Annotated in this window: 46 protein-coding genes and 2 pseudogenes (1 of these 48 running past the window's edge); 19 read left to right on the top strand and 29 right to left on the bottom strand. The window is 73.6% G+C overall.

Translation table 11 applies throughout. From position 1 onward, the window contains the following. A partial coding sequence (locus ACGF0D_RS06925) for a hypothetical protein (protein ID WP_392914203.1) occupies window positions 1–182 on the bottom strand: 182 nt, incomplete at its 3' end. Between the two features lie 353 nt (window positions 183–535). Beyond that, window positions 536–1357, bottom strand: coding sequence for an SDR family NAD(P)-dependent oxidoreductase (locus ACGF0D_RS06920; protein WP_392914202.1), 822 nt, complete (start codon window positions 1355–1357; stop codon window positions 536–538). A gap of 532 nt (window positions 1358–1889) precedes the next feature. On the opposite strand from ACGF0D_RS06920, the gene ACGF0D_RS06915 reads away from it, so the two are divergent. After that, window positions 1890–2663 carry a GNAT family N-acetyltransferase gene (locus tag ACGF0D_RS06915; protein ID WP_392914201.1) on the top strand — a complete coding sequence of 258 codons (774 nt, stop codon included), beginning with the start codon at window positions 1890–1892 and terminating at the stop codon, window positions 2661–2663. Between the two features lie 281 nt (window positions 2664–2944). Beyond that, a pseudogene (locus tag ACGF0D_RS06910) lies at window positions 2945–3568 on the top strand (potassium-transporting ATPase subunit B); the annotation flags it as partial. Window positions 3569–3730: 162 nt separating this feature from the next. Here ACGF0D_RS06910 and ACGF0D_RS06905 read toward each other — a convergent pair. The 3 genes from ACGF0D_RS06905 to ACGF0D_RS06895 all read right to left on the bottom strand — a co-directional run bounded on the left by ACGF0D_RS06905 (window position 3731) and on the right by ACGF0D_RS06895 (window position 8638). Continuing rightward, on the bottom strand, window positions 3731–4162 hold the full coding sequence (locus ACGF0D_RS06905; RefSeq protein ID WP_392914211.1) for a hypothetical protein: 432 nt from the start codon (window positions 4160–4162) through the stop codon (window positions 3731–3733). Between the two features lie 154 nt (window positions 4163–4316). Continuing rightward, the gene (locus ACGF0D_RS06900) at window positions 4317–6746 is read right to left on the bottom strand and encodes a DUF4118 domain-containing protein (protein ID WP_392914200.1); all 2430 of its coding nucleotides are present in this window, start codon (window positions 6744–6746) and stop codon (window positions 4317–4319) included. Window positions 6747–6754: 8 nt separating this feature from the next. Next, window positions 6755–8638, bottom strand: coding sequence for an amino acid transporter (locus ACGF0D_RS06895; RefSeq protein WP_392914199.1), 1884 nt, complete (start codon window positions 8636–8638; stop codon window positions 6755–6757). Between the two features lie 371 nt (window positions 8639–9009). On the opposite strand from ACGF0D_RS06895, the gene ACGF0D_RS06890 reads away from it, so the two are divergent. After that, window positions 9010–9804, top strand: a complete 795-nt coding sequence (locus ACGF0D_RS06890; protein ID WP_392914198.1) for a DUF6585 family protein — start codon at window positions 9010–9012, stop codon at window positions 9802–9804. Window positions 9805–10051: 247 nt separating this feature from the next. After that, window positions 10052–10351 (top strand): hypothetical protein, encoded by a 300-nt coding sequence (locus ACGF0D_RS06885; RefSeq protein ID WP_392914197.1) that lies wholly within the window; start codon window positions 10052–10054, stop codon window positions 10349–10351. 202 nt (window positions 10352–10553) lie between these two features. On the opposite strand, the gene ACGF0D_RS06880 is transcribed toward ACGF0D_RS06885, so the two are convergent. Both ACGF0D_RS06880 and rpe read right to left on the bottom strand, forming a co-directional pair. Then, window positions 10554–11513: a pirin family protein gene (locus ACGF0D_RS06880; protein WP_392914210.1), complete on the bottom strand. Its 960-nt coding sequence runs from the start codon at window positions 11511–11513 to the stop codon at window positions 10554–10556. A 150-nt stretch (window positions 11514–11663) separates the two neighbouring features. Further along, window positions 11664–12347, bottom strand: a complete 684-nt coding sequence (gene rpe, locus ACGF0D_RS06875; RefSeq protein WP_392874914.1) for a ribulose-phosphate 3-epimerase — start codon at window positions 12345–12347, stop codon at window positions 11664–11666. Between the two features lie 264 nt (window positions 12348–12611). Between rpe and ACGF0D_RS06870 the strand changes: the two genes are divergently transcribed. Beyond that, window positions 12612–13463: a hypothetical protein gene (locus ACGF0D_RS06870; protein ID WP_392914196.1), complete on the top strand. Its 852-nt coding sequence runs from the start codon at window positions 12612–12614 to the stop codon at window positions 13461–13463. A gap of 16 nt (window positions 13464–13479) precedes the next feature. On the opposite strand, the gene ACGF0D_RS06865 is transcribed toward ACGF0D_RS06870, so the two are convergent. From ACGF0D_RS06865 to ACGF0D_RS06845, 5 genes are all read right to left on the bottom strand, one after another. Continuing rightward, window positions 13480–14193, bottom strand: coding sequence for a C39 family peptidase (locus tag ACGF0D_RS06865; protein WP_392914195.1), 714 nt, complete (start codon window positions 14191–14193; stop codon window positions 13480–13482). A gap of 86 nt (window positions 14194–14279) precedes the next feature. After that, complete coding sequence (locus ACGF0D_RS06860) at window positions 14280–14888, bottom strand: monooxygenase family protein (RefSeq protein WP_392914209.1); 609 nt, start codon at window positions 14886–14888, stop codon at window positions 14280–14282. A gap of 205 nt (window positions 14889–15093) precedes the next feature. Further along, entirely contained in the window at window positions 15094–16080 is a 987-nt protein-coding gene (locus ACGF0D_RS06855; RefSeq protein ID WP_392874902.1) for an aldo/keto reductase, read from the bottom strand. 78 nt (window positions 16081–16158) lie between these two features. Then, window positions 16159–16995: an ABC transporter permease gene (locus ACGF0D_RS06850; RefSeq protein ID WP_392874899.1), complete on the bottom strand. Its 837-nt coding sequence runs from the start codon at window positions 16993–16995 to the stop codon at window positions 16159–16161. Beyond that, on the bottom strand, window positions 16995–17999 hold the full coding sequence (locus ACGF0D_RS06845) for an ATP-binding cassette domain-containing protein (protein WP_392914194.1): 1005 nt from the start codon (window positions 17997–17999) through the stop codon (window positions 16995–16997). The genes ACGF0D_RS06850 and ACGF0D_RS06845 overlap by 1 nt, the downstream gene beginning before the upstream one ends. A gap of 104 nt (window positions 18000–18103) precedes the next feature. Here ACGF0D_RS06845 and ACGF0D_RS06840 point away from each other — a divergent pair, with 104 nt between their 5' ends. Next, window positions 18104–18871 (top strand): TetR/AcrR family transcriptional regulator, encoded by a 768-nt coding sequence (locus tag ACGF0D_RS06840; protein ID WP_392914193.1) that lies wholly within the window; start codon window positions 18104–18106, stop codon window positions 18869–18871. A 100-nt stretch (window positions 18872–18971) separates the two neighbouring features. On the opposite strand, the gene ACGF0D_RS06835 is transcribed toward ACGF0D_RS06840, so the two are convergent. After that, window positions 18972–20351 (bottom strand): pyridoxal-phosphate dependent enzyme, encoded by a 1380-nt coding sequence (locus ACGF0D_RS06835; RefSeq protein WP_392914192.1) that lies wholly within the window; start codon window positions 20349–20351, stop codon window positions 18972–18974. Window positions 20352–20548: 197 nt separating this feature from the next. Here ACGF0D_RS06835 and ACGF0D_RS06830 point away from each other — a divergent pair, with 197 nt between their 5' ends. After that, window positions 20549–20875 carry a hypothetical protein gene (locus ACGF0D_RS06830; protein WP_392874887.1) on the top strand — a complete coding sequence of 109 codons (327 nt, stop codon included), beginning with the start codon at window positions 20549–20551 and terminating at the stop codon, window positions 20873–20875. A gap of 85 nt (window positions 20876–20960) precedes the next feature. Here the strand turns inward: ACGF0D_RS06830 and ACGF0D_RS06825 are convergent, their stop codons facing one another. Both ACGF0D_RS06825 and ACGF0D_RS06820 read right to left on the bottom strand, forming a co-directional pair. Continuing rightward, on the bottom strand, window positions 20961–21785 hold the full coding sequence (locus ACGF0D_RS06825) for a VWA domain-containing protein (RefSeq protein ID WP_392874884.1): 825 nt from the start codon (window positions 21783–21785) through the stop codon (window positions 20961–20963). A gap of 183 nt (window positions 21786–21968) precedes the next feature. Then, a complete protein-coding gene (locus ACGF0D_RS06820; RefSeq protein ID WP_392914191.1) occupies window positions 21969–22550 on the bottom strand; it encodes a hypothetical protein in 582 nt (193 codons plus the stop codon). Window positions 22551–22669: 119 nt separating this feature from the next. Here ACGF0D_RS06820 and ACGF0D_RS06815 point away from each other — a divergent pair, with 119 nt between their 5' ends. Both ACGF0D_RS06815 and ACGF0D_RS06810 read left to right on the top strand, forming a co-directional pair. Next, window positions 22670–23812 (top strand): serine hydrolase domain-containing protein, encoded by a 1143-nt coding sequence (locus ACGF0D_RS06815; protein WP_392914190.1) that lies wholly within the window; start codon window positions 22670–22672, stop codon window positions 23810–23812. Next, window positions 23800–24366 carry a hypothetical protein gene (locus tag ACGF0D_RS06810; RefSeq protein WP_392914189.1) on the top strand — a complete coding sequence of 189 codons (567 nt, stop codon included), beginning with the start codon at window positions 23800–23802 and terminating at the stop codon, window positions 24364–24366. Before ACGF0D_RS06815 ends, ACGF0D_RS06810 begins: the two co-directional genes overlap by 13 nt. A 95-nt stretch (window positions 24367–24461) precedes the next feature. Here the strand turns inward: ACGF0D_RS06810 and ACGF0D_RS06805 are convergent, their stop codons facing one another. The 5 genes from ACGF0D_RS06805 to ACGF0D_RS06785 all read right to left on the bottom strand — a co-directional run bounded on the left by ACGF0D_RS06805 (window position 24462) and on the right by ACGF0D_RS06785 (window position 30791). Then, window positions 24462–25856, bottom strand: a complete 1395-nt coding sequence (locus ACGF0D_RS06805) for an alpha/beta fold hydrolase (protein ID WP_392914188.1) — start codon at window positions 25854–25856, stop codon at window positions 24462–24464. Between the two features lie 157 nt (window positions 25857–26013). After that, window positions 26014–26823 (bottom strand): alpha/beta fold hydrolase, encoded by an 810-nt coding sequence (locus ACGF0D_RS06800; protein WP_392914187.1) that lies wholly within the window; start codon window positions 26821–26823, stop codon window positions 26014–26016. Window positions 26824–27030: 207 nt separating this feature from the next. Continuing rightward, window positions 27031–28542 (bottom strand): PQQ-binding-like beta-propeller repeat protein, encoded by a 1512-nt coding sequence (locus tag ACGF0D_RS06795; RefSeq protein ID WP_392914186.1) that lies wholly within the window; start codon window positions 28540–28542, stop codon window positions 27031–27033. A 228-nt stretch (window positions 28543–28770) separates the two neighbouring features. After that, window positions 28771–30159, bottom strand: coding sequence for a carotenoid oxygenase family protein (locus tag ACGF0D_RS06790; RefSeq protein ID WP_392914185.1), 1389 nt, complete (start codon window positions 30157–30159; stop codon window positions 28771–28773). Then, complete coding sequence (locus ACGF0D_RS06785) at window positions 30156–30791, bottom strand: TetR/AcrR family transcriptional regulator (RefSeq protein ID WP_392874855.1); 636 nt, start codon at window positions 30789–30791, stop codon at window positions 30156–30158. Before ACGF0D_RS06785 ends, ACGF0D_RS06790 begins: the two co-directional genes overlap by 4 nt. A gap of 380 nt (window positions 30792–31171) precedes the next feature. Between ACGF0D_RS06785 and ACGF0D_RS06780 the strand changes: the two genes are divergently transcribed. The 9 genes from ACGF0D_RS06780 (at window position 31172) to ACGF0D_RS06740 (ending at window position 37382) form a co-directional block, all read left to right on the top strand. After that, complete coding sequence (locus ACGF0D_RS06780; RefSeq protein ID WP_392874852.1) at window positions 31172–31501, top strand: hypothetical protein; 330 nt, start codon at window positions 31172–31174, stop codon at window positions 31499–31501. A gap of 32 nt (window positions 31502–31533) precedes the next feature. After that, entirely contained in the window at window positions 31534–32223 is a 690-nt protein-coding gene (locus ACGF0D_RS06775) for an alpha/beta hydrolase (RefSeq protein WP_392914184.1), read from the top strand. 375 nt (window positions 32224–32598) lie between these two features. Then, a complete protein-coding gene (locus tag ACGF0D_RS06770) occupies window positions 32599–33528 on the top strand; it encodes an aminoglycoside phosphotransferase family protein (protein WP_392914183.1) in 930 nt (309 codons plus the stop codon). A gap of 168 nt (window positions 33529–33696) precedes the next feature. Next, window positions 33697–34053, top strand: coding sequence for a DUF6204 family protein (locus tag ACGF0D_RS06765; protein WP_392874844.1), 357 nt, complete (start codon window positions 33697–33699; stop codon window positions 34051–34053). Window positions 34054–34132: 79 nt separating this feature from the next. After that, the gene (locus ACGF0D_RS06760) at window positions 34133–34642 is read left to right on the top strand and encodes a MarR family winged helix-turn-helix transcriptional regulator (protein WP_392914182.1); all 510 of its coding nucleotides are present in this window, start codon (window positions 34133–34135) and stop codon (window positions 34640–34642) included. 186 nt (window positions 34643–34828) lie between these two features. Next, window positions 34829–35530: a class I SAM-dependent methyltransferase gene (locus ACGF0D_RS06755; RefSeq protein WP_392914181.1), complete on the top strand. Its 702-nt coding sequence runs from the start codon at window positions 34829–34831 to the stop codon at window positions 35528–35530. Further along, window positions 35527–35835 (top strand): sulfurtransferase TusA family protein, encoded by a 309-nt coding sequence (locus ACGF0D_RS06750; protein WP_392914180.1) that lies wholly within the window; start codon window positions 35527–35529, stop codon window positions 35833–35835. The genes ACGF0D_RS06755 and ACGF0D_RS06750 overlap by 4 nt, the downstream gene beginning before the upstream one ends. Window positions 35836–35931: 96 nt before the next feature. Continuing rightward, the gene (locus ACGF0D_RS06745) at window positions 35932–36891 is read left to right on the top strand and encodes a polysaccharide deacetylase family protein (RefSeq protein WP_392914179.1); all 960 of its coding nucleotides are present in this window, start codon (window positions 35932–35934) and stop codon (window positions 36889–36891) included. 41 nt (window positions 36892–36932) lie between these two features. Next, window positions 36933–37382: a hypothetical protein gene (locus tag ACGF0D_RS06740; RefSeq protein WP_392874829.1), complete on the top strand. Its 450-nt coding sequence runs from the start codon at window positions 36933–36935 to the stop codon at window positions 37380–37382. A gap of 60 nt (window positions 37383–37442) precedes the next feature. Here ACGF0D_RS06740 and ACGF0D_RS06735 read toward each other — a convergent pair whose 3' ends face one another. From ACGF0D_RS06735 to def, 4 genes are all read right to left on the bottom strand, one after another. After that, window positions 37443–38447, bottom strand: coding sequence for a MerR family transcriptional regulator (locus ACGF0D_RS06735; protein WP_392914178.1), 1005 nt, complete (start codon window positions 38445–38447; stop codon window positions 37443–37445). A 102-nt stretch (window positions 38448–38549) separates the two neighbouring features. Continuing rightward, window positions 38550–39983, bottom strand: coding sequence for an RsmB/NOP family class I SAM-dependent RNA methyltransferase (locus ACGF0D_RS06730; protein ID WP_392874823.1), 1434 nt, complete (start codon window positions 39981–39983; stop codon window positions 38550–38552). Between the two features lie 131 nt (window positions 39984–40114). Continuing rightward, on the bottom strand, window positions 40115–41053 hold the full coding sequence (fmt, locus tag ACGF0D_RS06725) for a methionyl-tRNA formyltransferase (protein WP_392874820.1): 939 nt from the start codon (window positions 41051–41053) through the stop codon (window positions 40115–40117). Between the two features lie 64 nt (window positions 41054–41117). After that, complete coding sequence (gene def, locus ACGF0D_RS06720; protein ID WP_392914177.1) at window positions 41118–41663, bottom strand: peptide deformylase; 546 nt, start codon at window positions 41661–41663, stop codon at window positions 41118–41120. 252 nt (window positions 41664–41915) lie between these two features. Between def and ACGF0D_RS06715 the strand changes: the two are divergent. Next, a pseudogene (locus tag ACGF0D_RS06715) lies at window positions 41916–42267 on the top strand (hypothetical protein); the annotation flags it as partial. A gap of 488 nt (window positions 42268–42755) precedes the next feature. Here the strand turns inward: ACGF0D_RS06715 and ACGF0D_RS06710 are convergent. The 5 genes from ACGF0D_RS06710 to gmk all read right to left on the bottom strand — a co-directional run. Further along, a complete protein-coding gene (locus ACGF0D_RS06710) occupies window positions 42756–44825 on the bottom strand; it encodes a primosomal protein N' (RefSeq protein ID WP_392914176.1) in 2070 nt (689 codons plus the stop codon). A 91-nt stretch (window positions 44826–44916) separates the two neighbouring features. After that, complete coding sequence (gene metK / locus ACGF0D_RS06705; protein ID WP_392874811.1) at window positions 44917–46140, bottom strand: methionine adenosyltransferase; 1224 nt, start codon at window positions 46138–46140, stop codon at window positions 44917–44919. Between the two features lie 152 nt (window positions 46141–46292). Next, complete coding sequence (coaBC, locus tag ACGF0D_RS06700; RefSeq protein ID WP_392914175.1) at window positions 46293–47510, bottom strand: bifunctional phosphopantothenoylcysteine decarboxylase/phosphopantothenate--cysteine ligase CoaBC; 1218 nt, start codon at window positions 47508–47510, stop codon at window positions 46293–46295. Between the two features lie 145 nt (window positions 47511–47655). Next, entirely contained in the window at window positions 47656–47922 is a 267-nt protein-coding gene (rpoZ, locus tag ACGF0D_RS06695; protein ID WP_030240625.1) for a DNA-directed RNA polymerase subunit omega, read from the bottom strand. Between the two features lie 37 nt (window positions 47923–47959). Next, window positions 47960–48093, bottom strand: partial view of a guanylate kinase gene (gmk, locus tag ACGF0D_RS06690; RefSeq protein ID WP_392874805.1) — the 3' portion only. Its footprint extends 424 nt past the window's final position; only the last 134 of its 558 coding nucleotides appear in the window; its start codon lies beyond the right edge, outside the window; it ends in the stop codon at window positions 47960–47962.

Here is a 48093-nt window from a genome sequence, read left to right as displayed (position 1 = left end):
TACGCCCCGGCGGCGGCCAGCACCAGCACGATCGACTCCGGCCCGTACGCGACCGAGGCCATGGCGTCCAGCGAGAGCGCGGCCAGTCCGCCGAGTGCGCTGAGCCGGTGCCGCTCGTCGCCCGCGCCGGTATCAGGCGGCGCGGGATCAGCCGCGACAGTCGGAATCGTGCTCTCTGGCATTCGTGGCTCCTCGATCGTGGTGGTCACGATCGTGAAGCGCCCCGGAACACCGCCCGCCGCTTCCTACACACCCTTGATGGCGGCGACGTCGACCTTGATGCGATCTTGACGAGCCGGGCAACGACTCGGCCCCTGAGAAACCGCCCGTCCGCACAGCTGGACGGCGGGTCTCAGGGGCCGAAGGCGTACACCCGGTGCCGGTGGCACGCGGCACCGGGTGAGTCTGTCGGGCTACTGCCCGGGCTTGCGGCCGTGGTTCGACTTCTTCTTCCGCCGGGCCTTCTTCTTACGAGCGCGCTTGGACATCGTGTTCTTTCTCGTGATCGTCGGGTTGCCGCATCGGGTGGTACGGTTCAGGCCGCCTGGCCGACCAGCTGGTCGGCGAGCTTGGCCAGGCGCTTGAGCGAGCGCTCCTCCTGGGCGGCCTGCGCGGTCTGTGCGATGACGCCGTCGTCGAAGTAGGCGCCGTTGGCGACGACCGTCTCCGGCAGGCAGAGCCGGACCACCTCCGCCGCGCCGGCGGCCGCCGGCGCGCCGACCCGCCCGTACAGCGGCAGCAGCGCGGTGTCGCACAGGCCGGGGTTGAGGCTGACGGCGGTGATGCCGGAGCCGGCCGGGGCCATGTCGGCGGTCGCCATGGTGAGCGCGAGCTGCGACTGCGCGTACGCGGCGACCCGCGAGTACTTCTTCACCCGGTGCGGGTCCGACCAGTTCATCGAGGCGGTGCGGTGCAGCGAGGAGGACACGTTGACGATCCGGGCGTCGCCGGCCGCCGACAGCGGCGCGCGCAGCAGCTTCGCCAGCAGGTGCGCGGCCAGGAAGTTGACCTGCAGCGAGACCTCATTGCCGTCGTCGGTCAGCGTGCAGCGCTCGGGCGCCATCACGGCGGCGTTGTTCACCAGCAAGTCCAGCGCCGGGTAGTGCTTGACGACCGTGCCGGCCAGCACCGCGACCTCCGCGAGGTGGGTGAAGTCGGCTGCCAGCTCGACGAGTTGGTCCCTCCGGACGCCCGCATCGACCAGCCGGGCGACGGCCGCCTCGGCCTCGCCGGTGGTGCGGGCATGCACCAGCACGGTCGCGCCGTGCCCGGCGAGCAGCCGGGCGGTCTCCCAGCCGATCCCGGAGGAGGCGCCGGTGACGAGGGCGGTGCGGACGGACAGAACAGCGTCGGACATGACCCATCCAAGGGTGGAAGGGCACCGGCGGGGTGCGAAGGCGACGCGGCACGAAGCCCTGCGCCTCCGGGGCCGCCGGTGCGAGAAGGTGTGATGTGAGAGAACGCTCGTCCGTCCCCTGCCCTCGGAGCCAGCCAGGGCAAGGAACGGACGGCGGTGATCGGCACGGGCACGACGTAGTGGTACCGGGCCCGTGCGCGCGGCCGGTGATGAGCGGGAAGGAGCTCGGTCCTACCGGACGGCGGTGGCGACCGCGACAGCGACGATCCGCGGCCGGCTATGCGGCGGGCGGTCGTGGTGGCGTGTCGAGCGGTGCATGTCCCCCATCAAAGCCTGCCCCGATGCCGGAGGCAAGCTCGTTCACCCTCCCTGACGAAGCCCTGACGCGCGGTCGACGCATCGTTGATGCCCATGCCCCAACTGCCGACGGGTTTCCGGAGATCGCCAAGGTTCCGTCAGCAAGAGCCCTGTCGCTGCCAGGCTTTCGTCAACGAGCCGACACCCGTCGGCTGCGGTCTGCCGTACTGGACGCATGTCCGTCACCGTTCCGCCCACCACCGACTGGTTCACCCCCGAGCAGCCCGGCGCGAGTGTCCTGCCCGCCCATGTCGGACGGAGTGCCTACGGCGGCTGGTGGGCCGACGACACCGACACCGTCCGGGCACTATTGGTTCACTGCGGGCCGGAACGGCTGCTGCACGGAGACCCCGACCGCCTGGACCCGGACGTCCTCGCCCGCTTCGGGCGCGGGCAGTTCCACGCCCCGGACCGCTTCCTTCCCCTGTTGGGACGCACCTTCAGCCACATCACACCGTGGATCCGCGTGCTGCACGTCCACACGGAACGGCCTCGACCGGTCTCCCGCAACACCGCAGCCTGGGTACGCTCGCTGCACGCCGCCGACGAGACCCACCTCGACCGCTTCGCCCGCCGCGCCTCCTCCGCAAACCGCCCGGGGCTCCCGCACTGGGTCGCCGAGACCTGGGGCGGTCATCGCGCGCTCGTCGTGAGCGGCTTCGCCTGGGGCGCGTTCCTCGGGCCGTACCTGGCCTCGCTGGCCTGTGGCTACCTCGCCGGACGGAACCACCTGGACATCGCCGTGGCGACCGACCCGGCGTTCCAACGGCTCGACCTCGCACTCGCCTGCGTCCGTGCCGCCACGACCGCCGCCCGCGCCCAGGGCCTCATCCCGACCTGGTCGGCGCCGCAGAGCAACCACGCCAGCCGGGCGCTCGCCGAAGCGGCGGGCTTCCGGCCGGTGCGACAGGAGGTGGTGTACTGGGCCGGCCCGGTCGTCACTCATTGACGAACGCGTGTCCGACAGGGCGTCAGGGAGCTGTCGAGGAAGTGGCTCCGAACGCCCAGTCGCCGTCAAGGCGCGCATGGCGTGTGAAGAACCGGTGCTTCGCTGTCCGGCGTTCCCCCGTCGTTCCCCGAACCGCCGCCCCTCTCCCGGGCGGCCCGGAAGATCCCCCGAGACGATGCGCCGTTCGGCCCTCACTCCACCGGACACCACCTCCGACCAGCAGAACTGGTTCGCCCGCCCAAGGCGTGTTCCCGGGCAACCTCCGCAGCACCCAAGCCACCGGCCGGCCAGCGCCAGGAGCGGTCGCCGTCGACTCATCACCCGCTGGCAGCTGGCCGATCACCGGGGAGTCCGCGCCCGTCATCCGCGAGTCCGGCGGCGACCGCACGGGCGTCACCGGCGGCACGAAGGTGCTCTCCGACCACCTGGTCGTCCGGATCACCTCCCGCCCCGGGCAGAGCTTCGTCGACCGGATGATCGCCCTCGTCGAGGGCGCCGACCGGCAGAAGACACCGAACGAGATCGCGCTCAACATCCTGCTGGCCTCGCTGACCATCGCCTTCCTGCTCTCCGTGGTCTCGCTCCAGCCGATGGCCATCTAGGCGAACGCTCCCCCAAACCACCATCGTGCTGGTCGCGTTGATGGTCGCCCTCATCCCGACCACCATCGGCGCGCTGCTCTCCGCAATCGGCATCGCCGGGATGGACTGCCTCGTGCAGCGCAACGTTGTCGCACTCTCCGGCCGAGCCGTCGAGGCCGCCGGGACGTCGACGTCCTCCTGCTCGACAAGACCGGCACCATCACCCACGGCAACCGCCGCGCCGTCGCCCTGCACCCGCTGCCCGGCGCGACCACCGAACAGCTCGCCGAGGGCGTCGGCTACCAGCCCGCCTCCGTGACCGACCTGCTCCGCCGCAACCTTCGCGTCTACGGGCTGGGCGGGCTGGTGCTGCCGTTCCTCGGCATCAAGGCCATCGACCTGCTGATCCAGTTCGTCCCAGGCCTGGGGTGGCACACTGGCCGCCGCCTCCGGAACGACGTCGGAGGCGGCGATCAGGTGACGACATCAGCCGAGGCAGTGCCCGGACCCTCCGCCGACCGGAAGGCGATCGACGCGGATCGCCCGGCGCGGCAGGGCGGCAGGCAGCGACAGCACCAGCGCGGCGGCGGTGAAGAGCGCGTAGTGCCCGCCCTCAAGCCCCGGCCCGGACCAGCCGAGCTCCGCGTGGCGGTGCTCCGCGAAGGCGTTGCAGCACAACCAGGCGGCTATTCCCACCACCGGCGCGGCCAGCGGCCTGGAGAAAGCGCCGGCCAGCCCGGCCAGCCCGGTGTACGCGATGTACGGGAACCAGCCGGCATGGAGTTCACCCAGCCAGCCGAGGCCGAACGCGAGCGCGCCACCGGCGACCAACGCCGCGGTGCCGGACACCGCGACCGGCAAGCGGTCGAGGACCGGGTGGTAGCGACGGCCCCCAGGGCGGGCGGAGTACATGCGCACAGCCAGGCCTGCCCCTTCACCGCGAAATCGTTCGACGCCAGCCAACCTTCCGCCGGTGTTCCCTCCGCGCAGCCTTGACAGCATCCTGACGCTGCAGCCTGGAATCTCGACGCGATCTTGACGCGCCGCTCGCCCCCGGCTCGGCAGCACAGCATCAGGCCACCGCGCGCGCCAGGCCGATGACATAGGAGGTGCCACCGCCGGGCGTCTCCTCGACGGCCAGTTCGCCGTTCATCGCCTCCACGAAGCCCTGCACCACCGTGGGCCCCGCACCCACGCTGGAGGCGGCCTGTCCACCGTGGATGGTCACCCGAACGTCCACCCGCCCGGCCACCACACCCGCGTCAACCACCACCGGCTCCCTCCCCTCTGCCCCCAGCACCAGGAGGCCCGCAAACGCCCGCTCCAGGAGACCGGGATCGGCGAGCACGGGCGGCAAACCCGACTCCAGGTCGACACGGACGCCTGACACGCCGTCGGCGGCGGCTCGCACCACCTCGGCCACCACCGTCGGCCGCAGCACCACCGGCATCACCCCGGCCCGCAACCGGCTCAGGTCCAGCAGATTGGCGACCAGCCGCTCCATCCGCTCCACCTCGGCGCCGATCCGCTGTCCGGCCGGACCCGGGACGTGCCCGGCTTCCCGGCGCACCGCAGCCAGGGGCGCCCGCAGGTCCTGCCCGACCGCCTCAAGCAGCGCAGTGTGCAGTGCATCGGTGTGCGCGAGCACCTCCGCCGCCGACGCCTGCGCGGCCAGCCGCTCCCGTTCACGGGCCAGCTTCAACTGGGCGACGTACGGCCCGAGCAGCCGGGTGTCTTCTTCTGTGAGCGGTGCGCCGCGCAGGACCAGGACCGCGCCGTCGCCCAGGTCGACGGAGAACGACGCCTCGTCGGGCCCCGACGGTACCTCCACACCGGCCGAGGCCGCCGGTTCCCAGATCGCTTCACCCGTGCGGGCCAGCACAGCGGCGCCGTCCAGGCCGAACACTTGCCGCAGCTCCGCGACCAGATCGGGCAGCACCCGCGGCCCGGATTCCACCGTCCCCCCGGCCAGCCGGGTGAGGACCGCGGCCTCCGCGCGTGCCCGGTCCGCCTGTTGCGAGCGGCGCGTCAGACCGTCGATCAGATGGGAGATCACCCCGGCCACGGCGAGGTACGCCAGCAGCGCCGCGACGTCCGCGCCCCGTTCCACCGTCAGGCTGTGCCACGGCGTGGTGAAGAAGTAGTCCGCTGCCAGTGCCCCGGCCGCCGTACTACCGGCCGCCGGCAGCAGCCCGCCCAGCCGGGCCGTCCCCGCCACCACCAGCAGCTGGCAGAGCAGCACGCCGGACAGGCCGAGCGACTCGTGCAACGGCGACAGCGCCCAGGTCAGCGCGACCGCCCCGGCCGGTCCGACCAGCCACGCCAGCCGACGCCGGCGGACCGGAACCAGCGCCGGGCGGCGCCTGCGGGGCGCGGGCGGCACCGTCAGCAGCCCGGGCTCGGGCGGTGGCAGCACCCGTACATCGATCGGGCCGGCCAGCCGGATCACCCGGTTGATCACCGAGCCGGAGACAAGCTCGCGCAGCCTGCTGCGGCTGGTGGGCCCCAGCAGGAGCTGGGTGGCGCTCTCCGACCGGGCGAAGTCCACCAGCGTCCGGGCCACGTCGCCGCCGCTCACCTCCACGTAAGTGCCGCGCAGCTCCCGAAGCAGCTCCCGCTGCGGCGCCAGATCCGGCGGCTCACGCTCGACCGTGCCGTCGTCCAGGCGCACGTGCACGCCGATCAGGTCCCCGTGCACCCGGGTAGCCGTGCGGGCCCCCCGACGGATCAGGTGCTCGCCCTGCGGCGCCCCGTTCAACGCGACCATGATCCGTTCCTTGGTCTCCCAGGGCGCCCGGATGCCGTGCCGGGCCCGGTAGTCGGCCAGTTCCTCCTCCACCCGGTCGGCGAGCCACAGCAGCGCCAGCTCGCGCAGCGCACCGAGGTTGCCGGCCCGGAAGTAGTGGCCCAGGGCCACGTCGATCCGGTCCGGCGCGTAGACCTCCCCCTGCGCCATCCGCGCGCGCAGCGCCTCCGGACTCAGGTCGACCAGCTCGATCCGGTCGGCGGCCCGGACCACGTCGTCCGGGATCGTCTCCCGCTGGGCGACGCCGGTGATCTGTTCGACGACGTCGTTGAGGCTCTCCAGGTGCTGGATGTTGAGCGTCGTCGCCACGTCGATCCCGGCGTCCAGCAGCTCCCGCACGTCCTGCCAGCGCTTCTCGTTCCGCCCGCCGGGCACGTTGGTGTGCGCGAGTTCGTCCACCAGCGCGAGGGCCGGGCGGCGCGCCAGCAGCGCGTCCAGATCGAGCTCCGTCAGCTCCACGCCCCGGTACGGCACCGGCCTCCGGGGCAGCACCGGCAGGTCCCTCAGCTGCCCCGCCGTCCCGTGCCGCCCGTACGTCTCGACCAGGCCGACCACCACGTCCAGCCCCTTGCCGCGCAGCCGCCGCCCCTCCCGGAGCATGGCGTACGTCTTCCCCACCCCCGGCGCCGCTCCCAGGAACACCCGCAGCTTCCCGGCCATCGCCGTCCCGCCGCCTCTCTTCGCCTCCGGTTCCATGCTCCGCCCTACCCGACGTGGACGCGCGGGCGCCGGGATCGGTCCGGCTCGGCCTCGCGCAGCACCTCGCGGGTGACCGGGGCGACCTCGCCCTGTCCGAACAGGAAGAAGCGCAGGAAGTGGCCGACCGGGCCGCCCTCGGTCCACTCGAAGTAGATGTGCGGAAGCTGCCCGGTGCGGTCCCGGATGGTCAACAACAGGGCCGCCAGCGCGTTGGGGACACTGGAGCTCTCCAGCGTCAGCACCCGGTAGCGGCCGTGCAGGACCTCGCCGTGCACGTCGAGCACCGACTCGAACTCGGACGGGTCCCGGACGGTCACCTCGACGAAGACCAGGTCGATGTCGGCCGGGATGTCGTGGTGTGTCCGGACTTCCCTTTTCTTCTCCTGGTATTCCGCCAGGCCACGGTTGTTCGGCTCATTGGCGATCAGCCGCATCGTGCGGTGGGTGTAGTCGCGGATGAACCGCTCGGCGGCCTCGTCCAGCACCATGTCGGTGACGCGCAGTTCGAACGCCCGCCGCAGCCGGGACAGGAAGGAGACCAGGATGATCCCGCCGATGAAGCAAGCGCCGATCTTGACGCCGTCCGGGCGTTCGGCGATGTTCACGCCCGTGGTGTAGAGGAACACCGCCGCGATGACCGCGAATCCGGCGCGCCAACGACGCTGCCCGGCCTTGTGGGCGGCGATGGTGACGGCGATCGCGGCGGAGGAGATCAGCACCAGGACGCCGGTCGCGTACGCGCCGCCCTGGGCGTCCACGCTCGCGTCGAAGAGCCAGGTGACCAGGAAGGCGATCAGCGTCAGCACGATCACCATCGGCCGCACCGCCCGCGCCCAGTGCGGGGCCATGCCGTACCGCGGGAGGTAGCGCGGCAGCAGGTTGAGCATCCCCGCCATCGCCGAGGCGCCGGCGAACCAGAGGATCGCGATGGTCGAGATGTCGTAGACGGTGCCGAACGTGTTCCCGAGGTTCTCGTGCGCGAGGTAGGCGAGCGCCCGTCCGTTGGCCGGCCCGCCGGGCTCGAACGCCGCCTTGGGGATGAGCAGCGTGGTGATGAAGCTCGTCGTGATCAGGAAGCAGCTCATGATCAGCGCGGCGGTGGTGAGCAGCTTGCGGGCGCCGCGGATCCGGCCGGTCGGCTTTTCCTCGGTGTCCTCCGGTGCGCCCTCGATGTGCGGCATGACGGCGACGCCGGTCTCGAAGCCGGACAGGCCGAGCGCCAGTTTGGGGAAGACCACCAGCGCGACGCCGATCATCGCGATCGCGTTGCCGTGCTCGGCGGTCAGCGCGTCCGTCCAGTCGGCGACCAGGTGCGGGGCCTTCAGCACGTGCCAGAGCCCGTTCACCACGACGACCACGTTGAGTGCGAGGTACACCGCGACCAGGAACACCGCCAGGCCGATCGCCTCGCTGAACCCTTTCAGGAAGACTCCGCCGAGCAGGGCGACCAGGAGCAGGGTGATCAGTACCTGTCTGCCGGACAGGGCGCTGGTCAGGTGCGGGTTCTCCACCAGGTGCGCGGTGGCGTCCGCCGCCGACAGGGTGATGGTGATCATGAAGTCGGTCGCCGCGAACCCGAGCAGGGCCAGGACGAACAACTTCCCCTGCCAGAACGACAGCAGGCGCTCCAGCATCGCGATCGATCCCTCGCCATACGGGCTCTCCTGCGCCACCCGTCGGTAGACCGGCAGCGCCCCGCACAGCGTGACGATCACCAGCACGATAGTCGCCACCGGGGACAGCAGCCCGGCCGCGAGTGCCGCGATACCGGGCTGGTAGCCGAGCGTGGAGAAGTAGTCCAGACCGGTCAAGCACATCACCCGCCACCACCGCTGGCCTTTGTGCTCGACCGGCGCCTGCGCGTGCGGCCCGGGGTACTGCTTGGCCATGTCGGACAGGCCCTCCAGCAACCACACCCGGAACCTGGTCCGCCACGTCGACGCAGCCGCACCCGACGAACTCACCCTGCGCCCCTGTCCTCTTCCCCGAACCCGGCGCCACCGAGGCGGCGGCAGGGCGAAAGGCTATGCGACCAGCCGCGCCGCTCCCGGGAACCGCCCGCGCCGGTTCGCCCCGTTGGCGCAGTGATCGACAGACGGCCGCCCAGCGCGCGCCGCGTCCGGAATCAACGCCTCGTCAAGATGCCGGAAGAGATACATCAAGGTCGCGGCCGTCAGGCCTTCGACGCGTCGCGTCGCCCGCACCGCCCCGCTAGCGTGGGCCGCTTCCCGGCCGAGATCCGATCGAGGAGCACAGCGCCGTGTCCGACAGCTTTGCTCACCGGCACGTTCCCACCGAGTACTCGGAGCAGGTCGCCGAGGCGGTCGCGCGGCAACGGCTGGGCAGCCATCGGGCGACCTACCGTCCGGCCCGGCCCTCGCCGGCTGTTCAGCGGTCGGACGTCGTCACCATGTCCGTCCTCCTCGCCGTGCTGGTGTCCGCCGGCATCGCCCTGACTCGTACGTCCCCCGGCCTCCTCCTCGTCTTCCTGCCACCCGTCGCGGTCCTCCTGCTCTTCAGGATCCTGCGCGAGAGGCACAACAGGAGTACCAGGAAGAACGCCGGTCTTCACCTCTACGAGCACGGCCTGGTCGTCGTCGTAGGGGGCAAGCTCAGGGCGATGCGCTGGGACACGATGACGGTGTACCAGAACATCGGCCGTTACCACACCTTCGGCCGGAGCAACCGCATCAAACACGCCTACACGCTGCGCGACCGCGAAGGCCAGGAAGTCACCATCCGCGAAGGGTTCCCGAACCCCGAAGACTGGGGTCCACGAATCCAGCAGGCCGTGACCGAGGCGCAGCTGGCGGACGCGCTCATCGCACTCCGGGCGGGCAAGACCATGCCGTTCGGCAGCTTCCTGGTGAGCCGGAGCGGCGTGGCGGCGGGGCGGAAACAGGTCTCCTGGTCGCAGGTGCAGGGTGTCCACACGATGCAGGGACTCGTCCGCGTCGAGGCCGCCGGGAAGCCGACCGACCTGACCGGCAACCCGGTATGGATGTTCCCGAACCTGCAGCTCTTCACCGCACTGGTCGAGCAGCTACGCCGGTAGCCGGTTCCCGTCCCGTCCGACGGCAGGCAGCGGCCATCCGCCGGGTCGTCGCGGTCACAGGATCCACGGGCCGCTCGGACGGCGGCGGGCAACTCCTCCTGACCGTGTTCGAGCCGGACGGTGATGAACACGGCCCAGGCGAGCATCGCCGGGAAGACGAACCACAGGGATCACGATTCTTCGCGGTCATCGACATCCTGGAGCCTGTCGGTCGCCGGCAAGCAAGAGGAACATGCGGATCCGATCCTTGACCGCCTCGCGGCCGGCGAGGCGGTCGCGCGACACGGGCACCTGCAACGTGAGCTACTGCGTCTCCACAGCCGGCCTCAACGCTCTCACCCAGATCCTCGCCGCCGAACTCGTCGACATCGGCTTCCTCGTCAACGCCGCCGCCCCAAGCCGAACCAACACCGGCATGGCCTACGGCGAGACCGTCCGAACCCCAGAGGAGGCGGCCGACACCCCGTTCTGGCTCGCCACCCTCCCCGATGCCGGCCCCACCGGCGGCCTACCTACAACAGCAGAAGCAACCGCAGCAATCAGCTGACGCACCGTCAGGAAAGTCAGCAAGAGGTCAGCATCGATCCGATTGAACCCTGTCGCACACGCCCGAACGTGAGACTCGGCAACCCCTCCCCGAGCTCGACAAACCCGCCGGGCGACGGGCACCAGACAGGCAGCGGCGCGGCCGTCCCGGCGCAGCGGCCGCCAGCAGGAGAGCAGCCTGTCCAGCCGCACGTTTCACCAGGTCAGCGCACCCGTCCGCGTGATTTCAGCGGGATGTCGGGCAGCTCCGGGGCACGCAGTCGGGCACCGCCGTAGCCGTGCACTTCGCCAAAGCGAATTCCCTTCTCCCAGTCGTTTCGCGCCTGTACGATCTCCTCACCGGATCGGCCGATGAAGTTCCACCACATGACGATCTTCTCGTCGAAGGGCTCGCCGCCGAGGAGGAGGACGGCCGCGTCGGCCTCGGCCCGCAGGGGGAGGTCGGGGCGGCCGCAGCCGAGGTAGAGCATGGAGCCGGGCTCGACCGGGACGCCGTCGGCGTCGACCCGGCCGGACATGGCGAGGACGGCGTACTCGAAGTCGGGGACGAGCGGGAGGCGGAGGTCCGTGCCCCCGGCGAGGGCGAGGTCGGCGCCGACCAGCGGGGTGTGGGTGGTGCCCGGTGAGGTGGCGGTGTCGAGGGTACCGAGGATGACGGTGGCGCGCAGGCCCGGGGCGGTGACCACGGGCAGGTCGGGGTGGTGCTCGAAGGCGGGGGCGACGTGCCGGCCGGTCTCCGGGAGGGCGACCCAGAGCTGGGCGCCGTGCAGGTGGCGGGCGTGCGGGCGGGGGGACTCCTCGGAGTGCGAGATCGCCCGGCCGGAGGTCATCAGGCCCAGTTCGTACGGCCGGACGGTCTGGAGGCTGCCGAGGCTGTCGCGGTGCAGCACCTCGCCCTGGTGGAGCCAGCTGACCGTCTGGAGGCCCATGTGGGGGTGCGGCGGGACCTGCATGCCGGGCTCGTCGGCGATGTCGTCGGGGCCGTAATGGTCGACGAAGCACCAGGCCCCGACCATCCGGCGGCCGAGGTTGGGCAGCAGGCGGCGGACCACCGTGCTTCCGCCGAGCGGGAACTGACGGGCCGTCAGCAGATCCTTCACCGGTCCGGTACCGGCCTCGCGGCCGCAGGCGGTCGGGGTGGGCTGGAGGTCGAGGTTGCTCATCGCGGTTCCACCACCGTACGAGGAGGGCCGGGCGGAGAGGAGTGCGTCGTCACCGATCATGCGTCACGGTGCGACGGTCCTCCACCCGTGCCCGGCCATCCGGCGGCTCCCCGCCCGCGAAGGGCGCGGCACCGCCGGACGGCCGCAGGCTCAGTGCCCGCAGGCCCACCAGGCTTCTGCCGACGCCTTGTCGGCGCGCTCCCGCAGGTTGCGCACCGCCGCGGCCGGGTCCTCGGCCCCGTACACCGCCGAGCCGGCCACGAACACGTCCGCGCCGGCCTCCGCGCAGCGCTCGATCGTGCTCGCCGCGACGCCGCCGTCCACCTGGAGCCACAGTTCGAGGTCGTGCTTGGCGATCAGCTCCCGGGTGCGGCGGATCTTCGGCAGCATGATGTCCAGGAAGGCCTGGCCGCCGAAGCCGGGCTCGACGGTCATGATCAGCACCATGTCGAGCTCGGGCAGCAGGTCCTCGTACGGCTCGATCGGGGTGCCCGGCTTGAGCGCCATCGAGGCGCGGGCGCCCTTGGCGCGGATCTCGCGGGCGAGCCGGACGGGCGCGGCGGCGGCCTCGACGTGGAAGGTGACCGAACCGGCGCCGGCCTCGACGTACTGCGGGGCCCAGCGGTCCGGGTCCTCGATCATCAGGTGGAGGTCGAGCGGGATGTCGGTGGCGCGGGCGAGGGACTCGACCACCGGGACGCCGAGGGTGAGGTTGGGCACGAAGTGGTTGTCCATGACGTCCACGTGCAGCCAGTCGGAACCCCGGACGGCCTCGGCCTCGTCGGCGAGCCGGGCGAAGTCCGCGGACAGGATGCTGGGGTTGATCTGGGCCATGACCGACTACCTTCGTACGAGGGCTTGCGAGGGCTGGGCACCCCCGGAGCGGGCACCTCGCCCCATCATCCCGCGCCGCACCGCCCCCGACCGCACACGGCGACCTTCACGTGACCGTCATCACACCCCTCGCGGGGTTACCGGGGCCGTCGCCGTGGTCATCAGCCCTGGAACGGGCCACGACCCGCCGCGGCTCCCGCCGGGCCGTCCCGACCAGCCGAGCGCCCCGGCCCACCCGGGGGCTCCGTCCGAGGAAGGTCCCCGATGACCGATCTCGTCCACCCCGCCCGCGCACTGTGGTGGCTCTTCGAGCCGGTGCACGCCGTCACCTACTTCCTGCCCGAGGGCCGCACCGCCTTCGAGGAGGCCGGTCTGCACGGCCGCCTGCACGGCTACTTCGGCACCCGCGCGGCCCCGCTCGGCGCGGTGGACGCCCCGCCGGTGACCGCCGCGTTCTTCAACTTCGCCCCGGCGATGGTCGAACGCGCCCTGCCGGAGGTGTGGGGCCACGCGAGCCCGGAGGAGGCGCTCACCGCCCGACTGAAGGCCTCGGCGGCGATCCTGGGCCGGCTGCTGGAGCACGTGAACCGGGAACAGGTCGAGCTGGTCGCCGAGACCCTGGAGCAGGCCGCCGCCCGGCTGGACTGCGCCGGCCGGGTGCTGGCCGCCGCCAACGCCGCACTCCCCCGCCCGAGCGGCCTGTACGAGCGGCTCTGGCAGGCCGCCACCGTGATGCGCGAGCACCGCGGCGACGGCCACGTGGCCGCGCTGGTGACGGCCGGGCTGGACGGCTGCGAGGCCCTGGTGGTCCGCTGCGCGATGGACATGCGGCGCGAGATGATCCAGCCGCTGCGCGGGTGGACCGACACCGAGTGGGAGGCGGCCTCCGAGCGCCTGGTCGAGCGCGGCTGGCTGACCGCCGAGGGGACGGTCACCGAACTCGGCCGGACCCGCCACCAGGCCCTGGAGGCCGCCACCGACCTGGCCGCCGCCCGGGTCTGGAACGACTACCCGCGCGCCGAACTCGACCGGCTGGCGGCGGCGTTGAAGCCGATCTCGGCGCTCTGTCGCGGCGAGCTGCCGATCAACCCGATGGGACTGCCGGACAACCAGTGACGACCGGCCCGCGCGATCAGGGCGCGGCCGACGCCTGGAGCGGGTCCCGGAGCCGGCCCCGGGGCGAGGGCCCGGGCGGGCCGAGCACGATCCCCCGCCCGGCGTAGAACCGGCCGAACGACCGCCACGGCACGCGCGCGAAGGCCTGCGACTCCCCCGGGAACCCGGAGGGGTTGTGGACCAGCAGCGCCGTGTCCGTGGCGCCCACCGCCAGCACCAGGTGCCCGCCGCGCCGCACCGGCTCGGGCCCGTACGGCTCCCGGATCGACGGGTGCACCGAGACCATCACCAGCGCGCCGCCGGCCACCTCGGCCGACACCTCCCCTGGCGTCAACTCCCTTGCCTGCGCGACCAGTCCCCAGCGCTGCCGGACGTACGCGGCGAACGGCGCGTGGATCAGCCCGCGCAGGCTGTCGCCGTCCCGCAGGTACGCGCCGGCCGCCAGGCACTCGCCCGCGAGCGCCACCGCCGCCGGGGCCATGCCCCACCAGTGCGCCAGCGCCATCCGCAGACAGGCCACTCCGCACAGCCGCCAGGACCACCACGCGTACTCCTCCGCGGTGGCCGCACCGGACTGCCCCCAGCGCGGGTCGGCGGACGCGTCCAGCCGCCCGTCGACGATCTCCCGCACCAGCTCCGCCGACTCCCACTGCGCGTGGTACGGCACCTCGTGCACCACCCGCACCGACCGCGCCGGCGCCTGCGGCCGCGCGTCGCCCCGATCCACCATCCCCCGACGCTCTCACGGCCCGGCGGCCGGGCGACCCGCGACACTCCCGGGGCCCCGGACTCGGGCCCCGGACTCAGGCCCTGGACTCAGACGCCGGACTCAGGCCCCGGAACAGGCACCGGCTGCGACTTCGGCTCCGACTCCGGCTGCGACTCCGGCTCCGGTGTCGGCGCCGACACCGGCTCCCGGTAGGCCAGCCGCTGCGCCGCGTGCCGCCCGCGCGCCTCCACCGGCAGCGAGCCGGTGGCACCGGCCAGGCCGAACAGCGGCATGTCGAGGTAGATCGACTCGTACCCGCCCGGCGGCGCGATGTACGTCTCGTGCCAGATCCCGACGTGCCCGCGCACCTTGCCGTCCCGCAGCTTGCGGTTGGCGATGCCCCACACGGTGTGGTGGAAGCCGTCCGGCGCGTGCGCGTAGCCGTACAGCTTCTCCTTCGACTCCCAGTACTGGACGACGTAGTAGGTGCGCGGCGAGGCGGTCAGCAGGACGCGGCCGCGCAGGCCGCGCTCGGGGGCGCGGCGCAGCTCGTACAGCATCCGGAGCATCGCGAACATCACCGGGCCCCAGTGGTGCACGGCCCAGAACCGGTTGATCCGCATGCCGATCAGCAGCACCACGGTGTCGCCGGTGGCGGCCGCGGTGGTGATGCCCCGCTGTGGTTTGGCGAACAAGGCCAACTGTTCCTCCCCCATCCCCTTGTCCATGTAAGCGGTGACTACACCAGCACCGGACGCCCCGGTCAAGGCTCGCCGACCTCACAATTCGGCTACTACACTGGGCAGTTGGCACTCGCCACCGCCGATGGTGCCGAACCCGGGCCGTCCCCTCCGGACCCACCGGGGCCCCGGCCCCCGCGAAGGGCAGGGGCCGGGGCCGGCCTGGTGCGGCGGCCTAGGCCTACCAGGCGTAGTCCTCCGGGGCGGGCTTGTGGCCCGGGAAGAGTTCGTCGAGGCGGTCGAGGGTCTTCTGGTCGAGCTCGAGGTCGAGCGCGCCGATGGCGGCGTCGAGGTGGGCCGGGGTGCGGGGGCCGACGATCGGGGCGGTGACGGCGGGGCGGGAGAGGAGCCAGGCGAGGGCGAGGGCGGCGGGGTCGGCGCCGAGTTCGTCGGCGAAGTCCTCGTAGGCCTGGATGCGGTCGCGGTGCTTGGCGAGGAGTTCACTGGCGTACGGCATGGCGCTGCGGTCGCGGGTGCCCTCGCGTTCCTTGCGCAGGACGCCGCCGAGCAGGCCGCTGCGCAGCGGGGACCACGGGATCAGCCCGAGGCCGTAGTGCTGCAGGGCGGGGATGACCTCGAGCTCGATCGCGCGGTCGAGCAGGTTGTAGAGGGACTGCTCGCTGACCAGGCCGAGGAAGTTCCGGGAGCGGGCGGCCTCCTGGGCCTGGGCGATGTGCCAGCCGGCGAAGTTGCTGGAGCCGACGTAGATGATCTTGCCCTGGGCGACCAGGACCTCCATCGCCTGCCAGATCTCCTCCCAGGGCGTGGCCCGGTCGATGTGGTGCATCTGGTACAGGTCGATGTGGTCGGTCTGGAGGCGGCGCAGACTGGCCTCGACGGCCTTGCGGATGGCGAGCGCGGAGAGCCTGCCCTCGTTGGGCCAGTCGCTCATGTCGGCGTAGGCCTTGGTGGCGAGGACGGTGCGCTCGCGGCGGCCGCCGCCCTTGGCGAACCAGCGGCCGATGATCTCCTCCGTGCGGCCCCGCAGCCGGCCCTCGCTGTCGCGGCCGTAACTGTTGGCGGTGTCGAAGAAGTTGATGCCGCGCTCGTGGGCGGTGTCCATGAGGCGGTGGGCCTCGGCTTCCTCGGTGTGGGGGCCGAAGTTCATGGTGCCGAGGCAGAGGCGGGAGACGGTCAGGCCGGTGCGGCCGAGGTGGGTGTACTCCATGGCGCCCACCTTCCGTCGCACCGACCCCGCTGTCCAGCACATTTCACCGGACGCGGCGGATCACCGCCCACGGATGGATCACCGCCCGTGGGTGGCGAACTTCCTTACGGCGAGCGGCATGCAGGCCGCGAGCAGCACGGCGCTCCAGAGCAGCGCGGCGAGGACGGCGTGCTGGGTCGGCCAGGCGGTGCCGGCCGCCGAGGGGTTGCCGAACAGCTCCCGGCAGGCCTGGACGACGGAGCTGACCGGGTTCCAGTCGGCGAGGAACCGCAGCCAGCCGGGCATGCCACCGGTCGGCACGTAGGCGTTGGTGACCATCGCCAGCGGGAAGACCGCGACGGACAGCTGGCCGGCCGCCTCCTCCTTGCCGACGGCCAGTCCGAGCAGCGTGCCGACCCAGGTCATCACGAAGCGGAAGAGCAGCAGCAGGGCGAACGCCCCCACCGCGTCGGCGAGTCCGTGCCGGGCGCGCCAGCCGGCGGCGAGCCCGACCCCGGCCAGCAGCGCCAGGACGACCACGCTGACCAGCAGGTCGGCGAGGGTCTGTCCGAGCAGCAGTCCGGTGCGGGAGACGGGCATGGAGCGCAGCCGGTCGGTGACCCCGCGCCCGACGTCGCGGGCGGCGCCGACCATGGTGGGCATGATGCCGTTGGTGGCCACCATGGCGAACAGGCCGGGCATCAGGAACTCCCGGTAGTCGCCGCCCCCCGGCACCTGCATGGCGCTGCCGAAGACGTAGCCGAAGACCACCACCATCACCACCGGGACACCCAGCGAGGCGGCCAACAGCCCGGGTGAGTGGCGGTAGTTGAGCAGGACGCGGAGCATCGAGGTCCAGGTACCGGAGGCGAGCCGACCGACGGCGGACGGTCGCGTGACGGACGGCCGCGCCGCGGCGGCGTACCCGGCGGCCATCAGGCGGCCCTCCCGGCGTCCGCGGACTCCCGGGTTCCCGCGGACTCCCGGGCATCCGCGTACTCCTGGGTGAGCGCGAGGAACACGTCGTCCAGCGAGGGCGTGCGCACCGCGACGTCCTCGGCGACGACCCCGGCGCCGTCCAACTCCCGTACCAGCGAGGGCAGCAGGACGGACACTCCGGGCATCGTCAGCACCGTGACGGTCCGCTCGGCGACATCCACCCGCGCGTCGCCACCGGTCATCGAGGACAACACCACGGCGGTGGCCGCGAGTTGCGCCGGGTCGGCCAGGGTGACGGCGACCTGGCTGCCGATCGCGGCCTTGAGCCGGTCGGGCGGGCCGGTGGCGATGGCGGCGCCGTGGTCGACCACCACGATGTCGTCGGCGAGCCGGTCGGCCTCCTCCAGGTACTGGGTGGTGAGCAGCACGGTGGTGCCGCCGTCCGCCAACTCCTTGACGGTGTCCCAGATCGCCTGCCGGCTGCGCGGGTCGAGTCCGGTGGTGGGCTCATCCAGGAAGAGCACGGACGGGCTGGTGACCAGGCTGGCGACGAGGTCGAGGCGTCGGCGCATGCCGCCGGAGTAGGTGCGCACGAGCCGGTCGGCGGCGTCGGCGAGGTCGAAGCGGGTGAGCAGTTCGTCGGCGCGCTCCCGGGCCCGGCGGGCACCGAGGTGGTGCAGCCGGCCGAACAGCCGGAGGTTGTCGCGGCCGGTGACGCCCTCGTCGACGGCGGCGTGCTGCCCGGCGAGGCCGATGACGCGCCGGACGTCCTCGGCGGCGCGGACGACGTCGTGTCCGGCGACCCTGGCGGTGCCGCGGTCGGGGGCGACCAGGGTGGCGAGGACGCGCACGGCGGTGGTCTTGCCGGCGCCGTTGGGGCCGAGCAGGCCGCAGACGGTGCCGGCCGGGACGGTGAGGTCGAGGCCGCGCAGGGCCTCGGTGGCACCGAAGCGTTTCGCCACGCCCGCCATCTCGATGGCGGGTCGGGTGGTGTCGGACATGGCTCTGCCCTTCTCTAGGTACAGCGTACGTAGAAGCGTGCGCGGGCGCCACCCTACTACGTACGCCGTACGTATCTAAGATGGGAAACCGAGGTGATCTTCCAGTGCCGTCCAGCGAGTCCACGCCGTCCAGCAGCCCCGCACCGTCGAGCGGCCCCGCGCCATCGAGCAGGCCCACGCCCCCCGAAGCCCCCGAGGTGATCTGGCTGCGCCCCGAGCGCACCGGCCGCGGCCCGCGCCCGGCCCACAGCCGGGACTCGATCGCCGCCGCGGCCATCGGGATCGCCGACGCCGAGGGCCTGGACGCGGTCTCCATGCGGCGGGTCGCGGCGGCGCTCGGCGCGGGCACCATGTCGCTCTACAACTACGTGCCGAAGAAGGAGCACCTGCTCGACCTGATGCTCGACGCGGTCGCCGCCGAGTACCGGTTCCCACCCGCGCCGAGCGGTGACGTCCGGGCCGACCTCGCCGACCTCGCCCATCAGCAGATCGGCATCTGCCGCCGCCACCCCTGGCTGCCGGCACTGCTGCTGGCCCGCCCCGGCATCGGCCCCAACGCCCTGCGCTACACCGACCACTTCCTCGCCATCACCGCCCCCACCGACCTCGACGGGGGCTCCCGGCTGGAGGCGATGGCCCTGTTCAACGGCTTCATCGGCCAGTTCGCACAGTACGAGCAGACGGCGGCCGCGGGCGCCAAGTGGCAGGCCGAGCTGGCCGGTTACCTCGGCCAGGCGGCCGCGAGCGGCGAATACCCGCACCTGGCGCAGGCCTTCGCCACCGCGGGCCCGCCCGCCGACCCGGACCGGGCGTTCGAGCGCGCCCTGGCCCGGGTGATCGCCGCCATCCTGACGCCGACGGACGACAACTGACGCTCAATCAATCAGCGAGGCCCTCCCCGGGGGGACGCGACCCCATCGCCCTGACGCTGGCCCTCCCCGGAGAGCGCGGCCCCATCACCATGACGCTCCGTCAGCTCGCGAGGTCCTCCCTGGGGAGCAGCCCCGCCACCCGGCCGTCCACCAGCACCAGCACCGCCGGCCGCCCGCCCGTCAGCGCCGCCCGCGCCTCGGCCGCCGACTGCCCGACGCCGACCGTCGGCAGCGCCGGGCCGAGCAGCGCGCCCAGCGGGTCGCCCGACTTGGCCGCGCCGTCGGCGAGCGCCGCCGTCAGCACCTCCCGGGACACCGAGCCGACCACCTCGGTCGCGCTCACCCCGAACGGGCGCTCAGCCCGCGCCAGCACCGCCGGGGCGACGCCGCCCGGTGCCTCCCGCAGCGCCTCCACCGCCTCTCCGACGGTCGCGTCGGCGTCGACCGTCACCAGCGGGCGGGCGGCCTCCAGCAGCGGCCGCAGCCCGTCCGCGTCCTCCAGGAAGCCCCACCCCCGCATCCAGGCGTCACTGTGCACCTTGGACAGGTAGGAGCGCCCCGAGTCCGGCAGCAGCACGACCACCAGGTCGTCCGGGCCCAGTTCCCGCGCCACCCGCAGCGCGGCCGCCACCGCCGTCCCGGAGGACGGCCCGGCCAGGAGGCCCTCCTCGCGCGCGAGCCGGCGCGCCGTCAGCAGGGACTCGCGGTCCGGGATCCGCTCGTAGGAGTCGACCACCTCCGACCGGTAGGCCTGCGGCCAGCGGTCCTCGACGGTCTCCGGGTGCAGGTAGTGCCCGATGCTCTCGACGTACCACGGGCTGCCGTCCCCGCCCCCGTAGGAGGAGGACTCCGGGTCCGCGCCGACCACCGTCACCGAGCCGCCGGACGCCTCCTTCAGGTGGGCGCCCGTCCCCGTGATGGTGCCGCCGGTGCCGACCCCCGCGACGAAGTGGGTCACCCGGCCGCCGGTCTGCTCCCAGATCTCGGGACCGGTGGTCCGGACATGGGCGTCGGGGTTGGCCAGGTTGTCGTACTGGTTGGCGAGCCAGGCCCCGGGGATCTCCTCGGTCAGCCGCTCCATCACCTTGAACAGGTGCTTCGGGTCCTCCTGCGGCACCGCCGTCGGGGCGAGCACCACCTCCGCGCCGTACGCCCGCAGGATGTCCGCCTTCTCGGGCGCCGACTTGTCCGCCACCCCGGCGATCACCCGGTACCCGCGCTGCCGGCCGACGATCGCCAGGCCGATGCCGGTGTTCCCGGAGGTCGCCTCGATGATCGTCCCACCGGGCTTCAGCAGGCCGTCCCGCTCGGCGGCCAGGACCATGGACAGCGCGGCGCGGTCCTTGACGCTGCCGCCGATGTTGAGGAACTCGGCCTTGGCGTAGATCGGCGCGGCGATCCCGGCGCCGAGCCGGGCGAGGCGGAACAGCGGCGTCCCGCCGATCGCGTCCAGGACGGATTCGTGTACTGCGGTCATCATCTGACTCCTTCACTGGTGCTGTCCGCCCGAGCCTGCCCAGCCCGGCGGGTCGGTAGACGGCGGTGACACCCTGCTCATCCGGCCGAAACACGGCCCGAGGAGCGCGGAGGGCGCGAGGAGGCACGTTCACGCCCCTCGGTGCGTGGGCGGCGAGGGGCGTGGGCGGCGAGGGGCGTGGCGCTCGCTAGAGTCCCGGCATGACGCGTCTGAAGATCGAGATATCCGTCCCCGAGAGCCACCTCGACCAGGTCGTCGAGGCCCTCCACACGGCCGGTGCGGGCCGGGTCGGCGAGTACGTCCGCTGCACCAGCGTCTGGCGCATCACCGGCAGTTGGCTGCCCTCGCCCGACGCCCGGCCCTACCAGGGCACGGCGGGTGTCGTCCAGACGGCCCCGGAGGTCCGCGTCGAGTCCGTCTGCGACCAGGACCGGGCCGCCGCCGTGCTGCGAGCCGTCCGCGCCGTCCACCCGTACGAGGAGGCGGTGATCAACTTCCTTCCCCTCTTCGAGCCCGTCCTCGACTGAGTCCGCGACCGATCCCGCGACCGATCCCGCGACCGAACTCGCGGCGGCGCCGAGCGCGGCCCCCGGCAGCCGGGCTCACGCGCCCCTATCGCCGCCCCAGCCACGCGGTCAGAGCGGCCCAGAGGCCCCGGCGCTGCGGCGGCTCCGGAGCCGCCTCGGCCACCGGCTCGGCCGGCGGCCGCACCGCCGGGCCCTGGGGCGCGATGCCCTGGGCCCGGGCTGCCGCGAGCCAGGCGGGAACGTCGGCGAGCAGCAGGTCGTACAGGTCCCGGTCGGAGACCTTCCGGGGATCACGCCCCAGGTGGACGAAGCCCGCGTTGTCGATGGGGCGCATCTCCGGAACCGCGAGCCCGGTGAGCTTGCGCAGGAAGTCGAACTGCCGGCTGCCCGGGTCGCCGAAGCCGATGAACTGCCAGAAGATCGGCAGCTTCGCCGCCTCGCACAGGCCCACCTCCGCCGCCCTCTTGTTGATCGGCCCGCCGTCCGTCTGGAACAGGACGAGGGCCGGCTCCGTGGAGCCGCTCGCGCGGTAGTGCCGGACCACCGCCTCCATCGCCAGGTGGTAACTGGTCTTGCCCATGTGGCCGAGGCTCGCGACGATCCGGTCGATCCAGCCGTCGTGGTCGGCCAGGGCTATCTCGGCCTGGGCGTCGACCTCGGTGGAGAAGAAGACGACCGGCACGCTCCCGTCGTCGTCCAGGTGGGCGGACAGGCCCAGGACCCGGTCGGCGAGTGCCTGGACGCTGCCGTCCTTGTAATAGGGCCTCATCGAGCCGGAGTAGTCGATCACCAGGTACACCGCGAGGCGCTGACCGCTCAGCCCGCGCCGTTCCACCGAGGCGCCGGCCGTCTTGTAGAGGCTCACCAACGCGGGCGCACTCTGCTCGACCTTGCTCAGACTGACGGCCATGGGCTCGCTCCCTCGCTCACTGCGGCAGCCGGACTGCCGGGGCGCGTGATCGTCAACGCGCTCCGGACACTCTGTGGGGCGAACCCGGACGGCGGCAAGCCCGCGCGCGAGCCGGGCCAGCGCCGACCGGGTCCGTGTCGGCCGGACCCGCACCGGCCGGCCCGCGTCGGCCGGGAGCGCCGCTCACCAACCGCCGGGGTACCGCGAGAGCCAGTCGGCGTGCCGCTCCTTCAGCCGGTCGCGCTCCTCCGCCGTGGTCAGGTAGACGTCCGCGCCGCCGTCGTACGGGTGGTAGAGCCGCCGCATGCCGGTGTCGGTGACGATCACCCCGCCCTCCCGCTCGTCGGCGACCCGGCGCAGCAGCCGGTCCAGCTCGCCGCGCCGCCACCGGTGCCGCTCCACGAACACGTGGCAGTAGGTGCGGAACTCCGGCGCCGGGTCGTCCGCCTGGAGCCACGTGCGCCAGTGCTTCGCGTCCCGGCGCATCCGGGGCACGCTCGTCCGGCCGCTCCACCGCGGTGTGAGGACGTACACCTCGGAACCGGCGAACAGCTCGTCCAGCACGGTGTTGTGGCGCTCCAGGACGATCGCGTACTCGCGCTCGTCGTCGGGGTACCGCTTGGACTCCGGCAGGCTGTGGAAGCGCACCCAGACGTCCCGCGTCCGGGTGCCGATCTCGTACCCGACGGGCTCCACGCCGGGCCACCGCCGCTCCCAGAGCGCCGTCAGTTCCTCGCGGTCCACCCGGTTCCTGCCCCGTTTCACCGGGCGAGTCTGCCACATCCGCCCCAGCGGCCCCGGCCTGGTGAAATCCCCTCGTCACGGCCGCCCGGCTCCCGTAGCGTGGTTCGGTCGATCTTGAGGACAGAACGGGGCACCACACCATGCAGCAGCACCACGGCTGGGCCGACGAGCGCTTCGGCGCCGTCGCGGACGTCTTCGCCGCCAACTTCGCCGAGTTCCCCGAACTGGGCGCCGCCGTCACCGTGTTCGCGGGTGGCCGGAAGGTGGTCGAGCTGTGGGGCGGCACGGCCGACGACCGCACCGGCCGGGCCTGGACGCAGGACACCGTCGTCCCGGTGTTCTCCTGCGCCAAGGGCCCGGTGAGCATCTGCGCGCACCTGCTCGCCCAGCAGGGCCGGCTCGACCTGGACGCGCCGGTCGCCCGCTACTGGCCGGAGTTCGCCCGCCACGGCAAGGAGGCCGTCACCACCCGGATGATCCTCGGCCACCGCGCCGGCCTCCCGGCGCTGGACGCGGTGCTCTCCTTCGAGGAGGTCGCCGCCTGGGATCCGGTGATCCGGGCGGTCGAGGCGCAGCAGCCGCTCTGGGAGCCGGGCACGACCCACGAGTACCACGGCCACGTGTTCGGCTTCGCGGTCGGCGAGGTGATCCGCCGGATCACCGGGCTGACGCCGGGCGCGTTCCTGCGCAAGGAGATCGCCGAGCCGCTCGGACTGCCCGTCTGGATCGGCCTGCCGGAGAGCGAACTCCCGCGTCTGGCCCGGCTGGTGGAGGCCGAGGGCCCTCGCCCGATGCCCGGGCCCGAGCACCTGCTCACCCGGATCGTCACCATGAACGGCGCGCTGGTCTTCCCCGGCCTGGACGTGCCGCACGGCTGGAACGACCCGGCCCTGCACGCGATCGAGCTGCCCGGCGCGGGCGCCGTCGCCTCCGCCACCGGACTGGCGGGCCTCTACGCGGCGGCGGCCACCGGCCTGGACGGCTCGCCCCGCTTGCTCGCGCACGACACCGTGACCGACGCGGTACGCGAAGTCTCCTCCGGCGCGGGCTTCCTGGGCTTCGACATGGGTGCCCGCTGGGGCTCCGGCCTGCTGCTCGACTCCCCCGCCTTCCGCCCGCTGCTCGGGGCGCGCAGCTTCGGCAACGACGGCGCCGGCGGCCAGTTCGCCTTCGGGGACGACGAGTTCGGCGTCGGCTTCGGCTACGTCGCCAACCGGATGATCGGTCACGGCGACGCCCGGGCGAACCGCCTGATCGAGGCGGTGCGCGGGTGCCTGGGCTGACCGGCTTCCTCCCGCTCGTCACCGGTCTGGCCACCACCGGCGGCCTCGGCGAGCTGCGCTACGGCGCCTCGCTGCCCGAACTCGCCGCCCGCTACGGCGATCCGTGGGACGGCGGTGGCATCCACCGCGGCGACCGCTGGCCGCACGCCTTCGGCTGGGGCGACGTCCAGACGGTGTTCTGCCGCTGCCGCCGGCTCCGCTCGCTGTCCCTGCCGGTCTGGCACGGCGAGCTCGACCTCCCGCTGCCGGACGGCGGTTCGGTGACGCTCGACACCCACGTCGGCGAGGCCGACCTGATGGCGGCGCTGACCGCCACCGGCCACGGCTGGCGGACGGTGACGTACGAGAACCTCCCGGGCCAGCGGAACCTGGAGTTCTCGCCGGCCGAGGAGGTCCGGGTGGAGCTGGTGCTCACCGACCGCGACGGCTACGACCAGCCGCCGCTTCCGGAGTGGGTGCTGTACAAGGCGGTGCTGTGGGGCTTCGAGCACGTCGACTGCCCCGAGCCGGACCGCTCGCTCCCCGACGACGGCTGGGGCGCCGCCGGACGGTAGGGCCGGTCCTCGAACTGGCGGCGGGCCGCTCCTCGGACTCGCGGCGGCGGGCCGTTCCGTCCCCTGTGCGGAACGGCCCGCCGTCCGAGTGCCCGCTACTTCAGCAGGAAGTCGTACACCGCCTGCCGTCCGGCCGGGTTCGCCGCCCGGGTCTGCACGGAGTGCGCCGCCCCCGGGACGATCACGATCCGCGGGTCGTGCGTCAGCTCCGCCTGCTGGTAGAGCCACTCGTTGGGCGTGGAGAGGTCCCGGTCGCCACCGAGCAGCAGCACCGGCACGTTCGGCAGCTTGCGGTGCGCCGGCGGGGTCGGCGGCACCGGCTCGCGCGGCCAGTCCAGGCAGACCAGTTGGCTGCCGAGCCCGGTCGCGGTCGCCGGGTCGTACGGCCAGGTCTGCTCGGCCGTCAGCCGCTGCCGGGTGCGCTCCAGCGCGGCCGCCCGTCCCTCGACCGGGGTGTCCGTGGTGCCCCACGGGAAGTGCGAGTCGGCGCAGACGGTGGCGGCGTGCAGGCCCTGGCTGAGCGCCTCGGCCGGGGCGGCGTCGCCCTGGTGGACGGCCTCGACGAAGGCCTGGAGCTTGGCCGGCTGCCCGGCGGCGGCCTCGTGCAGCGCCTCGGGGACCCCGCCGTAGTTCGGGTCGGTGAACTCGTAGCTGGTGAGGGCGTCCAGGATCCGCGCCCCGTCGCCGTACCGCCGCACGACGGTGGCGAGGTCGGCGGCCGGGTCGGTGGTGCAGCCGGTGGCCTGGCAGGCGGCCCCCAGGACCCGGGCGGTGGCGGGCAGCGCGGCCAGGTCGAGGGGGTCGTAGCCCTGCTGCGGCACCACCGAGTCGAGCACCAGCCGGGCCACGTGCGCGGGGTGGGCGAGCGCGTACCGCTCGGCGACGAGGGTGCCGTAGGAGACGCCGTCCAGGGTGAGGCGCCGGTCGCCGAGGGCTCGGCGCAGCAGGTCGATGTCGGCGACGGTGTCCGCGGTGCTGTAGAACCGGGCGCCGGGGCCGAGGGCGGCGGCGCAGTCGGCGATCGACTGCCTGCGCGGCACGGCGAGGTCGGAGGAGCCCATGTCCTCCTGGAGGCCCGGGCACTGGAGCGCGTGGGCGCCGGTGCCGCGCTGGTCGTACATCACCAGGCGGTAGTCCTTGAGGACGGGCTCCAGCTTGCCGGCGATCCGCTTCATCAGCGGGACGCCGGGCTGGCCGGGGCCGCCGGTGAGGAACAGCAGGTCGCCCTTGGGCGCCGTGGTGTTGCCGGCGACGGCCACCGCGAGGTCGAGGCTGCCGGGGGTGGTGCCGCTGTGGTCGAGCGGGACGGTGAGGGTCCCGCAGGTGAACTCGGGCGCGTTCGGGCAGGGTGCCTGTCCGGCGATGCCGCCGCCGGGGCGGGCCTGGTCCGCCGGGGCGGCGAAGCCGACCGCGGGGGTGGCCAGGGTGGTGCCGGCGACCACCGCGACGGCGCCCAGCAGGGCGGCGACGCGGGCGCGCGTGCTCGTCATGTTCGTCCTTCCGCTCACACCGCGTCCGGGCTGACGCGGTCACGGAAGTAGCCTGCGCCTCGGGCGACTTCGAACGCGAGCGGTTATCGGTGGATTCGCCCAGGAGCGAATCCCCGGAGCGGGAATGCACACCGATGGAGGACGGAACGGGGCCTCCTCAGCCCAACGCCCGCGGCAGCACCACCCGCACCCACTCCTCCGGTTGCGCCAGGTGCGGGGCGTGCCCCGCGCCCTCGTACAGATGGCGTTCCGCCTTGGGCAGGGTGAGGTCGATCAGGTCCAGGACCTCGCCGAACATCGGTGGGCTGTCGTCGCTCTGGGTCAGCAGCGCCGGTTCGCCGAACCGGGAGAGCCCGGTGAGGTCGAGGTCCAACGCGTCCGGGTCGCGCAGCTCGTCGAGGTAGGTGGGCGCGTTGCGGACGTACGTGTGCCGCACCGGCGCGGGCAGCTGCTCCCAGGCGCCGGGGCCGAGGGCGAGACTGTCCACGTACAGTTCGGCGGCGGCGGCCGACTCGGCCTGCTCCAGCAGCTCCCGGACGGCGGCGATCCGGCCGGAGAAGTCGGTGCCGATCGGTCGCAGGTCCGGGTCGGCGAGCAGGATGCCGGTGCCCGGCGGCTCGTGCACGGCGATCCCGCGCAGCAGGTCGGGCCGGGCCGCGGCGAGCCGCAGGGTGACCAGCGCGCCGTAGGAGTCGCCGTAGACGAAGGCCGGCGCGAGGCCCAACCCCTGGATCAGCCCGGCCAGGTCGGCCGCGTCCTCGTGCACCGACCCCTGGGTGAGCAGGTCCTCGCTGCGGCTGTGCCCCCGGCGGTCGTAGGCGACCGCGGTGGTGGACTCGGCCAGGCCCGGCAGCACCCGTGCCCAGGAGTCCGCGTCGCTCCAGGAACCGTGCACCAGGACGACGCCGGGGCCCGCGCCGTGGGCCTCGTAGTACAGCGCCACCCCGTTCACCCTGATCTCGGCCATCACGAGCCTCCCGGTCTCGGCGGTGCTCCCCCACCAGCCTGACACAACCGTCCGGAAGGCTCCGGTCCTGCGCCCGCCGCGGTCACCCGGCGTCACCGGCCACCTGGTGCGGCTCCGCACCGCTCCGTACAGCTCCGTACGGCCCCGTGCGGCTGCGGTGCGGCTCCGTACGGCTCCGGTGCGGTGACCACCCGTCGCGTGGCCCCGTCAGCTCATCGCCCGCACCGGCGGCTCGTCCCGCGTCCCGTCCTCCGCGACCACCGTGAACCGCTCCGGGCCGGACACCGACAGGTCCACCGGGTAGAGCGACGCGGTGTCGTTGACGTCCAGCACAGCGCTCTGCCGCCCGGTCGCCGCCTCCACCCTGGTCATCCGGCCCCGGGTCATCGCCCACACCGAGCCGCCGTCCACCACCAGACCTGTCACCTGGTCGTCCAGCCCGGCCGTCCACCGCTTGCCGCCGTCCGTGAGCGAGTACGCCAGCAGCCGTCCGGTGGCGGTCCGGCTCGGGTGCGGGCCGCCGCTGATGCCGATGTCGCCGGGCTTCTCCCCCGGCACGACGAACAGGTCCCCCACGACCACCCCGCCGAACAGCGGGCGGGCGCTGAACTCGTCGAAGGCGTGCAGCCCGCCCAGCATCACGTCCAGGTCGTACTCGTCCCCGGCGACCGGTATCGCCGCCCGCTGCCGGCCGGTCCGGTCGTAGCTGAGCACCGCGTGGGTGCCGCGCTCGGCCTGGGCGTCCACCCAGACCGCGAGCGGGTCGACCGACACCACGGCGAGGTTCTTCAGCCCGCCCGCCACGGGCAGCGCGATCCGCTGCTGCTCCCGGCCGTCCGCCGGGGCCAGCGAGCGCAGCACGGGCGCGGCGTCGCCGCACTGCGCGACGGTGACGGCGTCCGCGGGCCCGCCCGCGACCTGCAGCGGGGTGCAGCCGGGGTCGGCGGCACCGCGCCAGAGGTCCCGGCCGTCCGCCAGCCGCACGGCGCGCCAGCCGGCCTTCTCCTGGAGGAGGGCCTGCTGCCCGGCCACCGCGACCACGTCCGGCGCCGCGTCGTCCCCGTCACGGGCGGGCGCGTCCACGGCGGCGGTCCAGCCCTGCCGCCCGTCGGCGAGGTCGAGGGCGGTGACGGCGGAGCACGGCTTGTCGTGCGGCGCGTGGCCGATCAGGCCGAGGGCGCCGCCGCGGCCCGTCCCGTCGGGCCCGGTGCCCCGGCTCATCGCGCACACCGTGTCCTCCCCGGGCGGGGCCCATTGCCAGGCGACCGCCCCGGTGGCGCGGCGGTACGCCACCACCAGGTCCGGCCGGACCCGCACCACCAGGTCCCCGCTGGTCCAGCTGCCCACCGCGCGGATCGTGGACGGCCGGTCGAGCGGCGCCTTCCAGGAGTCGTTGAGGCCGTCCCCGGCGAAGCCGACGAAGATCCCGATCCCCAGCAACGCCCCGACGGCGGCCGAGGGGAACCCGGCCCTGGGGTGGATCAGCGCCCAGACGAAGCCCGCGCCGCAGGGCATCAGCCCGAGGATGCTGATGATCCCCATGAACGCGAGGCTGTCGCCGCCGAACCCGTTCGCCGGGCCGAACAGCACCGCCAGGCCCATGCTCGCGAACATCGCCCCCAGTACCCCGCCGGAGACCACCATCCAGGTCTCCTTGTCCCAGGCGAACCTGGCTCTCCACCTCGCCCGGACGACACTGTCCTCGGGCCGAACGGCCATGCCGGTCTCTCCCCTGCGACGCGCCGCCCACCGCGTCGGGGCGACGATCATCGGATCGTCGCAGAGCGCGCCATGATCCTGAACAAAGAGCAGGGAAAACCCAGGTTATGACCGGCACATACCAGGCCCGATCGCCGGGATCGCGACGAATCCCCGGGGCCACACCCCACGGAGCGCGGCCCGGGGCACGCCGCGGGAAACCAGGCTTGAGGGACCAATATTGGCCCCTCAGCCCTGGCTCGACTCCCCGCCCGGCACCCAGTTCCCGTGCAGGCCCAGCGGCACCCGCACCGGCAGGTGAACGCGGGCGACGGGCTCTCCGGTGAAGTCCTGGGCGGCGAGGACCACCAGGTCCGTCGCGCCCCGGTCCGGGTCGTGGACGTACGCCATCAGGTACCCGTCGTCCTCCGCCGTGGGCGACTCGGCAGGGACGAACACCGCCTCGCCCACCGCCCCGTCGCGCCCGAACTCGTGGGCCTCGACACTCCCCCGGACCAGGTCGTGCTTGAGCAGGGCGTTGCTGAAGCCCTCGTCCGGGCGGTCGTCCCCTGGCCCGGCCGGCGGCGCGTACAGCTCGACGGCGGCCGTGTAGCCGTAGCGGTGGGGGCGACCTGTGTGGCGCGGGTTGAGGCGTGGAAACTCCTGGACCCGGTCGTCCAGGCGCTCCTCGCGCACCGTTCCCGCCGCCAGGTCGATCGTCCAGCGGTCGAGCGTGGGCCGGCTCGCACCGATGTCGCGCAGGTCCATGCCCGGCGGGTGCCGCACGACGTCCACCACCAGCACGTCCGCCGTCCGCTCGTACGCGTTGAGGGTGTGCCCGACCAGGTGCGGCGCCAGCTCGAACCACCGCACCGCACCGCCCTCGCGCGGCATCACCCCGACCCGGGCGGCGCGCCGCCCGTCCCAGGTGAAGGGCACGCCGGTGGCCAGGTGCGCCGCGCTGAACACCACCGGCGTGTCGTACAGCAGCACGAACCGCTCGGTGAGCCCGAAGTCGTGCATGTACGGGTTCCCCGGCACCTCGACCAGTGTGCTGCGCCGGACCGCACCGCCGGCGTCCATCACGATGTGCTGCACGTGCTCGGAACCGTAGCGGAAGGCCAGCGAGTGCAGCTCCCCGGTGTGCGGGTCGGGGATCGAGTGGGCGTTGGCGCTGTACCCCTCCGGCGTGGCTCCCAGCCCGCACGGCCCCACCGTGTCCAACTCGTAGGTGAGTTCGTACGGGCGGATGCCGCCCTCGATCAGCGCGTAGGTGCGCCCGGCGAGGCCCGCGACCTGCACGTTGGGGGAGATGTCCAGCCGCTCGTCGACGGGCGTGCCACGGCGGGGCTCGCCGAGCCGGTCGGCGACCGCGCCGGAGCGGACCCAGCGGTTGCGGTACCACTCGGCGCGCCCGTCCCGGATCCGGACGCCGTGCACCATGCCGGCACCGAGGGTCCACAGGTGCGCGGCCGGGTCCTCGAGGCCCAGCGGGTTGGGGCCGTTGCGCAGGTAGCGGCCGTCGAGGTGGGCCGGTAACCGGCCGGTGACGGGCAGGTCGTAGGCGGTGACCTCCTCGGCCACCGGGGCGAAGTTTCCGGACAGGTAGCGGTTGCGGCTCGTGCCGTCGGTACTCACGGGATCGACCTCTCGTCGGGTGACTGGGCGCCGGCGCCGAACGCCCGCCCCAGTGCGGCCATCAGTGCCTCGTAGCGCGCCCCGGCCTCGTCCGGTGCGAAGTGGCCGGCGAGCTCCAGGCTCACCGCGCCGTGGGTGGCTGCCCAGAAGAGCTTGGAGACCTCGTGGGCGTCGCCGGGTCGGAAGGCGCCGGCGGCCATGCAGGCGTCCACGGCGGCCACCGAGGCGCCGAACGCTCCGTCCGCCACGGCCAACGCCTCGTCGCTGGGCCGGAATCCGGGCGCCGGCTGCTCGAACATCACGCGGTAGTAGGCGGGTTCGGCGATCGCCAGCTCCCGGTAGGCGCGACCGAGCTCGGTGAGGTAAGCCAACGGGTCGCTCCCGCGCGGGACTTGCTCCTGCGCCCGGCGCAGCCGCGCGAAGCCCTCACGGTACAGCGCGTCGAGCAGCCCCTCCTTCCCGCCGAACATCGTGTACAGCACCTTGGTCGAGGAGCCGATCTCGGCGGCGATCCGGCGCACGGTCAGCGCGGCGGGACCTTCGGCGACAAGGAGGGAGATGGCGCGGTCGAGGATCACGGCGCGCACGGCGTCCTGGCCGGCCCGATGCGCGTCCTGGTAAGGCGTGCTCATGGGTAACAACGTAACCGATGGGAAACAGTGTTACCAGCCTTCCGGGGAGTCGACTCCCGGCGGCCCGTCGAGCAGTCGACCGTCCGGCTCCGCACGGGCCCGCCGTCCGAGCGCGTCCCGGCCCGGGCGAGCGGGGCGGGCAGACCGAGCGGACCGACCCGCGCGCCAGCCGTCCGCCACGGCACGCCAACCCTTCGCCATGGAGCGACAGTTGACCAGGACCGCCGAAGCACCCGATCTCCGCGTCGGGCTGAGCCGACCGGGTAGACCTCGGCCCCGGACAGTGCGCGTACGCCCGGTCGGCTCGTTCTGCTGTACATGCCCCCCTCAATCCCGACGCCATCGCCCTGGCCCGCGATCGACACCATCCGGAGGTTCCCGTGGCAGTGATCGGCCGTGCGACGGCCACCGTGGTCGCGCTGGGCATCCTGCTCGTCCCGGCGGCCGTCACGGCGGGCACCGACCTGCCACCCGAGCCCGGTGCGGGCTGGTGGGAGGTGTCGGCCACCGCCGCCAACGTCCGGGTCGACCACTTCGGCGAGGAGACCGTCGTCGGACTCGCCCGTTCGGGTGACCGGGTCGAGGTGGTGGACACCTGGACCTCGCCGCTCGGCGCCCGCTGGGCGAAGGTCATGGTGGTGCGCAGCCGAATCTCCGGCTGGGTCCTGTGGTCCTTACTGGCGCACAGTGACCCGTCCTCGGAACCGTAGAATCCGCCTGTACACATCAGGAGGGATTTCGCGTGTTCCGAGCGCAGCGTCCGCGCACCGCAGAGCTGACCCCGCGGCAGGGAGAGGGGCCGGTCAACGGCGTCGCCCTGCTGCTGCCGGGCGGATTCATCCGCAGTCGGCGCGCACCGCTGAAGGTCGCCGAGCTCGGCCTGCGCGACCTCGCCGCGGAGCTCACCGACCGCGGCCGGGCGCACGGGCTCGCGGTGCACCTGCTGCGCTACCGCCACGGCGGCTGGAACGGCGCCGACGCCGACACCGCCGTCGACACCCGCTGGGCGCTCGACGAACTCGCCCGGCTGTACCCGGGCGCACCCGTCGTGCTGATCGGCAACTCGCTGGGCGGGCGGGCCGCGTTCTGGTGCGCCGGACACCCGTCGGTGGTCGGCGTCGCCGGGATCGCGCCCTGGCTGCCCAGCGGCGACCCGGTCGACCAGCTGGCCGGCCGGCGGGTGCTGATCGTCCACGGCACCGGGGACCACAGCTCCGCCGGCGCCACCCAGTCCCTGGAGTACGCGCTGCGCGCCCGGCCGGTCGTGCCGGACCTCGCGCGGTACGAAGCCCCGGGCGCCAACCACCTCCTGATCCGCGAGTCCCGCGACATCAGCGCTCTGACCACCGCCTTCACCCTCGCCACCCTGGGCGCCGAGCCCGCCCCCCTGATGGCGGGGGCGGTCTGCACCCGGCTCCCCGCGCGCGTGTAGCCCCTCTCCCTCCCACTTCCCGGGCCTCCCCTGCCGATCGACAGGGGAGGCCCGGCCGTCTTCCGGCAGGATTCCGCCGATCGGCACATGCGCGAACCGGGCCCCGACGATCAGTCTTGGAGGCACCACGACGGCGGCCATCCGGGCCACCGCGAAAGGGGGCCCACCGTGTTCCGCGAGCGCACTCTCCACCTCCGCACCACCGAAGCGCACCCGAACAATCGCCAACCACGCCTTCTCCGGCACAAGTCAGCCCGCCCCCCGACGGCACCGAAGAGCACACGACCGCCTCCCCCGCGCCCTGCCGGACGGCGAACTCCCGCCGCCCCGGCAGCCGCAGGATCCGCCCCACCCTGCCAGCCGAGAGGAAGCCGCATGATCACCGTCCCCGACGGGTTCGCCCGCACCACCGTCGACCGCGCAGGCGCCGCCGGTTCGGCCTGGATCGCCGAACTCCCCGGCCTCGCCGCCGAGCTGCTGGAGCGCTGGGGCTGCGTGCCGGACGGCGAGCCCACCCACGGCGGTGTCGGCCTGATCCTCCCGGTCCGGCAGGGCACGGGACGCGCGGCCGTACTGAAGGTCTCCTTCCCTCACCCGGGCAACGTGCACGAGCCGGACGCCTTCGCGGTGTGGGCGGGCCAGGGCGCCGTCCGGCTGCACGAACGCGACGACGAGCACTTCGCGATGCTGCTCGAACGGGCCGGCCCGGCCACGCTCGCGGAGGTCCGGGACGGCGACGAAGTACCGACGGTCGCCGGGCGGCTCAGCTTGCGGCTCGCCGTACCGGCGCCACCAGGCCTGCCCCGGCTGAGCGAGCGGGCTACGGACTGGGAGGCCCGGCTACGCGACGACGCGGCCTCCCTGCCCCATGCCCTGTCGGCCCGCACGGTGGGCGCCGCCCTCGCGACCATCCACGAACTCGCCCGCTCCCAGCCGGATGTGCTCGTCCACGGCGACCTCCACCCCCGCAACATCCTGCGGGCGGAGCGCGAGCCCTGGCTGGCCGTGGATCCCAAGGGCTACGCAGGGGACAGGGCCTACGACGGCGGCACCCTGCTCAAGGTCCACACCCTGACGCTGCTCAGCTCGACGGACCTGCACCACACGGCCCTCCGCGCACTCGACGTCTTCGCCGAAGCCGCCGAGCTCGACCGCGAACGCACCCGCCGCTGGGCCCAACTCCACGCCGTCCAGGCCGCCTTCCAGGGCCGGCGCAGCGGCTTCCGGCGTGCCCGCGGCGGCCCCGAACTCGACCGGCTCATCCGCTACGCGGACGGGCTCGCCGAAGCCCTCACCCCGACCTGAGAGCCCGCCCCAACCTGACCAGCCCGCGACGGCCCTCCGTCCCGACAGTGAAAGGAGCCGACCCCGACAGCACCGAGACCTCGTTCGCCGCCGTGCCTCCGGCTGCGCACGCGCCGGCGCCCGGAATCGCGTTGGCGGTCGGCGGCCCGTGGTGCCTATGGTCGGGGGATGACCACTCGAACCTTCCGCATCATGGTGCGCGGCGTCTTCGACGGCCTCACCGACGAACAGCGCGCCGAACTGCTCGCCGCCGCCCCCGAGCACGACGTGCTGCGGGCCGCCTTCACCCGCGAAGGCCACCTGAGCTACGACCTCTCCGCGCGGGCCGCCTTCACCTTCCGCTTCCTCGACGAGGGCGAGGCCGAGGAGGACATCCTGGAGGCCACCGAGCGGGCCGAGCAGTCGGCGCAGCGCTGGCTCGACGAACGCGGCTACGGCTACAAGAACCTCCGCTCCCAGGCCGAGGACCTCTCCCAGGCGCCGCTCGGCAAGCGTCAGCGCCGCGCAGCCGGCACCGCGCACTGACCCGACCGACCCCCTCCCCCTTCGCCACCTCCTTGACGGCTCCCTTTCGGGATATACTTGAGCAGTCAAGGAGGTGGCAATGACAGACCACTCGGACCGGACCGAGCAGACCGACCCCGCCCGCACCACGCCGGCCCCCAACCCCGACCCGCTGGACACCGCCCTGCGGCTCGTCCGCGCACAGACCGCCGTGGTCAAGCGCTTCGACGCGAGCCTCAGCAGCCTGCACGGCGTCAGCCTGGCCGACTTCACCATGCTGCTCCACCTCTCCCAGGCCCCCGGCGGCCGGATGCGCCGGGTCGACCTCGCCGAGGCCCTCGGGCTCACCGCCTCCGGCGTGACCCGTGGCCTCGCACCGCTGGAGCGGATCGGCCTGGTCAGTCGCGAGGCCGCTGCCCGGGACGCCCGGGTCGCCTACGCCGCGCTCACCCCGACCGGCCGTGAGCGGCTCGCCGAGATGCTGCGCACCGCCCGCCATGTGGCCGCCGAGCACTTCGCGGCCGAGCAGTGGAGCGCCGAGGACCTCGGCCTGCTGTCCGCCCTGCTCACCCGCGTCGGCGGCACCGCCCCCGGCCAGCGCCTCGGCTGACCGGCCGATCCGCCCGCCCCACCGCAGCCCCCACCGCGGGCCCCCACCCCGGGCCCGCACCGGCAACCCCCGCCCCACCCACCGCGCACCCCCACGTCCTAGGCTGGTCCCGCACCGGCGGCACCACCAGCACTACCCACACCGGCGGCACCACCCGCACCACCCCACCCCGCGAAGGGCGGCACCATGACCGACACCCCCGGCACCGGGCCCGGCCTGGAGCCCGGCCTCGCCGAGGCCCAACGCGCCCACTGGCAGCGGACCTACACCGCCAACCCGGGGATGTACGGCGAGCGGCCCTCCGCCCCGGCCGAGTACGCGGCCGAGGTGTTCACCGCCGCCGGGGCGCGGGACGTGCTGGAACTCGGTGCCGGCCACGGACGCGACGCACTGCACTTCGCCCGGGCCGGCTTCCGCGTGGTGGCCGCCGACTTCAGCCCGACCGGCCTGGAGCAGCTGCGTTCCACCGCGGCGGAGCAGGGCCTGGCCGACCGGCTCTCGGTCCTCACCCACGACGTCCGCGACCCGCTGCCCCTCCCCGATGCCTCCGCCGACGGGGTCTTCGCCCACATGCTGCTCTGCATGGCCCTCTCCACCGAGGAGATCGAGGCGCTCGTCGCCGAGGTCCGTCGGGTCCTGCGCCCGGGCGGCACCTTCGTCTACACCGTCCGCCACACCGGCGACGCCCACTACGGCGCCGGCACCGGCCACGGGGACGACATCTGGGAGCACGGCGGCTTCGCCGTCCACTTCTTCCCCCGCGAGCTGGTCGACTCGCTCGCCGCCGAGGGCTGGAGCCTGACCGAGGTCCACCCCTTCGAGGAGGGCGACCTGCCCCGCCGCCTCTGGCGCGTCACCCAGCAGACCTCTCGGGAGACCTCTCGATGAGCGCACCCGACACCGCCGCCCCCGACCTCACCGTCGACGGCACCGGCCTGCTCTGCGTCCAGCTCCTGCTCCGGCTGCGCGCCCGGATCGCGCACCTCCCCGCCGGCGCGGTGGTCCACATCCACACCACCGACCCCGCCGCCCCGCTCGACCTCCCCGCCTGGTGCCACCTGACCGGCCACGAGTACCTCGGCCGGGTCCCGTACGAGGCCACCGACCGCGAGGTGTACGCGCTGCGCCTCACCTCCGCCCCGGTCCAGACCCGCCCCGACCGCCCCTGGCACCCGGCCCCCACAGCCGACTGACCGGTCTGCCAGTCCCCGTCGGCTGGCCTCACCGCCCGACCCCGTCGCCCGGAAAACCCCGCGCGCCCGACGCCGCCACCGGGACAGACTGCGCCCATGCCCGCAGCCGGCCCCACACCCGTACCCCCGCCCCCACTCACCACCGCCAACCACCTCCTCGGCCACCCGCCCGAAGCCCGTCTCCTGCTGCTCAACTGCGACGACCTCGGCCTGGACGAGTCCGTCAACCTCGCCGTGATCGACGCTGTCCGGAACGGCATCGCCGCCTCGTGCAGCCTGATGACGCCCTGCGCCGCCGCGCCGCACGCGCTCGGGCTGCTGCGCCGGCACCCGGAGGTCCCCTTCGGCGTCCACCTCACGCTGGTCTGCGAGTCCCCGGACCGCCGCTGGGGCCCGCTCGCCGCCCGCGACCGAGTGCCCTCCCTCCTCGACGCCTCCGGCGAGTTCTTCGCCCCCACCCCCGCCGGACGCGCCGCCCTGCTCACCCGGGCCCGGATCGACGACGTGGAGCGCGAGTTCCGCGCCCAGATCGACGCGGTGGCGGCGGCCGGCCTCGCCCCGACCCACCTCGACTTCCACTGCCTGGCCGACGGTGGCCGCGAGGACGTCCTCGACCTCACCCTCTCCCTCGGCGCCGAGTACGGCCTGGCGGTCCGGGTCTGGCTGCCGCCCGCGCTGGCCCGGATGCGCGAGCGCGGGCTGCCGGTGGTGGACCACGGTTTCCTCGACAGCTTCACCGTCCCCCTGGACGACAAGCCCGCCCACTACGCCCGCCTGCTCGCCGCCCTCCCGCCGGGCCTCACCGAGTGGGCCCTGCACCCCGCCCTACGCCCCGCGCTGCACCCCGCCCTACGCCCCGCGCTGCACCCCGCCCCGGACGACGGTCGGCGCGTGCGGCACACCGACCACGCGTTCCTCGTCTCCCCCGAAGCGCGCCGGCTACTCACCGAGCACGGCATCACCGTCCTCGGCTACCGCACGCTCCAGGAGGCCTGGCAGCGAGCCCGGGAACGGCTCACGGTCGAGCCCCCCGGGCCGCCCGGTGTGCCACGATGAGGAGTCACGAACACCCCAGTGCCACAGGGAGGTTGACCGCCGTGGACCCGATCATCAGCTGCCGCTGGCAGGACCGGAACGGCGAGTGGGCCCTGACCGTCGGCCACAACGGCGACGGCTGGGAACTGCTCGCCTCGGCCCCCTACTGGTCGGAGTCGATCCCCTTCGCGAACCCGGACGAGGTCCGCCGACTCGCCCAGGCCCTGCTGGACCTGCCCGCCGAGCCCGAGCCGTACGAGTTCGAGTGGCAGCTCTCCCGCCCCGGTTCGACCGCCGCCCGGGGCGAGCAGCAGCCGCACTTCGCGACCTTCGCCGTCGGCCTCGACCCCACCGACGACCACCGCCCGTACCTCGCCTACCAGTCCTACTACGACCTGGGCCGGGCCACCGGACTCGGTCTGGAGGTGATCTGCGAGGACCCGCCGATCGACCACCTCCGCGCCCAGGCCCACGCCTTCCTGACCACCTACCCCGGCCCCACCCGCCGGTAGGCCGCACCGCCGCTGCCGTCCGCCGCGGCCCCACGGCCGCGCACACCCCCGCGCACCGGCTCACCCCACGGCGCGCACCGCCCAGTCCACCTCAGCCGCCCAACTCTCCGGCGCAGCCCAACCGTTGACGACCGCCAGCAGCTCCAGGTACCGCTCCCGCCGAGGATCGGCCATCGCCCTCAGCCGCTCCGCCAACCGGTCGCGCACCGCCCCGGCACCCCCCGGCACCGCCCCCGCGCACCACTGTCCGTACCGCTCCACCAGCGCCGCGACGACCGCCGCCGCCTCCGCCGACCCCGGCTCCACCCCGGCCGCGACCGCCGATCCGGCCGACTCCCGCACCGCCACCGCCAGCCCTGGCTTCGGCAGCCCCGCACCGCCCGCCGCCTCCGCAGAAGTCGCCTCCGCAGCCTCCGCCTCGGCGAGCCCCCGCAGCAGCGCCCGGAACCCCGCGTCCCCCGCCATCCGGGCCAACTCCACCCAGGCCTCGACCTGTTCGGGCGACGGGTCCTCCGGCAGCTCCGGCGTCAACGAGCGCGCCACAGCGGCGAACCGCCCACCGCGGCCCACCCCTCCGCGATCGCCCCGTCCGCCATCGCCCCGTCCGTCGCCGCCCCCTCCGCCGTCGATCCCGTCGAACACCGCCGCCAGGAACTCCCCGACCAGGCGCCCCCGTTCGTCCTCCGTGAGCCGGGCCAACCGGTGCACGCGCGTCAACTCCTCAGGTGTCGACCCGAGCCTGGCCACCACCCCGAGCACCGCCCGCCGCAGCCGCAGCACCCGGATCTGGAGGTCGATCGCCTCCGCCTGCACGGCGGCGGCGTCGGCCGGCGTCAGTTCGCGCTCCACCACCCGCCGGATCGCGGGCAGTCCGAGCCCGAGTTCCCGCAGGGTGCGGACCAGCTCCAGGCGCGCGACGGCGTCGGCGCCGTACCGCCGGTGGCCGGCCGGGTTGCGGCCGGTCGGCGACACGATCCCCCGGTCCGAGTAGAAGCGGACGGTCTTGACCGTCAGCCCCGTCCGCCGGGCCAACTCACCGATGGTGTACACCGTGTCGCCGTTCATGGCCACCACCCTGCTACCTCCCCCTACGGGAGGTGCAAGCCCCGGCCGGAGGCGCCCCCTTCCGGAGGCGACCCCGGCCGGGACGGCGACACCCGAACGGCCTCAGGCAGTACGCCGCAGCAGCGCCAGGTACATCGCGTCCGTCCCGTGGAGGTGCGGCCACAGCTGCACGTCCGGCCCCTCGCCGAGCGCCGGGACGCCGGGCAGCAGCGGCCGCGCGTCGATCCACTCGACCCGGCCGCCCTCGCCCCGCAGCACGTCGTCCACGACCGCGCGGGTCTCCGCCAGGTGCGGCGAGCAGGTCGCGTAGCCGACCACGCCGCCGACCCGGGTGGCCTCGATCGCCGAGCGCAGCAGGTCCCGCTGGAGCGGGCCGAAGGCGGCGACGTCGGCCGGCCGGCGCCGCCAGCGCGCCTCCGGGCGGCGGCGCAGCGCACCGAGGCCGGAGCACGGCACGTCGACCAGCACCCGGTCGAAGCCGCCGGACCGCCAGGCCGGGCGCGTCCCGTCCGCCGCGATCACGGTGTACGGGCCGGGGTTGCCGTCCAGGGCCCGCGCCACCAGCCGGGCGCGGTGCGGCTGCTTCTCGCTCGCCACCAGCCCCGCACCCCGCTCGGCGGCCAGCGCGCCGAGCAGCGCGGCCTTGCCGCCGGGGCCCGCGCAGCCGTCCAGCCAGAGCCGGTCCGGCCCCTCCAGCGGCGCGGTGGCCAGCGCCAGCGCGACCAGCTGGCTGCCCTCGTCCTGCACGCCCGCCCGGTTCTCCTGCACCGCCGTGACCGAGCCCGGGTCGCCGCCCTCGGCGAGCCGCAGCGCGAACGGGGACCAGCGGCCCGGCTGGGCCTCCGGCAGCACGTCGGCCAGCTCTCCGACGGTGGCCCGGCCGGGGCGGGCCACCAGGGTGACCTCGGGCCGCTCGTTGTCGGCCCGCAGCAGGTCCTCCATCGCGGTGCGCCCGGAGGCGTCCGGCTGCCAGCGGCCGAGCGAGTCCCAGAGCGCGGAGACCACCCAGCGCGGGTGCGAGTGCACGACCGCCAGGTGGTCCTCGGCGTCCTTGTCGTACGGCGGGGCGACCTGCTCGATCCAGGTGTCCAGGTCGTGGGCGCTGATCCGGCGCAGCACGGCGTTGACGAACTTGGCCTTGCCGTCGCCGAGCACCACCCGGGCCAGCTCGACGGTCGCCGAGACGGCCGCGTGGCTGGGGATGCGGGTGGTGAGCAGCTGGTGCGCGCCGAGCGAGAGCACGTCCAGCACCGGCGGGTCGACCTTGCCGAGCGGCCGGTCGATGCAGGCGGCGATGATCGCGTCGTAGGTGCCCTGCAGGCGCAGGGTGCCGTAGACCAGTTCGGTGGCGAGGGCGGCGTCGCGCCGGTCCATGCCCTTCTGCTCGGCCTCGCGGAGCAGCGAGGGCAGGATCAGGTTGGCGTACGCGTCACGCTCGTCGACGGCGCGCAGCGCGCGGAACGCGACGATCCGGGCCGGGTCCTTCTTCGGACGGCGGTGCGGGCGGGGGGCGCGCTTGGCGCTGGGGGTGGTCACAGGTGCCTCAAGGTGCTGCGGTACTCAAATGAATCAGGTACACGAACGGATCAGGTACACGAACGGATCAGGTACACGAACGATCAAACGAACAGTACGGATCAAACGAACAGTAACGCCAAACCGGAGCGTCAGCCCCCGAAGCGCTCCCCCGCCTCCAGCCGCGCGCCCCGGGCCCAGTCGGCGGCCCGCATCTCCTTCTTCCCCTGCGGCCGCACCTCCCCGAGCTCGACGTCGTGGCTGCCGGTGCCGACCCGGACGCTGTTCTTTCCCACCATCGCGACCTCGCCCGGCGCCAGCTCGGTGGAGTCCGGCAGCAGCCTGACCGGGCCGGTGACCTTCAGCCGCTCGCCCCGGAACTCCGTCCAGGCGCCCGGCGCCGGCGCGCAGCCGCGCACCACCCGGTCGACCCGCAGCGCGGGGTGGTTCCAGTCGATCCGCGCGTCCTCGACGGTGATCTTCGGCGCGAGCGTGACGCCCTCGGCCGGCTGCGGCACGGCGTGCAGGGAGCCGTCCTCGATGCCGTCCATGGTGGCCGCGAGCAGCCGCGCGCCGGAGAGCGAGAGCCGGGTGAGCAGCTCGCCGCTGGTGTCGGCGGGGCGGATCTCCTCGGTGATCACGCCGTAGACCGGGCCGGAGTCCAGGCCCTGCTCGATCAGGAAGGTGGACGCGCCGGTGACCTCGTCGCCGGCCAGCACGGCGTGCTGGACCGGGGCCGCGCCGCGCCAGGCGGGCAGCAGCGAGAAGTGCAGGTTGACCCAGCCGTGCTTGGGGATCTCCAGGGTGCCGGGGCGCAGCAGCGCGCCGTAGGCGACCACCGGGCAGCAGTCGGGGGCGAGCTCGGTGAGCCGGGCGACGAAGTCGGGGTCGCTGGGCTTCGCCGGCTTGAGGACCTCGATCCCGGCCTCCTCGGCGCGCTGGGCGACGGGGCTGGCGACCAGCTTGCGCCCGCGCCCGGCCGGTGCGTCGGGGCGGGTGACCACCGCGACGACCTCGTGCCGGTCCGAGGCGAGCAGGGCGTCCAGGGCGGGAACGGCGACCTCGGGGGTGCCGGCGAAAACGAGACGCATCAAGTGCCTTTCTGCAAACGGAAGTCGAAACGGAGGAGCGGACGAACAGAGATGCCGAACGGCCTCAGCGGGCGGAGCCGAAGGTGCTGTGCGGCGAGACCTTGACCACCGGGGCCGGCCCGCCGCCCCAGTCCGCCTCCCGGATCGCCTTCAGCGCGGCCTTGCGCTGTTCGCGGTCGAGCCGGTCGATGAAGACGATGCCGTCCAGGTGGTCGGTCTCGTGCTGTATGCACCGGGCGAGCAGCTGGGTGCCCTCCACCGTCACCGGATCGCCGTACATGTTGAAGCCCTTGGCCACCACGCCGTGGGCGCGCTTGGTGTCGTAGCGCAGCCCGGGCAGCGACAGGCAGCCCTCGGGGCCGTCCTGCTCCTCCTCGCTCAGCGACAGGTCCGGGTTGATCAGGTGCCCGGTGACACCGTCCACGTGGTACGTGAACACCCGCAGGGAGACGCCGAGTTGGGGAGCGGCGAGACCGGCGCCGGGGGCGTCCAGCATGGTGTCGGTGAGGTCGCGGACCAGCTTGCGCAGTTCCTTGTCGAAGGTGGTCACCGGCTGGGCGGTGGACCGCAGGACGGGGTCTCCGAAGAGACGGATCGGCTGGATCGCCACGGGGTACGGGCTCCTGTCCGTAGGGGCGCGGGCTGCGGTCGGCCGCTGGTTCACCCGCCAGTCTATGCAACCCTCGCGGCCGCCCGCCGGGGGCTTCCCCGGGCCCGGATCGGCGGCCGGCACGGCCGACTGTGCCGAGCCGCGTTACCCCGGCCCCCGCTTCGGCGTTGGTCAAGAGAGATTGACCGTGGCCGGGCACACGGGACACCGCGTCCCGGCCGAGCGAACCGTACGGAAGGTGGCACGTAGGCCATGGCCGAGCAGATCAACCACGACGCCCGGGCGCGGGCGAGCCTGCACCTGCTGGTGCGGGACATCGAGCGGGTGAGGCGGCAGGTCGACGCGCTGCGGACGCTCACCGCCCAGTTGGGCAACGTCTACCGTCCGCGCCGACCGAGCACCTCGGCCGGCTTCGTGGTGTACGGGCGGGCCCCGGCGCCGACCGTGCGCCTGGCGCAGGAGCTGCGGGAGAGCGTGGAGACGCTGGTGGCGGCGGCGGTCGAGTTCGACCGGGCGCTGGGCTTCTCCTGGGACTCGGTGGGCTCCGCCCTCGGGGTCACCAAGCAGGCGGTGCACCGGCGCTACGGGATGCGCCGCCCGACCAGCGAACTCCTGGCCGCGAGCGGCGCCGTCCCGGGCCAGAGCCGCCCGGACCGCTCCGAGGAACTGCCCGCCGGCGCCGAGCGCACCGGGCTGGCCGCGACCGTCCCGGCGGCCCGCCAGGGCGGCCTGGACCGCAGCAGCCTGGAGCGCGGCAGCCTCGACCGCGGAGCCCTGGAGCGCACGGCGATCGACCGCACCGCAATCGACCGCGCGCCGATCGACCGCACCGCGATGGACCGCGGCCCCCTGGACCGCACCCCCGTCGACCGCGGCACGACCGACCGCGGCACCCCCGTCGACCGCCCCCAGCCGGACCGCCCCGGCATCCCGCTGCGCGGCTGACCGAACCGACCGGACCGACCAACCCGACCGAGCCGACCGAGCCGACCAACCCGACCGAACCGCCACACCGGGGCCGGAGGCCGAACCCGGGGCCGAACCGGGGCCGAACCGGGGCGGGGTGGCCCACTCACCCCGCCCCACCCGGCGCTATCCGATCTCGGTCGGATCGATCCGCACGTCCAGACTCGCGGGCCCCCGCACGGCGGTCCGGGTGATCTGCGCGGCCTTGAGGGCCGCGGCCAGCGCGGCGCCCTGCCCGGGCGAGACCCGTAGCAGCGCTCTCTCCCGGTCCTCCCCCCGCACCTGCGGCAGCGGCACGGGCCCGAGCACATCGGCGCCCTCCGGCAGCTTGACGATGTCCAACAGGTCCGCCACGACCTTCGGACTCCCCACCACCGAGGCCATCCGTGACACCGGCGGGAAGTGCAGTTGGGCACGTTCGTCCAGTTCCATGCCCGCGTGCCCGAACGGGTCCCAGCGCACCAGTGCCTGTACCGGACGGACGGTCGGTTCGGCGACGACCACCACCGTGCCGCCCTCCGCACCGGACCGCACCAGCGCGGCCGCCGTCAGCCAGCGGTGCAGCGCGTACTCCCCCGCCCGCAGATCGGGGAACGTGAGGAGCGACCACCCGTCCAGCAGCAGGGCCGCCGCGTACCCGGGACCCTCCTCCACCACGGGCTCGGCCCCCGGAGTCGAGATGACCAGGGACGGTTCGTTCGGCACGGTGGCGAGCAGCGTGTCCCGTCCGGAGACCCGTACCGGCACCCCGGGGAAGGCCCTGCCCAGTTCCTCGGCCGTCCGGCGCGCCCCCACCACCTGCGCCCGGAGCCGGAACGAGCCGCACTCGGGGCAGTGCCAGTCCGTCTCGTCCTTCCCGCACCAGCCGCAGTGCAGCGGAGCGTCCGCCGAGACCGCTTCCAGCGGCCCCTCGCACTGCCGGCAGCGGGCGGGTTCACGGCAGCGGTTGCAGGCCAGCCGGGGCACGTAACCGCGCCGGGGCACCTGGATCAGGACCGGACCGCCGGCGGCGAGCCCGTCCCGCGCGGCCTGCCACGCCACGGACGGCAGTCGCGCGGCCTGCGCCGCCGCGTCCCTGGCCTCGTCGCGGTCGGTGACCGTACGCACCGCGGGTGCCGTCTCCCGCACCGTCTCGCGATCCGCCACGATCGACCTGGCCCAGCCGCTGCTGACCAGTTGGGCACCCTCCACCGTCACCGAGTGGCCGCCGAGGAGCACCGCCGCGCCCGCCTCCGTCGCCCGGAGCAGCGCGACGTCCCGGGCGTGCGGATAGGGCGCGTGCCCGTCGCTGTGGCTGCTGTCGCCGTCCGACCAGACCACCACCAGGCCGAGGTCGCGGACCGGTGCGAACATCGTCGCCCGGGTCCCGATCGCGGCGTGTACGGACCCGCGGCTCACGGCCAGCCATCGCGTGTACCGCTCGCGGGGGCCGAGATCGGCGGCGAGAACGGCGTGCCGCCCCTCACCCAGCAGTTCGGTGAGCGCCCGGTCCACCCGGGCGGTGGCCCGCCCGTCGGGCAGCACGACCAGTGCGCCCCGGCCGCTCGCCAGGGCGGCCGCCACGGCCCGGGCGATCTCGTAGGGCCATCCGCGCCCGGGCAGCGCCGCCCAGACGGCCCGCGGCGAGCCCCCGTTCGCGAGTGCGGCCAGGAAGTCCGGCCCCGCGGGGTACCGGGACCAGCCGCCCGGGGCCGGCGGGTCCGGCCTGGGACGGGACGGCGGCGAGGGCTCCGCCTCCGCCTCGCCGTGCCGGGGCGGTACGGCGAGCTGGAGGACGTCGGCCAGGGTGCCCGCGTACCGGTCGGCGACCGTACGGCACAGGTTCAGCAGCTCGGGCGAGAGCACCGGCTCGGGCGAGATGACCTGCGCGATCGGCGCCAGGGCGTACGGGTAGTCGGTCTTCGCGAGCCGCTCGACGATGAACCCGTCGTGGAGCGTCCCGCCCTGCCGTTCCCCGTTGACCAGTCGGGCCCCGAAGCGGACCCGGACCCGGACTCCGGGTTGCGCGGCCTCGTCCATGATCGCCGGAACCTCGTAGTCGAAGAACTGGTCGATGCTCAGGACGCCCTTGTCGACCACGACCCGGGCGATCGGATTGTGTTCCGCCCGCTTGGCACCGCGCCACGTCCTGGGCTTGGCCCGCTTGACCGTCTCGCGGATGAACGCCAGCTGCTCTGGCTCCCCTGTGCTGCTCATCACTTCCCAGTACTACCAGGTCACACCGACAACGCACGAGGCGGCGCCCACCCCCGGACGGGGGCGGGCGCCGCCTCACTCAAGCTGTGCGTCAGTCCTGCACGGCCGCCTTCAGCTGCTCCACCCGGTCGGTGCGCTCCCAGGTGAAGTCCGGCAGCTCACGGCCGAAGTGGCCGTACGCCGCGGTCTGGGCGTAGATCGGGCGCAGCAGGTCCAGGTCGCGGATGATCGCGGCCGGACGCAGGTCGAAGACCTCGGAGACGGCCTTCTGGATGGCGAGGACCGGGACGGTCTCGGTGCCGAAGGTCTCCACGAACAGGCCGACCGGCTCGGCCTTGCCGATCGCGTACGCGACCTGCACCTCGGCGCGGCGGGCGAGGCCGGCGGCGACGATGTTCTTCGCCACCCAGCGCATCGCGTACGCGGCCGAGCGGTCCACCTTGGACGGGTCCTTGCCGGAGAAGGCACCGCCGCCGTGGCGGGCCATGCCGCCGTAGGTGTCGATGATGATCTTGCGGCCGGTGAGGCCGGCGTCGCCCATCGGGCCGCCGATCTCGAAGCGGCCGGTCGGGTTGACCAGCAGGCGGTAGCCCTCGGTGGTCAGCTTGATGCCCTGCTCGGCCAGCGCCTTCAGCTCCGGCTCGACCACGAACTCGCGGATGTCCGGGGTGAGCAGCGACTCCAGGTCGATGTCGCTGGCGTGCTGGGTGGAGACGACCACGGTGTCGAGGCGGACGGCCTTGTCGCCGTCGTACTCGATGGTGACCTGGGTCTTGCCGTCGGGGCGCAGGTACGGGATGGTCCCGTTCTTGCGCACCTCGGTCAGGCGGCGGGAGAGGCGGTGCGCCAGGGTGATCGGCAGCGGCATGAGCTCGGGCGTCTCGTCGGACGCGTAGCCGAACATCAGGCCCTGGTCGCCGGCGCCCTGCTTGTCCAGGTCGTCCGTGTCGTCCCCCTGGGAGGCACCCTCGACGCGCGCCTCGTACGCGGTGTCGACGCCCTGCGCGATGTCGGGCGACTGGGCACCGATGGACACCGAGACACCGCAGGAGGCGCCGTCGAAGCCCTTCTTGGAGCTGTCGTAGCCGATCTCCAGGATCTTGTCCCGGACGAGCTGGGCGATCGGCGCGTACGCCTTGGTGGTCACCTCGCCGGCCACGTGCACCTGGCCGGTGGTGATGAGCGTCTCCACGGCGACCCGGGACGTCGGGTCCTCCCGCAGGAGAGCGTCAAGGATGGTGTCGCTGATCTGGTCAGCGATCTTGTCGGGGTGTCCCTCGGTCACGGACTCCGAGGTGAACAGGCGGCGAGACACAGCGCTCCCTGGGGTTGCAGCGGCTGCTGACTGAAGTTCCCCGGGGCGACCCGGGGAACTCCGGAAAGACTTGATTCCTGGAGTCTAACCGTCTGCTTCCGTCGAACGTCACCCGCTTCAGAATTTCTCGAGCGGCGCGCGAACGGTTCCGATCAGTTGCCGCCCGTTTCCAGCCGCTTTGCCACCAGGTCCCAGATCACGTCCGCGAGGGCCTCCTTCGGGCCCACCGGAACGGCCGTCTCACTGCCGTCCGAACCCAGGACCACGGCCTCGTTGACGTCCGTACCGAAGGCCTTGCCGTTGCCCACCTCGTTCACGACGAGCAGGTCACAGCCCTTGCGGGCGAGCTTGGCGCGGCCGTTGGCGAGCACGTCGTCGGTCTCCGCCGCGAAACCCACGACCAGTTGACCCGAACGGGCCCGGTGGGCCGACAGCTCGGCCAGGATGTCGGGGTTGCGGACCAGGACGACGGGCGGCTGTTCGACCCCCTCGACCTTCTTGATCTTGCCGGTCGCGTACTCGGCGGGCCGGAAGTCCGCCACCGCCGCGGCCATGACCACGGCGTCCGCGTCCCGGACCGCCTCCAGCGCCGCCTCCCGAAGCTCCAGCGCGGTCGAGACGTGCACCACGTCCACCCCGGCCGGGTCCGGCAGCTCGGCATTGGCCGAGAGCAACGTCACCCTGGCGCCACGCGCCGCGGCCGTCGCGGCGAGCGCGTAGCCCTGCTTGCCGGAGGAACGGTTGCCCAGGTAGCGCACCGGGTCCAGCGGCTCCCGGGTGCCGCCGGCCGAGACCACCACGTGCCGGCCGGCCAGGTCGGTCGGCACCGGCCCGCCGCGACGCAGCACGGCCCGGCAGGCGTCGAAGATCGCGGACGGCTCGGGCAGCCGGCCCTTGCCGGTGTCCTTGCCGGTCAGCCGTCCGACGGCCGGCTCCAGCACGATCACGCCCCGGCGGCGCAGCGTGGCCACGTTCTCCCGGGTGGCCGGGTGCTCCCACATCTCGGTGTGCATGGCGGGCGCCACCACGACCGGGCAGCGGGCGGTGAGCAGGGTGTTGGTCAGCAGGTCGTCGGCGAGGCCGTGGGCGGCCTTGGCGATCAGGTCGGCGGTGGCCGGGGCGACCACCACCAGGTCGGCCTGCTGCCCGATCCGCACGTGCGGCACCTCGTGGACGCGCTCCCAGGTCTCGGTGGCGGCCGGGCGCCCGGACAGCGCCGCCCAGGTCGCCTCGCCGACGAAGTGCAGCGCGGCCGCGGTCGGCACCACGGCGACCTGGTGGCCGGACTCGGTGAAGCGGCGCAGCAGTTCGCACGCCTTGTAGGCGGCGATCCCGCCGCTCACGCCGAGGACCACACGGGGGGCGTCCACAGTCACCTTCCAACCCTTCGTCCGAACAGGAACGCGCCCACCCTACGGCCCCTCGACGATCACCCGCACCGTGGTGCCGCCCACAACGCCGAAGGGCCCGGCGGAAACGATTCCGCCGGGCCCTCCCGGAAATTCAGCGACCGCCTCAGGCAGCCTCGATCGCCTCGGCGGTCAGCATGCCCGCGTTGATCTCGCGCAGCGCGATCGACAGCGGCTTCTCGTGCACGTGGGTGTCGACCAGCGGGCCGACGTACTCCAGCAGGCCCTCGCCGAGCTGGGAGTAGTACGCGTTGATCTGGCGCGCGCGCTTGGCGGCGTAGATCACGAGGCTGTACTTGGAGTCGGTGGCCTCGAGCAGCTCGTCGATCGGCGGGTTGATGATGCCCTCGGGCGCGGTCATGGAAGAGGACACGCTAAAACCTTCCGAAAAGGTGGAAAAGACAGACAGGTCAGGCTACACCGAGCAAGGCTAGCAGTTCGGCCGCTACCTGCTCGACGGAGGTGTTGACAAGGGTCGTGTCGAACTCGGTCTCGGCCGCGAGCTCGACCTTGGCCGCCTCCAGCCGCCGCTCGATCACGTCCT

Source organism: Kitasatospora sp. NPDC048298 (genome assembly GCF_043201465.1).
Classification (GTDB): domain Bacteria; phylum Actinomycetota; class Actinomycetes; order Streptomycetales; family Streptomycetaceae; genus Kitasatospora.
Note: the sequence above shows the minus strand (reverse complement) of the source record. Positions and strands in the feature narration are given on the sequence as shown.

What these genes read in the sequence shown, in the direction of transcription:
- ACGF0D_RS06915 (WP_392914201.1), top strand. Translation starts at nt 1,890, where the DNA reads ATGTCCGTCACCGTTCCGCCCACCACCGACTGGTTCACCCCCGAGCAG.
- fmt (WP_392874820.1), bottom strand. Translation starts at nt 41,053, where the DNA reads ATGCGTCTCGTTTTCGCCGGCACCCCCGAGGTCGCCGTTCCCGCCCTG.
- ACGF0D_RS06805 (WP_392914188.1), bottom strand. Translation starts at nt 25,856, where the DNA reads ATGACGAGCACGCGCGCCCGCGTCGCCGCCCTGCTGGGCGCCGTCGCG.
- ACGF0D_RS06850 (WP_392874899.1), bottom strand. Translation starts at nt 16,995, where the DNA reads ATGGCCGCCGGGTACGCCGCCGCGGCGCGGCCGTCCGTCACGCGACCG.
- ACGF0D_RS06880 (WP_392914210.1), bottom strand. Translation starts at nt 11,513, where the DNA reads ATGAGCAACCTCGACCTCCAGCCCACCCCGACCGCCTGCGGCCGCGAG.
- ACGF0D_RS06895 (WP_392914199.1), bottom strand. Translation starts at nt 8,638, where the DNA reads ATGGCCAAGCAGTACCCCGGGCCGCACGCGCAGGCGCCGGTCGAGCAC.
- ACGF0D_RS06710 (WP_392914176.1), bottom strand. Translation starts at nt 44,825, where the DNA reads ATGAGCAGCACAGGGGAGCCAGAGCAGCTGGCGTTCATCCGCGAGACG.
- rpe (WP_392874914.1), bottom strand. Translation starts at nt 12,347, where the DNA reads ATGGCCCAGATCAACCCCAGCATCCTGTCCGCGGACTTCGCCCGGCTC.
- ACGF0D_RS06760 (WP_392914182.1), top strand. Translation starts at nt 34,133, where the DNA reads ATGACAGACCACTCGGACCGGACCGAGCAGACCGACCCCGCCCGCACC.
- ACGF0D_RS06845 (WP_392914194.1), bottom strand. Translation starts at nt 17,999, where the DNA reads ATGTCCGACACCACCCGACCCGCCATCGAGATGGCGGGCGTGGCGAAA.
- ACGF0D_RS06860 (WP_392914209.1), bottom strand. Translation starts at nt 14,888, where the DNA reads ATGGGGGAGGAACAGTTGGCCTTGTTCGCCAAACCACAGCGGGGCATC.
- ACGF0D_RS06800 (WP_392914187.1), bottom strand. Translation starts at nt 26,823, where the DNA reads ATGGCCGAGATCAGGGTGAACGGGGTGGCGCTGTACTACGAGGCCCAC.
- ACGF0D_RS06870 (WP_392914196.1), top strand. Translation starts at nt 12,612, where the DNA reads ATGACCGATCTCGTCCACCCCGCCCGCGCACTGTGGTGGCTCTTCGAG.
- ACGF0D_RS06815 (WP_392914190.1), top strand. Translation starts at nt 22,670, where the DNA reads ATGCAGCAGCACCACGGCTGGGCCGACGAGCGCTTCGGCGCCGTCGCG.
- ACGF0D_RS06855 (WP_392874902.1), bottom strand. Translation starts at nt 16,080, where the DNA reads ATGGAGTACACCCACCTCGGCCGCACCGGCCTGACCGTCTCCCGCCTC.
- ACGF0D_RS06765 (WP_392874844.1), top strand. Translation starts at nt 33,697, where the DNA reads ATGACCACTCGAACCTTCCGCATCATGGTGCGCGGCGTCTTCGACGGC.
- ACGF0D_RS06865 (WP_392914195.1), bottom strand. Translation starts at nt 14,193, where the DNA reads ATGGTGGATCGGGGCGACGCGCGGCCGCAGGCGCCGGCGCGGTCGGTG.
- ACGF0D_RS06900 (WP_392914200.1), bottom strand. Translation starts at nt 6,746, where the DNA reads ATGGAACCGGAGGCGAAGAGAGGCGGCGGGACGGCGATGGCCGGGAAG.
- ACGF0D_RS06795 (WP_392914186.1), bottom strand. Translation starts at nt 28,542, where the DNA reads ATGGCCGTTCGGCCCGAGGACAGTGTCGTCCGGGCGAGGTGGAGAGCC.
- ACGF0D_RS06835 (WP_392914192.1), bottom strand. Translation starts at nt 20,351, where the DNA reads ATGATGACCGCAGTACACGAATCCGTCCTGGACGCGATCGGCGGGACG.
- ACGF0D_RS06770 (WP_392914183.1), top strand. Translation starts at nt 32,599, where the DNA reads ATGATCACCGTCCCCGACGGGTTCGCCCGCACCACCGTCGACCGCGCA.
- ACGF0D_RS06830 (WP_392874887.1), top strand. Translation starts at nt 20,549, where the DNA reads ATGACGCGTCTGAAGATCGAGATATCCGTCCCCGAGAGCCACCTCGAC.
- ACGF0D_RS06755 (WP_392914181.1), top strand. Translation starts at nt 34,829, where the DNA reads ATGACCGACACCCCCGGCACCGGGCCCGGCCTGGAGCCCGGCCTCGCC.
- ACGF0D_RS06750 (WP_392914180.1), top strand. Translation starts at nt 35,527, where the DNA reads ATGAGCGCACCCGACACCGCCGCCCCCGACCTCACCGTCGACGGCACC.
- ACGF0D_RS06735 (WP_392914178.1), bottom strand. Translation starts at nt 38,447, where the DNA reads ATGAACGGCGACACGGTGTACACCATCGGTGAGTTGGCCCGGCGGACG.
- ACGF0D_RS06920 (WP_392914202.1), bottom strand. Translation starts at nt 1,357, where the DNA reads ATGTCCGACGCTGTTCTGTCCGTCCGCACCGCCCTCGTCACCGGCGCC.
- ACGF0D_RS06745 (WP_392914179.1), top strand. Translation starts at nt 35,932, where the DNA reads ATGCCCGCAGCCGGCCCCACACCCGTACCCCCGCCCCCACTCACCACC.
- ACGF0D_RS06825 (WP_392874884.1), bottom strand. Translation starts at nt 21,785, where the DNA reads ATGGCCGTCAGTCTGAGCAAGGTCGAGCAGAGTGCGCCCGCGTTGGTG.
- ACGF0D_RS06785 (WP_392874855.1), bottom strand. Translation starts at nt 30,791, where the DNA reads ATGAGCACGCCTTACCAGGACGCGCATCGGGCCGGCCAGGACGCCGTG.